The 50,052-nt window shown below is 65.9% G+C and carries 46 protein-coding genes, 1 tRNA gene and 2 pseudogenes (1 of these 49 cut by a window edge); 21 read left to right on the top strand and 28 right to left on the bottom strand.

The window, feature by feature from the left end; all coding sequences use genetic code 11:
• The 5 genes and pseudogenes from ACN675_RS03505 to ACN675_RS03485 form a co-directional block, all read right to left on the bottom strand.
• Positions 1-314 (bottom strand): annotated as a pseudogene (locus ACN675_RS03505) (hypothetical protein); the annotation flags it as partial.
• Between the two features lie 170 nt (positions 315-484).
• A complete protein-coding gene (locus ACN675_RS03500) occupies positions 485-1,114 on the bottom strand; it encodes a DUF2461 domain-containing protein (RefSeq protein ID WP_420749529.1) in 630 nt (209 codons plus the stop codon).
• A gap of 28 nt (positions 1,115-1,142) precedes the next feature.
• Entirely contained in the window at positions 1,143-2,120 is a 978-nt protein-coding gene (locus ACN675_RS03495) for a ribose-phosphate diphosphokinase (protein ID WP_197253035.1), read from the bottom strand.
• A complete protein-coding gene (glmU, locus tag ACN675_RS03490; RefSeq protein WP_420749528.1) occupies positions 2,117-3,595 on the bottom strand; it encodes a bifunctional UDP-N-acetylglucosamine diphosphorylase/glucosamine-1-phosphate N-acetyltransferase GlmU in 1,479 nt (492 codons plus the stop codon). The genes ACN675_RS03495 and glmU overlap by 4 nt, the downstream gene beginning before the upstream one ends.
• Before the next feature lie 71 nt (positions 3,596-3,666).
• Positions 3,667-3,738 (bottom strand) — tRNA-Gln (locus ACN675_RS03485).
• Between the two features lie 217 nt (positions 3,739-3,955).
• Here ACN675_RS03485 and ACN675_RS03480 point away from each other — a divergent pair.
• The 8 genes from ACN675_RS03480 to ACN675_RS03445 all read left to right on the top strand — a co-directional run bounded on the left by ACN675_RS03480 (position 3,956) and on the right by ACN675_RS03445 (position 13,601).
• Positions 3,956-4,549, top strand: a complete 594-nt coding sequence (locus ACN675_RS03480) for a TetR/AcrR family transcriptional regulator (protein WP_197253033.1) — start codon at positions 3,956-3,958, stop codon at positions 4,547-4,549.
• Positions 4,550-4,720: 171 nt separating this feature from the next.
• Positions 4,721-5,356, top strand: coding sequence for a ScbR family autoregulator-binding transcription factor (locus ACN675_RS03475; RefSeq protein WP_420749527.1), 636 nt, complete (start codon positions 4,721-4,723; stop codon positions 5,354-5,356).
• 112 nt (positions 5,357-5,468) lie between these two features.
• Positions 5,469-6,791, top strand: a complete 1,323-nt coding sequence (locus tag ACN675_RS03470; RefSeq protein ID WP_420749526.1) for a lipase family protein — start codon at positions 5,469-5,471, stop codon at positions 6,789-6,791.
• Entirely contained in the window at positions 6,788-8,038 is a 1,251-nt protein-coding gene (locus tag ACN675_RS03465) for a Tat pathway signal protein (RefSeq protein ID WP_420749525.1), read from the top strand. Before ACN675_RS03470 ends, ACN675_RS03465 begins: the two co-directional genes overlap by 4 nt.
• 49 nt (positions 8,039-8,087) lie before the next feature.
• Positions 8,088-8,417, top strand: coding sequence for a helix-turn-helix domain-containing protein (locus tag ACN675_RS03460; protein WP_420749524.1), 330 nt, complete (start codon positions 8,088-8,090; stop codon positions 8,415-8,417).
• 18 nt (positions 8,418-8,435) lie between these two features.
• A complete protein-coding gene (locus ACN675_RS03455) occupies positions 8,436-8,999 on the top strand; it encodes a PIN domain-containing protein (RefSeq protein ID WP_420749523.1) in 564 nt (187 codons plus the stop codon).
• 64 nt (positions 9,000-9,063) lie between these two features.
• Positions 9,064-12,714, top strand: coding sequence for a transcription-repair coupling factor (mfd, locus tag ACN675_RS03450; protein WP_420749522.1), 3,651 nt, complete (start codon positions 9,064-9,066; stop codon positions 12,712-12,714).
• Positions 12,711-13,601: a MazG family protein gene (locus ACN675_RS03445; protein WP_420749521.1), complete on the top strand. Its 891-nt coding sequence runs from the start codon at positions 12,711-12,713 to the stop codon at positions 13,599-13,601. Before mfd ends, ACN675_RS03445 begins: the two co-directional genes overlap by 4 nt.
• Positions 13,602-13,622: 21 nt before the next feature.
• Here ACN675_RS03445 and ACN675_RS03440 read toward each other — a convergent pair whose 3' ends face one another.
• From ACN675_RS03440 to ACN675_RS03430, 3 genes are all read right to left on the bottom strand, one after another.
• Positions 13,623-14,522 carry a glycosyltransferase family 2 protein gene (locus tag ACN675_RS03440; RefSeq protein ID WP_420749520.1) on the bottom strand — a complete coding sequence of 300 codons (900 nt, stop codon included), beginning with the start codon at positions 14,520-14,522 and terminating at the stop codon, positions 13,623-13,625.
• 3 nt (positions 14,523-14,525) lie between these two features.
• Complete coding sequence (locus ACN675_RS03435; protein ID WP_420749519.1) at positions 14,526-15,512, bottom strand: hypothetical protein; 987 nt, start codon at positions 15,510-15,512, stop codon at positions 14,526-14,528.
• 81 nt (positions 15,513-15,593) lie between these two features.
• Positions 15,594-16,259, bottom strand: coding sequence for a methyltransferase type 11 (locus ACN675_RS03430; RefSeq protein WP_420749518.1), 666 nt, complete (start codon positions 16,257-16,259; stop codon positions 15,594-15,596).
• Here ACN675_RS03430 and ACN675_RS03425 point away from each other — a divergent pair.
• Positions 16,214-17,641, top strand: coding sequence for a glycosyltransferase family 4 protein (locus ACN675_RS03425; RefSeq protein ID WP_420749517.1), 1,428 nt, complete (start codon positions 16,214-16,216; stop codon positions 17,639-17,641). The two genes, ACN675_RS03430 and ACN675_RS03425, sit on opposite strands and share 46 nt — an antisense overlap.
• The gene (gmd, locus tag ACN675_RS03420; protein WP_420749516.1) at positions 17,641-18,678 is read left to right on the top strand and encodes a GDP-mannose 4,6-dehydratase; all 1,038 of its coding nucleotides are present in this window, start codon (positions 17,641-17,643) and stop codon (positions 18,676-18,678) included. Before ACN675_RS03425 ends, gmd begins: the two co-directional genes overlap by 1 nt.
• Before the next feature lie 11 nt (positions 18,679-18,689).
• Here the strand turns inward: gmd and ACN675_RS03415 are convergent, their stop codons facing one another.
• Positions 18,690-19,649 carry a GDP-L-fucose synthase family protein gene (locus ACN675_RS03415; protein WP_420749530.1) on the bottom strand — a complete coding sequence of 320 codons (960 nt, stop codon included), beginning with the start codon at positions 19,647-19,649 and terminating at the stop codon, positions 18,690-18,692.
• Between the two features lie 222 nt (positions 19,650-19,871).
• Here ACN675_RS03415 and ACN675_RS03410 point away from each other — a divergent pair, with 222 nt between their 5' ends.
• Together ACN675_RS03410 and ACN675_RS03405 are read left to right on the top strand one after the other, a co-directional pair.
• The gene (locus ACN675_RS03410; RefSeq protein ID WP_420749515.1) at positions 19,872-21,611 is read left to right on the top strand and encodes a WecB/TagA/CpsF family glycosyltransferase; all 1,740 of its coding nucleotides are present in this window, start codon (positions 19,872-19,874) and stop codon (positions 21,609-21,611) included.
• Entirely contained in the window at positions 21,592-22,455 is an 864-nt protein-coding gene (locus ACN675_RS03405) for a glycosyltransferase (RefSeq protein WP_420749514.1), read from the top strand. Before ACN675_RS03410 ends, ACN675_RS03405 begins: the two co-directional genes overlap by 20 nt.
• Positions 22,456-22,462: 7 nt before the next feature.
• On the opposite strand, the gene ACN675_RS03400 is transcribed toward ACN675_RS03405, so the two are convergent.
• The 9 genes from ACN675_RS03400 to ACN675_RS03360 form a co-directional block, all read right to left on the bottom strand.
• The gene (locus ACN675_RS03400) at positions 22,463-24,190 is read right to left on the bottom strand and encodes a DUF4082 domain-containing protein (RefSeq protein ID WP_420749513.1); all 1,728 of its coding nucleotides are present in this window, start codon (positions 24,188-24,190) and stop codon (positions 22,463-22,465) included.
• 64 nt (positions 24,191-24,254) lie between these two features.
• Positions 24,255-25,652, bottom strand: coding sequence for an O-antigen ligase family protein (locus ACN675_RS03395; RefSeq protein ID WP_420749512.1), 1,398 nt, complete (start codon positions 25,650-25,652; stop codon positions 24,255-24,257).
• Positions 25,649-26,404: a hypothetical protein gene (locus tag ACN675_RS03390; RefSeq protein ID WP_420749511.1), complete on the bottom strand. Its 756-nt coding sequence runs from the start codon at positions 26,402-26,404 to the stop codon at positions 25,649-25,651. The genes ACN675_RS03395 and ACN675_RS03390 overlap by 4 nt, the downstream gene beginning before the upstream one ends.
• 142 nt (positions 26,405-26,546) lie before the next feature.
• The gene (locus tag ACN675_RS03385) at positions 26,547-27,776 is read right to left on the bottom strand and encodes a hypothetical protein (RefSeq protein WP_420749510.1); all 1,230 of its coding nucleotides are present in this window, start codon (positions 27,774-27,776) and stop codon (positions 26,547-26,549) included.
• Positions 27,773-29,074 (bottom strand): hypothetical protein, encoded by a 1,302-nt coding sequence (locus ACN675_RS03380; protein WP_420749509.1) that lies wholly within the window; start codon positions 29,072-29,074, stop codon positions 27,773-27,775. The genes ACN675_RS03385 and ACN675_RS03380 overlap by 4 nt, the downstream gene beginning before the upstream one ends.
• Positions 29,071-30,027 (bottom strand): SGNH/GDSL hydrolase family protein, encoded by a 957-nt coding sequence (locus ACN675_RS03375; protein ID WP_420749508.1) that lies wholly within the window; start codon positions 30,025-30,027, stop codon positions 29,071-29,073. The genes ACN675_RS03380 and ACN675_RS03375 overlap by 4 nt, the downstream gene beginning before the upstream one ends.
• On the bottom strand, positions 30,024-30,683 hold the full coding sequence (locus tag ACN675_RS03370) for an SGNH/GDSL hydrolase family protein (RefSeq protein WP_420749507.1): 660 nt from the start codon (positions 30,681-30,683) through the stop codon (positions 30,024-30,026). The genes ACN675_RS03375 and ACN675_RS03370 overlap by 4 nt, the downstream gene beginning before the upstream one ends.
• A complete protein-coding gene (locus tag ACN675_RS03365; RefSeq protein WP_420749506.1) occupies positions 30,680-31,828 on the bottom strand; it encodes a glycosyltransferase in 1,149 nt (382 codons plus the stop codon). Before ACN675_RS03365 ends, ACN675_RS03370 begins: the two co-directional genes overlap by 4 nt.
• Positions 31,829-31,831: 3 nt before the next feature.
• Positions 31,832-32,380: a WcaF family extracellular polysaccharide biosynthesis acetyltransferase gene (locus tag ACN675_RS03360; RefSeq protein WP_420749505.1), complete on the bottom strand. Its 549-nt coding sequence runs from the start codon at positions 32,378-32,380 to the stop codon at positions 31,832-31,834.
• Between the two features lie 73 nt (positions 32,381-32,453).
• Here ACN675_RS03360 and ACN675_RS03355 point away from each other — a divergent pair, with 73 nt between their 5' ends.
• The 3 genes and pseudogenes from ACN675_RS03355 to ACN675_RS03345 form a co-directional block, all read left to right on the top strand.
• Complete coding sequence (locus ACN675_RS03355; protein ID WP_420749504.1) at positions 32,454-33,722, top strand: hypothetical protein; 1,269 nt, start codon at positions 32,454-32,456, stop codon at positions 33,720-33,722.
• The gene (locus ACN675_RS03350; RefSeq protein ID WP_420749503.1) at positions 33,653-34,627 is read left to right on the top strand and encodes a glycosyltransferase family 2 protein; all 975 of its coding nucleotides are present in this window, start codon (positions 33,653-33,655) and stop codon (positions 34,625-34,627) included. Before ACN675_RS03355 ends, ACN675_RS03350 begins: the two co-directional genes overlap by 70 nt.
• Positions 34,624-35,514, top strand: a pseudogene (locus ACN675_RS03345) (oligosaccharide flippase family protein); the annotation flags it as partial. The gene ACN675_RS03350 and the pseudogene ACN675_RS03345, both read left to right, overlap by 4 nt.
• A 400-nt stretch (positions 35,515-35,914) precedes the next feature.
• Here ACN675_RS03345 and ACN675_RS03340 read toward each other — a convergent pair.
• Complete coding sequence (locus tag ACN675_RS03340; protein WP_420749502.1) at positions 35,915-36,529, bottom strand: serine acetyltransferase; 615 nt, start codon at positions 36,527-36,529, stop codon at positions 35,915-35,917.
• Positions 36,530-36,539: 10 nt separating this feature from the next.
• Positions 36,540-37,037, bottom strand: coding sequence for a YdcF family protein (locus tag ACN675_RS03335; RefSeq protein WP_420749501.1), 498 nt, complete (start codon positions 37,035-37,037; stop codon positions 36,540-36,542).
• Between the two features lie 231 nt (positions 37,038-37,268).
• Here ACN675_RS03335 and ACN675_RS03330 point away from each other — a divergent pair, with 231 nt between their 5' ends.
• Positions 37,269-38,426, top strand: a complete 1,158-nt coding sequence (locus ACN675_RS03330) for a glycosyltransferase (RefSeq protein WP_420749500.1) — start codon at positions 37,269-37,271, stop codon at positions 38,424-38,426.
• On the opposite strand, the gene ACN675_RS03325 is transcribed toward ACN675_RS03330, so the two are convergent.
• From ACN675_RS03325 to ACN675_RS03310, 4 genes are read right to left on the bottom strand one after another with little or no spacing between them, the layout of a single operon-like run.
• A complete protein-coding gene (locus ACN675_RS03325; RefSeq protein WP_420749499.1) occupies positions 38,423-39,904 on the bottom strand; it encodes a lipopolysaccharide biosynthesis protein in 1,482 nt (493 codons plus the stop codon). The two genes, ACN675_RS03330 and ACN675_RS03325, sit on opposite strands and share 4 nt — an antisense overlap.
• 45 nt (positions 39,905-39,949) lie before the next feature.
• Positions 39,950-40,912: a TIGR03621 family F420-dependent LLM class oxidoreductase gene (locus ACN675_RS03320; protein WP_420749498.1), complete on the bottom strand. Its 963-nt coding sequence runs from the start codon at positions 40,910-40,912 to the stop codon at positions 39,950-39,952.
• Positions 40,913-40,925: 13 nt separating this feature from the next.
• On the bottom strand, positions 40,926-41,831 hold the full coding sequence (locus tag ACN675_RS03315; protein ID WP_420749497.1) for a hypothetical protein: 906 nt from the start codon (positions 41,829-41,831) through the stop codon (positions 40,926-40,928).
• Entirely contained in the window at positions 41,828-42,940 is a 1,113-nt protein-coding gene (locus ACN675_RS03310; protein ID WP_420749496.1) for a methyltransferase domain-containing protein, read from the bottom strand. Before ACN675_RS03310 ends, ACN675_RS03315 begins: the two co-directional genes overlap by 4 nt.
• Before the next feature lie 14 nt (positions 42,941-42,954).
• Here ACN675_RS03310 and rfbC point away from each other — a divergent pair, with 14 nt between their 5' ends.
• The gene (gene rfbC, locus ACN675_RS03305; protein WP_420749495.1) at positions 42,955-43,509 is read left to right on the top strand and encodes a dTDP-4-dehydrorhamnose 3,5-epimerase; all 555 of its coding nucleotides are present in this window, start codon (positions 42,955-42,957) and stop codon (positions 43,507-43,509) included.
• On the opposite strand, the gene ACN675_RS03300 is transcribed toward rfbC, so the two are convergent.
• From ACN675_RS03300 to ACN675_RS03285, 4 genes are read right to left on the bottom strand one after another with little or no spacing between them, the layout of a single operon-like run.
• Complete coding sequence (locus tag ACN675_RS03300; RefSeq protein WP_420749494.1) at positions 43,493-44,521, bottom strand: NAD-dependent epimerase/dehydratase family protein; 1,029 nt, start codon at positions 44,519-44,521, stop codon at positions 43,493-43,495. The two genes, rfbC and ACN675_RS03300, sit on opposite strands and share 17 nt — an antisense overlap.
• A 3-nt stretch (positions 44,522-44,524) precedes the next feature.
• Positions 44,525-45,178 carry a PIG-L deacetylase family protein gene (locus ACN675_RS03295; RefSeq protein ID WP_420749493.1) on the bottom strand — a complete coding sequence of 218 codons (654 nt, stop codon included), beginning with the start codon at positions 45,176-45,178 and terminating at the stop codon, positions 44,525-44,527.
• Positions 45,175-45,969 carry a glucose-1-phosphate cytidylyltransferase gene (locus tag ACN675_RS03290; protein ID WP_420749492.1) on the bottom strand — a complete coding sequence of 265 codons (795 nt, stop codon included), beginning with the start codon at positions 45,967-45,969 and terminating at the stop codon, positions 45,175-45,177. The genes ACN675_RS03295 and ACN675_RS03290 overlap by 4 nt, the downstream gene beginning before the upstream one ends.
• Positions 45,966-47,222 (bottom strand): methyltransferase domain-containing protein, encoded by a 1,257-nt coding sequence (locus ACN675_RS03285; RefSeq protein WP_420749491.1) that lies wholly within the window; start codon positions 47,220-47,222, stop codon positions 45,966-45,968. The genes ACN675_RS03290 and ACN675_RS03285 overlap by 4 nt, the downstream gene beginning before the upstream one ends.
• Positions 47,223-47,471: 249 nt before the next feature.
• On the opposite strand from ACN675_RS03285, the gene ACN675_RS03280 reads away from it, so the two are divergent.
• The 4 genes from ACN675_RS03280 to ACN675_RS03265 form a co-directional block, all read left to right on the top strand.
• The gene (locus ACN675_RS03280; protein WP_420749490.1) at positions 47,472-47,951 is read left to right on the top strand and encodes a GyrI-like domain-containing protein; all 480 of its coding nucleotides are present in this window, start codon (positions 47,472-47,474) and stop codon (positions 47,949-47,951) included.
• Positions 47,952-47,962: 11 nt separating this feature from the next.
• Positions 47,963-48,373, top strand: a complete 411-nt coding sequence (locus ACN675_RS03275) for a hypothetical protein (RefSeq protein WP_420749489.1) — start codon at positions 47,963-47,965, stop codon at positions 48,371-48,373.
• 171 nt (positions 48,374-48,544) lie between these two features.
• On the top strand, positions 48,545-49,219 hold the full coding sequence (locus ACN675_RS03270; protein ID WP_420749488.1) for a hypothetical protein: 675 nt from the start codon (positions 48,545-48,547) through the stop codon (positions 49,217-49,219).
• A protein-coding gene (locus tag ACN675_RS03265; RefSeq protein WP_420749487.1) for an Rv1355c family protein crosses the window boundary here: on the top strand, positions 49,216-50,052 show its 5' portion. Its footprint extends 1,293 nt past the window's final position; only the first 837 of its 2,130 coding nucleotides appear in the window; it begins with the start codon at positions 49,216-49,218; its stop codon lies off the right edge, out of view. The genes ACN675_RS03270 and ACN675_RS03265 overlap by 4 nt, the downstream gene beginning before the upstream one ends.

Raw genomic sequence — 50,052 nt, 5'->3', positions numbered from 1 at the left:
TCGGGCTGCTCGGCGAGCCGAATGTCGTTGAGGGCGCGGCGGGCATCGCGCGCGGCGAGGCGGTGCTCGTACTCCTCCTCGTCGTCGGACTGGAGGGTTCCGCCGATCGGGCGCAGGCCGTACATGCCGACGAACTTGCGCGCTTCCTCGATGATGTCCTCGTGCTTGCGGCAGGTCGCGCAGCGCGGCTCGTTGCGGTACTCCTCGACGGCCTCGAGATCGCCGCACCATACGCAGGCACCCGGTGTCCACCGTCGTGCTGTCCGGATTGTCGCGGATTCGGTGGGGGCCTCGAGAGTCTGCGCGTCGATCACGAGGAGCCACCTTAAGTGAAAATCGGGCGGCCACGGCGCGTGGGACGGACGTGACCTGCGGGGACGGACGGGAAAGTGACGAAGATCATGTTAGCGGGACGATCGCGGTAGGCAAAGTGTTGCGGCACAGCACTTTCCGTACCGGACGGTCTGCTGGTTTCCGTCGGCCGTCAGGTTGCGGTCGCCGCAGTGAGCCATTCCACGAGCGGGCGGAAACGGCGCCAGGCGTCACGGACCTCGTCGAGCGTGCGGGCGCTGTCGAGCCACGGGGGCGACTGTTCGGTGCGTCCCGCGGTGAGTGCCTTGTGACGCATCAGGTCGAGCCGCGGGTGGTCGGGGTCGACCCCGCGCGGACGCGTCTTCAGTTGTGCGCCACCGATTTCGAAACCGTCGCGGCGCAGTTTCCGGACCAGTTTCTCGAGTTGGGTGCCGCGCCGCTCGTCGTCGACGGCCGCACGGTACGCCTCGATCTGCGCACCGGATCCGGCGTAGAAGCCGCCCGCGACGACGAGTCCCGCCGCGTCGACCTGCACGTAGTAACCGACGCCCGGAGCGGTCTGCACGAAGCCGCCCTGGTGCGTCTTGTACGGCGCCTTGTCCTTGCTGAACCGGACATCGCGATAGGGCCGAAAGGCCTTGCCGGTACCGAATTCCGGCTCGAGTTCGGCGAGCAGCGCAAGCATCGGGCCGCGCACGCAGTCGTCGTAGACGGCCTTGTGCGCGGCCCAGAATGCCTTGCTGTTGTCGGCTTCGAGATCCTCGTAGAAGTCGAGTGCGGCGACGGGGAATCCAGTGAACACCCCGATAGTGTGCCCTGTGGAACGGGTTTCAGGCCACGCCGTTGAACAGCGACGTCACCGAGCCGTTCTCGAACACCTCGCGGATCGTCTGCGCCAGGAGCGGAGCGATCGACAGCACGGTGAGGGTCTCGAACTGCTTCTCCGGCGGGATCGGCAGCGTGTTGGTGACGATGACCTCCTTGGCGCCGCACGCGGCGAGGCGCTCGGCGGCCGGGTCGGACAGCACACCGTGCGTCGCGGCGATGATGACGTCACCGGCGCCGGCCTCCTTGAGGACCCGCACCGCGCCGGCGATGGTGCCGCCGGTGTCGATCATGTCGTCGATCAGGATGCAGGTGCGGCCCTCGACCTCACCGACCACGCGATTGGACTTGACCTGGTTCGGAACCAGCGGATCGCGGGTCTTGTGGATGAACGCCAGCGGGGCACCACCGAGGGTGTCGGCCCACTTCTCGGCCACGCGGACGCGACCCGAGTCGGGGGAGACCACGGCGATGTTGTCGACGCCGTAGTGGCCGCGGATGTACTCGGCCAGCTGACCCTGCGCGTGCATGTGGTCGACCGGGCCGTCGAAGAAGCCCTGGATCTGGTCGGTGTGCAGGTCGACGGTGATGATGCGGTCGGCACCGGCGGTCTTGAGCAGGTCGGCGATCAGGCGAGCCGAGATGGGCTCGCGGCCGCGGTGCTTCTTGTCCTGACGGGCGTAGGGGTAGAACGGCAGGATCGCGGTGATGCGCTTGGCCGAACCACGCTTGAGCGCGTCGATCATGATGAGCTGCTCCATCACCCACTGGTTCAGCGGGAACGGATGGCTCTGCAGCACGAAGGCGTCGGAGCCACGCACCGACTCCTCGAACCGCACGAAGGTCTCGCCGTTCGCGAAGTCACGCGCGGTCTGCGGCGTGACCTGGATGCCCAGTTCCTTCGAGACCTGCTCCGCCAGCTCGGGGTGTGCCCGGCCGGCGAAGAGCATCAGGTTCTTCTGATTGTCGATCCAATTGGTCACTGGTCCAGGCCGTCCTTTTGCGGTTCGTTCTCTTGCTGCTGCTGCGACGCCAACGATGCTGCCTCAGCGGCGGGGGTCCCGGCGCGATTTCGCTGGACCCATCCTTCAATATTGCGCTGTGGCGCACCCGACACTGCCAGCGCCCCCGGTGGAACGTTCCGCCGGAGCACCGTCCCGGCGCCCGTGTACGCGCCGTCGCCCACCGTCAGGGGGGCCACGAACATGGTGTCGGAACCGGTCCGCACGTGCGATCCGACGACGGTCCGGTACTTCTTGACACCGTCGTAGTTCACGAACACGCTCGACGCGCCGATGTTGGAATGCTCACCGATCGTCGCGTCCCCGACATAGGTCAGGTGCGGCACCTTCGAATGCGCTCCGATCTGCGCGTTCTTCGTTTCGACGAACGTGCCGATCTTGCCTTCGGCGCCGAGTTCGCTGCCCGGTCGCAGGTACGCGAAGGGGCCGACGGACGCGCCCGCACCGATCACCGAATCCGATCCGTGGGTCCGCACCACCGACGCTCCGGCGCCGACCTGCACATCGGTCAGGGTGGTGTCGGGTCCGATCACCGCGTCCTCACCGATCGACGTGCGCCCGTGCAATTGCACACCCGGGTGCAGCGTCACGTCCGGTGCGAGGGTGACGTCGACGTCGACCCACGTGTTCGCCGGGTCGATCACCGTCACACCCTCGCGCATCCAGTACTCGAGGGTGCGGCGGTTCAGTTCGGCCGCGAGCGCCGCGAGCTGCACGCGGTCGTTTGCTCCGGCGACGCTCACCGCGTCGTCGGTGTAGTGGGCGCGCACGGTCAGTCCCTCGCCGCGGGCGATCGACACGACATCGGTGAGGTACAGCTCGCCCTGCGCGTTGTCGGCGCTGAGCTTGCCGAGCGCCGAGCGCAGCGCGGCGACGTCGAACGCGTACACACCGGCATTCACCTCGGTGATCGCCAGCTGGGTCGGGGTCGCTTCCTTGTGCTCGATGATCGCGGTGACGTCCCCGTCGGTCGTGCGCAGGATCCGGCCGTATCCGGTCGGGTCGGCCGCGGTCGTGGTGAGCACGGTGACGGCCGCCGCTTCGGGTTCGGCGTGCGTCTCCAGCAGAGCGCGCAGCGTGTCGGTGTCGAGCAGCGGGACGTCCGCGGCCGTGACGACGACGATGCCGGCGAAGTCGTCGGGAAGGGTGGTCAGCGCGCACTCGACGGCGTGGCCCGTTCCGAGCTGCTCGTCCTGCACGGCGACGCGGACGTCGCCGTCGAGGCGGGCTCCGAGATCGGTGACCGCGGCGGAGATGCGTTCACGGTCGTGACCGACGACCACGACCAGATGATCCGGGCCGAGTGCCTCCGCCGCGCGCACGGAATGCTCGAGCATGGTGCGGCCGCCGAGCGAATGCAGCACCTTGGGGGTCTTGGACCGCATCCTCGTACCCGCTCCGGCGGCCAGGACGACTATTGCGGTCTGCACTTGCATGAAGCTCCCTCGACGTTCGACATGCGTCATGGACGAGCGTGTGAGGGCCCGGCCGGCCCCCGTTCGCCTTGCTCCGCCGCCAGGACTCGAACCTGAACTATCTGAACCAAAATCAGAGGTGCTGCCGATTACACCACGGCGGATCGCCGCACGTCCGCGAAGTGAACCCCGGGGCGTGCGGTGTGATCCTCGCATGCCGATACGGTCGGCGTCGAACGCGGGGCGGAGACGAGGCGGTCCGCGCGGCCCGCAGATTAGGCTCGGCTCCGGGGCCAGCGTGCAAGCAGGTGTGGCGCCGGAAAGGAAACCGTCGTGTCGCGAACACCGCAGAGTCAATCCGAGCGGACCCCGCGTATCCGCATGACCGGAACGCAACGCCGCGAGCAGTTGATCGAGATCGGCCGGGCCCTGTTCGCCGAGCGCGGCTACGAGGGCACGTCCATCGAGGAGATCGCGCAGCGCGCCGCCGTGTCCAAGCCCGTCGTCTACGAGCACTTCGGCGGCAAGGAAGGGCTCTACGCCGTGGTCGTGGACCGCGAGATGACGATTCTCATGTCGATGGTCACCGAGAGCCTGACGCGGAACCGGTCCCGCGTCCGTGTCGAACGGGCCGCGCTCGCGCTGCTCACCTACATCGAGGAACGCACCGACGGTTTCCGCATCCTGGTGCGCGACTCCCCGGTCGCCGCCGAGGAAGGCACCTACTCGAGCCTGCTCAACGAGGCGATGCGACAGGTCGGCACCCTGCTCGCCGGCGACTTCGCCCGCCGCGGCCTGGACCCGGACCTCGCGCCGCTCTATGCGCAGGCCCTCGTCGGCATGGTCGCGACCACCGCGACCTGGTGGCTCGACGAACGCAGCCCGTCGAAGGAGGTCGTCGCGGCGCATCTGGTGAACCTGTGCTGGAACGGTCTGACCCGGCTCGAAGCCGATCCGACGCTCGGCGCCGATTGATACAGTCGAAGGTCTGCGAATACCGAGGTAGACGCCACCGCGGTGGTACCGTTGCCCGGCCGATTCGTAGAAGCGACGGGATTGAGGTGACAGTGGTTTCCCGCACGTCGATTGCCTGTGCCGAGCGTGTCCGGGCCGAGCGCCCCGTTCCCGTTCGCTGGGGGCGCTGAGATGGCACGTCAGGTTCGCGCCGAGGCCACCCGGGAGTCGGTGCTGCGCGGCGCCGCCGAGGTCTTCGTGCGCCTGGGATACGCGAACGCCAGCCTCAACGAGATCATCGACGAATCGGGCGTCACCAAGGGTGCGCTGTACTTCCACTTCGGCTCCAAGGAGGAGCTCGCCCGCGGCGTAATCGACGCCGGTTTCGCCCGCTCGGCGGAGGCCGGTCTCGCCAAGATCGACGAACGCACCCCGGCGCTGGAAACGATGATCGAGCTGTCGGTCCTGTCCGTCGATCTGTCGGTCTCCGACCCGGTGGTCCGCGCGATGTTCCGGCTCGTTCTCGAGATCGGCGACTACCGCGGCTCGGGCGACAACCTGTTCGAGATGTGGCTGGGCACGTTGCAGCAGCTGGCGCACCGGGCGCAGGAGGAAGGCGACCTGTCCCCGGATTTCGATCCCGATGCGGCCGGTTTGATGGTGCTGCAGATGGTCGTGGGGGCCCGCACCGTCGCCGCCGGGCTCGGTCGCCGCGATCGGTCGATCGAACACATCGAGCTGATGTGGACGAACCTGCTGCCGGCGCTGGTTCCGCCGACGAAGGTCGAGTACTTCCGGCAGTTCGCCGCGCGGCGCCTGCGCGTCTGACGACACCCCGGCGAATTATCTGTGTCCGTCGGTAACGGACTGTTACTGTGCCGTGAACTGCGCGCTGCGTCGGGGGCGGCGCCGCTCGATCAACAGTGACAGGAACGTATCGATGCGAGCCTTTCGACATCTCGTGGCGATCGGCGCTGCTTCCACCGCGCTGGCACTCGCCCTGACCACGGCGACCGCCGCAGCCGAGCCCGTCCACGTCGACGACGTCTTCAACCCGTTCGTGGTGAGCACCTTCCGTGACGGGCAGATCGCACATCCGTCGCAGTGGACGCCGCGCCCGGCCTCCACCGACCCGTGGTTCGACCCGCCCGCCCTCGGCGACGGGGACGTCCCCGGCACCCTGCTGCGGCACCGCCCGGTGACGGTGCAGGTGTACGGAGTGCAGCCTGGCCACGTCACGGCCCATCAGCTGATGTACGTCACCACCGATTTCGACGGCTCCCACACCGTCGCCACCGGCATCCTCATGCTCCCCGAGGACGGCACGCCGCCGCAGGACCGCAGGCTCATCGGCTACTCCGAGGCCAACGACAGCCTCGGCCCCAACTGCATGCCGAGCACCCAGTGGACCGGCGGCAACCAGACCGACCCGTCGCTGTTCTCCGCGCTCGGACCCGTCGCGCAGATGTTCGGCCGCGGCTGGGCAGTGATGATGAGCGACACCGCCAACGACGGCGACACCGCCCCCAACGGCTTCTCCATCGGCCGGTTCAGCGGACCCGCGACCCTCGACGGACTGCGCGCGGCCATCGCGCTGCCGGACGCCGGGTTCGCGCCGGACGTCCCGGTCGGGATCTTCGGAATCGCCGGGGGTGGTGTGGCCGCCGGGTTCGCCGCGGAGATGGCCGGCACCTACGCGCCGGAACTCAATCTCGTCGGCACCGTGCTGCAGGCGATGGTCGTCGACAGCGCGACCTTCGAACGCACCGCGGACGGCGGTATCGGCTCGGGATTCGTCTTCGCCAACTCGCTCGGCTTCGCGGCGAAGTACCCGGAGATCGACCTCGACGCCGAACTCACCCCGCTCGGCCGGGCCGCCGCCGACCTGTTCCACAGCACCTGCCAGGGGCTGTATCTGATGTTCCCGTTCGTGCCGTTGTCCGCGCTGTACGAGAACGGGCGGCCGGCCGACAACCCGGCGTTCGCGCGGGCCTACGCCGAGAACGCGCTCGGCACCCGGCCGCACGAGGTCCCGACCGCGCCGGTGCTCATCACCTCGTGCCGCGACGACTTCCTCGTCCCCTACGAGGACGCGGAGAACCTCGGCAACTTCTGGCGCGCGCACGGCGCCGACGTCGAATTCGATCCGTCGGTGTGCGGGATCGGAGACGTGCTGACCGACCCGGTCCGGGTGGGCGTCGAGTTGCTCGGCATGCAGAATGTCGACTGGTTCGATCGGCGCTTCGAGGAGGCCGGCCGATGAGACGTCTGCTCGCCACCGCCCTGACCGCCGTGACCCTCGTGGCCGGGGCCGCCGGAACAGCCACCGCCGCACCCGATTTCGACGCTGTCCTCGATCTCGACACCGTCCTCGACGTTTCCCGCAACAACCTCGACTCCGAACACGGCGGGGGAGTCGCGACCGACCTGTCGGCCGACCCCGAGGTGCTGCGGCCGCTGCTCGACCGGGCCCGCGCCACCGGGGTCGACCCGGCACGCTATGCGGCGCTGCTGCACCAGTACTGGCTCGCCGTGGCGGCCCGCAACGCCGGGATCGACCTGAACCGGTGGGATCCGCAGCTCGGGCTGGCGGCCAACGAACAGAACCTGAAGAACACCTTCGCCTACTACCAGAAGCTGCAGCGCGAGCACCCCGACTTCCTGTGGACCGGACAGGGCGGCCTGGCCGGACCGTCCTTCGGTGCCGGGGTCATGGACGTCGACCTGGTCAGGGCGGTCATCGGGGTTCGGGAGTTGCGCGACGCCCTCGCTCAGGTCACCCGCACGCTCGACGACGTGGCCGCACCCGCGTCCGCGGAGCTGCCCGAGGATCTGCGGGCGGTGCTCGCCGTCGGCCACACCATCACCCCCGAGGACATCGCGGACTTCCAGGTCCGGGTCATCGCGATGAGCAAGCACATCTTCACCGACCTGCTGCCGCAGCACGAGGCATACCTGGCCGGTGGTCTCGACGCGATCGACGAGTTCCACCGGGCGGGCATCATCGACGACCGCGCCGTCCGGGCCTGGCGCGATCTCGCGACCGGGGACCCGGAGCTGGTGGTGCGCGGCAACGCCGAACTGCTGCACCGTGAGCAGTACCAGTCGATCGCCGACCAGTGGGATGCCACCCGCGAGGCGCGTGGTCCCGTCGGCCGGGCGCTGACCTATCTGTCGACGTTCGGCGCCGACCCCGCGATCCCCGGCGTGGTACCGCCCCGGGAGGCGTTCCCGCTGACGCTGACCGCGGGCGATCCCGCCGGCGGCCCGCAGTGGCGCCTGCAGACACCGCTGCCCGCGTTCAACTGGTCGGACCGCGACGCACGCTGGGAGTACATCACCACCCACATGCTGCCGAAGTACCGGGCGCTGGCCCAGGATCGACCGGCCGAACTCGCGGTCGCCCTGAGCAAGCCGATGGATCAGCAGTTCCTCGAACAGCGGGCCCTGAATCGGCTGGTGCCCATCCTGCGGTCGGCGGCCCGCACGACGCAGGTGCAGTACTACTGAGCACGCCCGCTCGTTGCAATCGGCGGCGCGGCCTGACAGCATCGCCGCCGTGACCTTCGGACCGTTCGACGCCGAGCATGCCCCCGCCGCGCTCGCCCGCGTCCTCGACGAACTCGGTGAGGACGCAGCGGTCACGATCACCGCCGTGCCGCCGCTGCTGACCGTCACCCAGGCGGCGGACGTGCTGGGTGCCTCCCGCGCCGAGGTGGCGCGCCTCGTCGACAGCGGCGCGTTGCCCGCCGAGTTCCACGGCCTGCACCGGCGGGTGGATCGCGCCGACGTCGTCGCACTGGCGCAGCGTCGCGCGACGATCCGCACCCAGGTCCTCGACAACCTCGCCGACCTGGCCCGCCGCGACGGCCTGTACGACGAATTCTGAGCGGAAAGCAGAGGGAAGATGCCCGTAGGGGTGGTGCTCGGTGCGTCGGTGCTCGCCGACGCGCGGATGCGGGACGTCGTGCTCGCATTCGCGGAAGAGGGTCTGTACCAACCGTATTGGAGCGACGGAGTCATCGCCGAAGTGGATCGCCGGCTGCCGGCGGAACTGCCGCGACCGGCCCGCGACTACCTGTTCGCCGAACTGGACCGGGCGTTCCCGGATGCCCGCGTCACGTGGCCGACGACGGTGCTGCGGGAGGTGCCCTACGTCGTCGACCCGCGCGACACCCACCTGACGGCGGTCGCGCTGATCGCCCACGCCGACGCCGTCGTCACCACCGACCCGGCTATCGCCGCCGCGCTCGAACGGTCCGGAATCGAACCCTGGACCCCCGACGCGTTCGTCACGTTCGTCGTCGACGCCGACCCCGGCCGCGCGCGGGCCACGCTGCTGCGGATGGTGCGCAGACGCTGGCTCCCCGGCACCGGCGAGACCGACGACGCGCTGCTGTCGCGGCTGGTGACCTGGGCGCGTCGTGCGCTGGGGGACAGCAGCGCCGACCTGCTCGCGTCCGCGGACTGAGGCACCCTGTCCGCGACGCATAGAATCGAAAAGTTCTCGTCGTACACCCAGGAGCGACTGTCACGTGTCTGCTGTGCCCGCCACCCCTCTGTCCGGACTGGCGCGGATCGCGCTGGCCGACGACCAATTGCAGCGGGTCGCCGCGCTCGCCGGCACCGCCGAGCAGGCCCTGGTCGCACCGCCCGCGGCCCGTCCCTTCGTCGCCGCCGTGCTCGCGGAGAAAGCGCCGCTGCTGGTGGTCACCGCCACCGGCCGCGAAGCCGACGATCTGACCGCCGAACTCACCGAAATCCTCGGTGACAGCGTCGCGCAGTTCCCGTCGTGGGAGACGCTGCCGCACGAGCGGCTGTCGCCGAGCGCGGACACCGTCGGCCGGCGGCTGCAGGTGCTGCGCCGCCTCGCCCGGCCCGACGACCGCGACTACGGCCCCGAACTGCGCGTCATCGTCGCGACCGTGCGGTCGCTGGTGCAGCCGATGGCGCCGGGTCTCGGCGAGATCGATCCGATCACCCTGCGGGTCGGTTCCGAACACGACTTCGACGACCTCGTCGAACGCCTCGTCGAACTGGCCTACACGCGCGTCGACATGGTCGGCAAGCGCGGCGAGTTCGCGGTGCGCGGCGGCATCCTGGACGTGTTCCCGCCGACCGCCGACCACCCGGTACGCGTCGAGTTCTGGGGCGACGAGGTCACCGAGCTGCGGCCGTTCTCCGTCGCCGATCAGCGCTCGATCCCCGACGTCGAGGTCGCCACGCTCATCGCGCCGCCCTGCCGCGAACTGCTGCTCACCGAGGCGGTCAAGGAACGCGCGGCGCAGCTCGCGAAGGACAACCCGGCCGACGCGGCGCTCGTCGAGATGCTCGACAAGATGGCCGGTGGTGTTCCGGTCGAGGGCATGGAGGCGCTGCTGCCCGTGCTGCAGTCCGGTGAGCTGCAGCTGCTCACCGAGGTGCTGCCCGCCGGCGCCCACGTCCTGCTGTGCGACCCGGAGAAGGTCCGCACCCGCGCCACCGACCTCGTGCGCACCGGGCAGGAGTTCCTCGAGGCATCGTGGACGGCCGCGTCGATCGGCGGTGCCGCGCCGCTGGACACCGCGAACCTGACCGGCGCCGACGGCCGGAAGATGGACCTCGCGGCCTCGGCGTACCGGACGCTGCGGCAGGTCAGGGAGGCCGCCGAAGCGCAGGGCGTGCCGTGGTGGACGCTGAGCCCGCTCGCCTCCGGTGCCGACACCGAGGTGGTTCTCGAGGTGCAGCCCGCGCCGGAGGTGCGCGGTTCCGAGGAACTGCTGTCGATGCTGTTCGTGAACCTGCGGGCGCACGTCACCACCGGTGGTCGCGCGGTGATCGTGGTCGCCGGTACCGGTACCGGCCTGCGCGTGCTCGAACGGCTGAAGGACAACGAGGTTCCCGCCGCGAAGCTCGAGCCGGGCGCGGAACCGGTCCGCGGCCAGGTCGGCGTGATCCGGGGCGCGCTGCACGAGGGTCTGGTGCTGCCCGGCAACGGCGACAATCAGGTGCCGGGGCTCGTCGTCGTCACCGAGGCGGACCTGACCGGCAACCGGGTCACCACCGCCGAAGGCCGCAAGACACCCGTCAAACGGCGCAACCAGGTCGATCCGCTGGCGTTGACCGCCGGCGACTACGTGGTGCACGACCAGCACGGCATCGGCCGGTTCGTCGAGATGGTCGAACGGACCGTCGGCGGTGCGCGCCGCGAGTACCTCGTCATCGAGTACGCGGCGAGCAAGCGTGGCCAGCCCGGCGACCGGTTGTTCGTGCCGATGGAATCACTCGATCAGCTCTCCCGGTACGTGGGGGGTGAACTGCCCGCGATCAGCAAGCTCGGCGGCTCCGACTGGGCGAACACGAAACGCAAGGCGCGCAAGGCAGTTCGTGAGATCGCAGGCGAGCTGGTGCGCCTCTATGCGGCGCGGCAGGCGTCACCCGGTCACGCCTTCGGCCCGGACACCCCGTGGCAGAAGGAGATGGAGGACGCGTTCCCCTTCACCGAGACCCAGGATCAGCTCACCGTCATCTCCGAGGTGAAGGCCGACATGGAGAAGCCGGTACCGATGGACCGCGTCGTCATCGGCGACGTCGGCTACGGCAAGACCGAGATCGCGGTGCGTGCCGCGTTCAAGGCGGTGCAGGATGGGAAGCAGGTCGCGGTGCTGGTGCCCACCACCCTGCTCGCGCAGCAGCACCTGCAGACCTTCACCGAGCGGATGGCCGCGTTCCCCGTCACCGTCAAGGGCCTGAGTCGATTCACCGATCCGGCCGAGTCCCGCGAGATCGTCGCCGGCATGGCCGACGGCGAAGTCGACATCGTGGTCGGCACCCACCGGCTGCTGCAGACCGGAATCCGTTGGAAGGACCTCGGTCTGGTGATCGTCGACGAGGAGCAGCGGTTCGGTGTCGAACACAAGGAACACATCAAGGCGCTCCGGACACACGTCGACGTGCTGACCATGTCGGCGACCCCGATCCCGCGCACCCTGGAGATGAGCATGGCCGGCATCCGCGAGATGTCGACGATCCTCACCCCGCCCGAGGAACGGCACCCGATCCTCACCTACGTGGGTGCGTACTCGGACAAGCAGGTCGCCGCGGCGATCCGTCGCGAGCTGCTGCGCGACGGCCAGGTGTTCTACGTCCACAACCGGGTCAGCTCGATCGACAAGGCCGCCAAGAAGATTCGCGACCTCGTCCCCGAGGCCCGGGTGGTCGTGGCGCACGGCCAGATGAACGAGGACACCCTCGAGAAGACCGTGCAGGGCTTCTGGGAACGCGAATTCGACGTGCTGGTGTGCACCACGATCGTCGAGACCGGCCTGGACATCTCCAACGCCAACACGCTCATCGTCGAACGCGCCGACTCGCTCGGCCTGTCGCAGCTGCACCAGCTGCGCGGTCGCGTCGGCCGGTCCCGCGAACGCGGCTACGCGTACTTCCTGTACCCGCCGGAGAAGCCGCTCACCGAAACCGCGTACGACCGGCTCGCGACCATCTCGCAGAACTCCGACCTCGGCGCCGGCATGGCCGTCGCCATGAAGGACCTCGAAATCCGCGGCGCCGGAAACGTTCTCGGAGCCGAACAGTCCGGTCACGTCGCCGGTGTCGGATTCGACCTGTACGTGCGGCTGGTCGGCGAGGCCGTCGAGGCGTACCGCGCCGCGGCCGACGGCACCCCCATCACCACCGAGGAGGCCCCCAAGGAGGTGCGGGTCGACCTGCCCGTCGACGCGCACATCCCCGCCGACTACGTCACCTCCGACCGGCTGCGCCTCGAGGCCTACCGCAAGCTCGCCGCCGCACAGGACGACGCGTCGATCGCCGCGGTCGTCGAGGAACTCGTCGACCGGTACGGCCCGCTGCCCGAAGAGGTCGGCCGGCTCGTGTCCGTCGCGAAGCTGCGGTTGCTGTGCCGCGAATACGGGCTCGAGGAGGTCGCGGTCGTCGGCACCCAGCTCAAGATCTCCCCGATGGAACTGCCCGACTCGAAGCAGATGCGGCTCAAGCGGATCTTCCCGGCCGCCCAGTACCGCGCGACCAGCGGCATCGTGCAACTGCCGCTGCCGCGCACCGGCGGGGTCGGCTCCGACCGCGTCCGCGACGTCGAACTGCTCCAGTACATCGCGGACTTCCTGCTCGCCATGGACGGCAAGGCACAGGGGTCGGTGGACGTTCGGGTCGCGGCGGGGGCGAACGCGTGAGCGTCGTCCTCCTCGACCCGCGCCGGCCCGGGGTCGTGCCCGCGGCGGCAGTGCGGCTGCTGCACGGGCCGGTCGAGTACGGCGACGAGGTACCCGACGAGGTGCGCGCTGCGCTCGGTCTCGACCACGAACCGGGAGCCGACGTGCTCGTCGCCCTCGACGCCGGCAGCGACGCCGTCGCCGCACGGACCGCCCGCGGGGAGGACGTGATCGCGGCGGACCCGGTGCCCGGGGACCGGTTGCTCGAGGCCGTCGACGTCATGGACCGGCTGTGGGGGTTCGGCGGCTGGGAGGTCACCCAGACCCACGATTCGCTGCGGCGCTACCTGCTCGAGGAAACCTACGAGCTTCTCGACGCCATCGACGAGGACGACCGGGCCGGGCTGCGCGAGGAACTCGGCGACCTGCTGCTGCAGGTGCTGTTCCACTCGCGGATCGCCCAGGAATCGCCGACCGACCCGTTCGACGTCGACGACGTCGCCGGCACCCTCGTCGCCAAACTCGAGTCCCGCAGCCCGCATCTGACCAACGGTCACACCGGCCCGCTCGACCCGGCCGAGCAGGAGGCGGCGTGGCAGGCGGCGAAGGCCGCGGAGAAGGCGCGGGAGTCGTGTCTCGACGGCATCGCGATGGCGCAGCCGGCGTTGGCGTTGGCGGAGAAGGTGGTGACGAGGAGCGCCGAGGCGGGATTGCCGGACGATCTGGTTCCCGCTTCGCTCGGGACGGTCGGGATCGGCGGAGAGTCCAGCGCCGAGCACCGGCTTCGGAAGGCTGTGATGGAGTTCGCCGGCTGTATCCGCGAAGCCGAGAACACGGCAGAGGCGAATCGTGGCGAACGCAAGCCGCTGTCGCCCGACGACTGGCGCAGGTACTGGCCACGAGGCTGAGATTCGCGGTGGCCGGTCGTCTCACCGATGTCGACGATCGGTCGATTCGCAGAGCGTCCGTCCCAGTTTGCGGCCGACCCGGACGAGCAGATCCTGCTGTCGTCGTGCATACAGTCGTGCCACCGCCAGCCTGGCCGTACGACGCTGCTCGGGGGCGAGATCGTGGTCGGCCAGGGCACGCAACATCTCCCTGCACTCGAGCGTGGTGGCACAGTGCGCCTGCCAGGACGGCACCCCCAGCTTGCGTGCCAGGGCAATGGGTGTCGCGTGTGTCAGGTTCCTTTGCCCGAGCACTTCCGGGACGTGTCCCCACGGTCCCGCCAGCGCAAGTTTCGCGGCGAACACCTCGTCCTCGCGCAGCATGTTCCTGCGGTCTATCCGGAGCACGGGTTCCCGACGAAAAAGGCTGTACAGGGGATCGACGACGGGAAGGTTCTCGTTCAGCATGCCCAGCAATGCGGCGAAACGTGTGACGGGATCGCTCGAACCGAGGGCAGCGTCGCTGTACCGGTTACTTCGGATCATTCCTGCGGGAGTGAGGTAATCCATCCGGTGGGTCACCAGCACGAGTCGGTCGTCCGCGGCGAACGCAGCCAGGCTCCGTGAAATGCAGTGCGGTGCGAGCCAGTCGTCGTCTCCTACCCACCGAAAGAACGTCCCAGTGGCCAGCCGCAGCACACTGAGGTAGTTGTCGAGCACGCCGACGTCGACGGGGTGTCGGTGGTAGACGACCCGGCAGTGACTCTCGGCGAGCTCGCGACACACTTCTTCGGTGTTGTCCGTGGAGGCGTTGTCGGAGATCACCAGTTCGAGGTTCTCGTGATCCTGCGCGAAAACGGACTGCACCACGTCCCCGATGCGATCGCCCCCGTTGCGCACCGGCAATCCTACGGAGACCAGCGCGTCGGACACCGAGCTCACCGGTCACACCCGTTCGAGCCAGATCTCCCGCCAGAACGGCACGAACTCGCGCGGGCAGCTGACGTTGTGCGAACCGTTGCACGTGATTCCTTCGAGGATGATGCAGGGATTCTTCATCGTCAGCAACTCACCGGTTCTCTCGTCGATGCATCTGGTCACACGTGCCTGCACCCGGGCGGTGCGGCCGCAGTGGCGTGCCATTTCCTCCTCGAAGCCCATGCCTCGGTTCATTCGATCTTCGTTGAGGGTCTCCATGATCTCGCTCTTGGATTTGATCCGGACCGTTTCGCCGGGTTGCAGGTTCAGGTGCGCTGTCGGTGTCCTGCCCACTGCCCTGCCCTGGACGAAGCCCCAGGGCAATCCGTTGCGAAACCACAGCTTGCGCGGTAGTAGTCGCCGACTGATGTCCTGTATTCGATTGAACAGACCCACGAGGAAGGCCTCGGCCGACTCGACCGCGCCGACGTTTCCGGTCTTCACATCCGTCACGTACTGGCCGAGATCGCGGAACGGGAGGCATGTCGGTGCGGCGCGGAGCAACTCGGTGGCCTGGCACGAATAACGTGGCTTACCGTCCGCACCCGATTCCTTCCGCGTATTGGCATCCAGCAGTGGAATGCCGACGCACGAGGAGCCGGAGGGCGGCGGCAGACCCGGCTCTACGCGTTTGAGCCATGCATCCTTCCAGTACAGGGAACACGAAGTCTGGCAACCTCCGTGAGCAGATCCGTCGCACCTCGAGTCCGTCAGGTGGACGGCATTCTCCATACGATGGATGCCGGTGCCGGAGATCGTGTCGCAGAGCTTGTGCGCAACCTTGTGCACGGTCAGCCGACGGCCACAGAACTGGAGCATTTCGGGCATGAACGGAAGGTTCTCGAACTCTCCGTTCTCATCCAGGGTTGCAAGAATCTCTTCCGCGCTTCGCACCTCGACGAGGTCACCGACGCGCAGACTCGAAACGGGAGTCCTGGTCACGGACTTCGTCATGGAGATGCCTCCTTCCCGGCAGTCGCACGCGTTGTGGAGTTGTTGTCGACCTCGGGTGTCCGGCTTCTTGCCGGCATGTCGTCACGAGTCCGTCGCAATGATCGATTTCGTGAGCCCGCATATGCGTTCGTGCAAGATCGTTGCGTTCGGGAAGTAGTCCCGCATTTCGGTGATGCCGATCAGTTCGGTCCACAGAACCTCGTGGCGCGCCTCTTCCGTGCTCTGCGGACGCGTGTGTACCAGCGGCCAGTGTTCGGCGATGGTGACTCGGGCAGCGGCAGGCATGAACTGCATTCCGGGAAAGAGCCAGTGCGGTTCGACCGGAAAATACCGGTATGGCGTCTGGACCCAATAGCGCGGTGCGAGCCCGCGGACCTGACGAGCCAAGTCCGCTCTCCGCGCATGTCCGCCTACGTGCTCGATGAGGGAATTCGAGAACACGACGTCGAAGTGGGTGTCGGTCTTCGCTTCTGCGAGAACGCGTGCAGCGTCACATGCATCGCCGAGGATCGGCGTGATCCACCCATCTTCGGACTCGCCGGGCTCGAAGAGATTCAGTACGGTTACCCGGCCCGGTCTGACGGGGGCACGGCGCCAGGTCTCCACTGTTCCACCGAGGTCGAGAACGTGCGCCTTCTCGATCCCCGGGAATGCTTCGGTGAACATCTGCCAACGCCGCATCCTCGCCTTGGCGCCCAGAGATGTCGGAGAATCCACGACCATGCGTCGTATTCGGGTGCCGTTCACGCGATCCCTCCGGCGATGTGGCTCTCGAGGTTCGTGAAGGACCACACTATCACCGTCGGGTGAGTAGGAGACCGATCTCGAGACCGTTCGAGGGAGACGTACGCTCCGCGGGTATTACTCTCGAATTCATGACCCGACAAAGGGTTCGTATCGCAATCGTGGGCATCAACTATGCCCCCGAGTCGATCGGGATCGCGCCTTACACGACGCTTCTGGCTTCCGGATTGGCTGCCCGCGGACACGAGGTCCGGGTGTTGACCGGGTTTCCGCACTATCCCGAGTGGACCCGTCACGAGGGGTGCTTTCGACTTCACTCCGAAGAAATCGCGAATCGCGTTCGCGTCGGCCGTTTCGGTCACTACCTCCCGCGGCGAGCAACGGCGTTCGGGCGTGCACTGATGGAAATTACCTTCGGGTTGCAGGTTCTGCTGGCTCGATGGAACGACCCCGAGGTCGTTCTCTTCGTGAGCCCGCCGTTGCTCGCGGCTGGAATGTCGGCGATGCGAGCACGATTGTCGCGGTCGCGACCGGCGGTTGGTGTCATTGTCCACGACATCTACAGTCGAGCGATCGAGGAGACCTCGGCGATCGGAGGCAGATCCGTGCCGGCGGTCCGCGCTCTGGAGGCGGCGGTCCTTCGGCTGGCGGACGAGGTCGTGGTGATCCACGAGGGGTTCACGGAAATTCTCGAGCGTCTCGGCACCGATCACGGCCGGATCCGCACGATCCGGAACTGGAACCACGTGGCGCCACCGGATCCTGCTGCGAGCGCGGTGTTCCGCGCCTCCTCGGGATGGAGCTCCGGCGAGGTGGTGGTACTCCACTCGGGGAACATGGGGGCGAAGCAGGGCCTGGAGAACGTCTTGGCGGCCGCCCGGCTGGCGAGTCTCGAACGACTTCGTGTTCGGTTCGTTCTGCTCGGCGACGGAAATCAACGGGCCCGGCTGGAGGCCGAGGGCGCAGGTATCGACACCCTGCAGTTTCTGGATCCGGTCGGGGACGACATCTTCCCGGCGGTCCTCGGAGCTGCCGATGTGCTCCTGGTGAACGAACGGCCGGGTGTCGCGCAGATGGCGGTTCCCAGCAAGCTGACCTCCTATCTCAATTCCGGGAAGCCGGTCCTCGCTGCGACGGACAGCGACAGCTTCACTGCAGCGGAGGTTGCAGCGTCGGGTGCAGGTGTACGGGTTCCCCCCGACCGACCTGACCTACTGCTCCGCGAGGCGGTGCGTCTCGGTACCGATAGTGCGCTCGCAATTCGGTTCGCGGACGCGGGCCGACGCTACTGTGCCACGGTGCTGTCCGAGCATGAGGCGTTGGATCGCTACGAGGAGTGGATCCTCGATCTCGTGCATGCCGCCCGCGGGTTGGGGACACACTGATGGCAAAGCGGGCATTCGTGACCGGTATCACCGGGCAGGACGGGTCTTACCTCGCCGAATTCCTGTTGGACAAGGGCTACGAGGTGCACGGGGTCATTCGTCGTGCGTCGACATTCAACACCCACCGCATCGACCACCTGTATGTGGACCCCCACGTGCCCGGCGCGAGGCTCTTCCTGCACTACGGAGACCTGATGGACGGGGCGCGGCTTGCAACGCTGCTTTCGGCGATCCGTCCCGACGAGGTGTATCACCTGGCCGCGCAGTCTCATGTTCGGGTCAGCTTCGACGAACCGGAATACACCGCCGAGACAACCGCATTCGGAACTCTCAGATTGCTGGAGGCCATTCGTCGAATCGGGCTGGACTGCCGCTTCTATCAGGCTTCGAGTTCCGAGATGTTCGGTGCGTCGCCGCTCCCACAGAGCGAAACCACCCCGTTCCATCCACGTTCGCCCTACGGCTCGGCGAAAGTCTTCGCCTTCTGGTCTGCGTGCAACTACCGAGAGGCGTACGGACAGTTCGTCGTCAACGGAATCCTCTTCAACCACGAATCGCCCAGGCGAGGAGAAACCTTCGTCACGAGGAAGATCACGCGCGCGGTCGCGCGTATCCGGGCCGGTCTCGACCGCTACCTGTACCTGGGCAACATCGACGTGGTCCGTGATTGGGGATACGCGCCAGAGTACATCGAGGGAATGTGGCGCATGTTGCAGGCCGACGCTCCTGACGACTATGTTCTCGCGACAGGAACAGGATATTCGGTACGTGAGTTTCTCGCTCTCGCATTCGATCACGTCGGGCTCGATTGGGAGAGGTACGTGCGATTCGATGACCGCTATGTCCGTCCTGCCGAGATCGATGCGTTGGTCGGCGACGCGACGAAGGCCAGAACATCCCTCGGCTGGGAGCCGCAGATACGGACCCCGGAACTAGTGAATCTGATGGTCGATGCGGACATCTCGGCACTCGAATCGGGGGAGCGACACTGGATCGACAGGCCCGCGCTTCCGGGTTGGAGCACCGCACCGAGTTGACTGCGGGCCGGTTAGTGACGATACGTGTCCCGGTGTGCGAGAAACCAGTCGTACGTCGTTCTGATCCCTTCCGCAAGCGGTGTCTTCGCGGACCAGCCGAGGTCGGCGAGGCGCTGGATGTCGAGCAGTTTGCGTGGGGTCCCGTCTGGCCCTGATTCGTCCCATCGGATTTCCCCGCGATAACCGACGGTGTCGGCGATGATGCGTGCGATTTCCGAGATCGTGACGTCGGAACCCGAGCCCACATTGATCGGGCGCTCTCCGTCGTAGTGATCCAGCAGGAAGTGGAACGCGTCCGCGGCGTCGTCGACATACATGAGATCGCGCCGAGGCATTCCTGTTCCCCAACAGGTCACGAACGGTACCTCGGCGAGCATCGCTTCGTGGAAGCGACGGATCATCGCGGGTACGACGTGACCGTCGTGCAGAGAGAAGTTGTCGCCCGGGCCGTAGAGGTTGGTCGGCATGGCACTGATATAGGGCAGACCGTGTTGCTTCCGTATTGCGGTGACCTGCGCAATCCCGGCGAGCTTGGCGACCGCATATCCCTCGTTCGTCTCCTCCAGCGGCCCGGTGAACAGCGCCTCCTCAGGGATCGGCTGCGCTGCGAACTTCGGATAGATACAACTCGAGCCGAGAAAGAGAAATCGCTCCACCCCGTTCGAGACGGCACTGTCCAGCAGATTGAGTTGTATCCGCAGATTGTCTGAGAGGAAGTCCACGGGGCGGCGGGCGTTCGCTGCTATTCCGCCCACCCGCGCTGCCGCGTCGATCACGACCTCCGGCCGGGCGTCACGGAAGAATGTCGCTGTCGCGTGAGCGTCGCGGAGATCCAGTTCCGAGGAACCGAGTCCGATCAGATTCTCGAATCCGTGCTGCAGGAAGTGGCGCCACAATGCTGAACCCACAAGTCCCCGATGCCCGGCAATGTAGATCCGGGTGCTCGGCGACATCGAAGGGAAACCCGTCACGATACGACCGTATTCGATGCGGGAGATGCCGGCGGCGATTCGTCGTGCACAGCACTTTCGTTCCCGAGCGCTGCCGGATCCGGTATGCGCTACGGCACTCCTTCGATACAATTCCGAGAACGGAGACGCCCCGAGAGGTACGGATTGGGCAGAAGCATGCCGCTCACAAAATCCGAGAACCTGCGCGATCCGCCTCGGCCGCATCCTGCGCCGTGGCCTCGAATGGTCGTGGACGCAGTCCCGATCGACCTGATCGATCGCGAGATGGCAATGTCACTGATCATCGATGCAATCACCGCCCCGGATCCCCTCGTAGTCGCCTCGGCGAATCTCGACCATCTCCATCATTTCGGGGGCGACGAGTCCTGGGCTGCGCGGCCACCCGCCGTATCCGTGGGAGCGTCGCCGGAAGGACTGCGTTGGCTCACGCTTCTCGACGGGGTGCCCCTCGTTCGGAAGGCCGAGGCGCTGAGTGGCCGGGATTGGCCGAAACTGTCGGGCAGCGACTTGATCGGCCCGATTCTGGAGTATGCGGCGAAGCAGGGTACGCGAGTGGGTTTCCTGGGTGGAACCGCAGAAACGCACGAGCGTCTTCGCGCGGCGCTGAACGCACGACTTCCCGCGTTGGAGATCGTCGGTACCTGGTCACCGACCAGAACCGAATTGCTGGATCCTTCGAGTTCGGCGGCGATCGCCGGTCAAATCCGTTCCAGCGGAGTGGAAATCCTGGTGATCGGTCTCGGAAAACCGCTGCAGGAGAATTGGATCGAGCAGTTCGGGACGGCAACAGGTGCACGGCTTCTCCTCGCTTTCGGTGCTGTCGTGGACTTCCTCGCCGGCCGAGTGCGAAGGGCGCCGAAGTGGATGGCGGACAGCGGCCTCGAGTGGGCATGGAGACTGATGTTGGAACCACGCCGGTTGAGTCATCGCTACCTTCTGGAGGATCCACCTGAGTTGCTGAGGCTGATGCGCAGGGCGCGGACCGTGCAGCGCGGGCCGACGACGCTGATCCACGACTCGAGCGCAGTGCGTGGGACTTTCGTCGCACCCGGGCGTCGGGCCGTCGTCAGCGTTGTGGTGGTGACGCACAACAGCGCCGACGACATATCCCGGTTGATCGACGACCTGAGTCTTGCGGCTCACGACCAACCGATGCGGGTGATCGTCGTCGACAATCGCTCATCCGACGGCACGGCCGCGCTGGTGCGCCTGCATCCCGACGTCGTGTTGGTCGAATCCGGGGGAAACCTCGGTTATGCGGGTGGGATCAATGCGGCGCTCCCGTTCGTCGACCCATGCGACGCAGTGTTGATCCTCAATCCCGATTTGTCACTGGCGCCCGAGTCCGTGGCGCGTCTGACAACATCGCTCCGCTGCGACGACCGAACCGGTGCGGTCGTGCCCCTGATCATCGACAAGGACGGTGAGATCTATCCCTCGCTCCGCCGAGAACCGTCGATCCTGCGTGCGATCGGTGACGCATTGTTCGGCGGCAGGCTGCGCAGGAGGCCGAGATTCCTGTCCGAGATCGTCTACAGTCCAAAGGATTATATCGACGCACACGAAGTGGACTGGGCCACTGGAGCTGCGGTGCTGCTCCGGTCCTCGGTCGCGCGAGAAGTCGGCCCCTGGAATGAAGAGTTCTTCCTCTACTCAGAGGAAACGGACTATTTTCGCCGCATCCGAATGGGAGGACACCTGGTTCGGTTCGAGCCGGCCGCGGTCGTACAACACCGGCAGGGCGGATCCGGAACATCGCCCGCGCTCACGCGACTCATGACCGTGAACCGCATTCGCTATGTGGAACGTCATCACGACGGCACATACGGGATGCTGTTCAGATCGGTGGTCGCACTTTCCGAAGCGCTCCGTGCCTACGATCCGGACCATCGGCGGACGCTGTCCACCGTGCTGAGGCGCAGGAGATGGCGAGAACTACCCCATGCGACCACCGATGCCTGAACCGGTCTCCGGCCCTACCCGACGCGGTGCAGTCGTCGTTCCTGCGTACAACGAGGCCGCTGTGATCCGGCGGACGCTCGCACCGCTGGGTCCGCTCGCGGCGGAGGGATACTTCGAGCTTCTCGTGGTGTGTAACGGCTGTGTCGACGACACCGCCGCGGTTGCCCGGAGCATCCCGGGCGTGCGGGTGGTCGAGCTGCCTCAGGGATCGAAACCTGCAGCTCTGAACGTCGGTGACCAGGTCGCTTCACTTTGGCCCAGGCTCTATCTCGATGCCGATATCCGGATTTCGGCTGTAGCCGTACTGGCCGTCCTCGATCGCCTCGCCCGCGGTGACGTCCTTGCCGGGCGTCCGCCGTTCCGCTACGACTTCGAGGATGCCGAATCTCTGGTTTGCAGTTACTATCGTGCCCGACAACGGATTCCACAGAAGACCGTCCTGTGGGGTGCCGGGGTCTACGGGCTCACCGAAGCAGGGCACACGAAATTCGGGTCCTTCCCGGATCTCACCGGGGATGATCTGTTCGTCGATAACTGGTTCGGCCCGGACGAGAAGGTCATCGTCGATACCGAACCGGTGACGGTGACGACTCCGACCGACATCGCGAGTCTGCTCGCGATCCTGCGACGCAACCATCGGGGCGTATCCGAAGCCTGCACGGGCGACGGCAACGCGGGACGATCCGCCCCGGCCACGGCCCTCGCAGTGCTGCGGTCGATTCGCGGTCCGCAATCCGCTGCGGATGCGCTGGTGTACAGTGCCTTTGCGCTGGCGGCCCGATGGGGTGTGAGACAGAGTGCGGTGGGCTGGGAGCGCGACGAAAGCAGTCGGTCCCTTCATTGATCTGTTGTTACTCGAATTCGCAGCCGTCCGCTCCGTCGATGCGATAGAGGTGAACCGCATTTCCGTCGACGAAGGAATCGCGGAAGGTCTTGTCGACTATGGGGATTGTGCGGCCTTCGTCCAGGACCTCCACCTGGGTGGCGTTGCCGCACGAGAGTGTGACCGTGGAATCACCGCCTGAGTTCCGGGTGGAGCCGGCAAGGATGTACAGGCTGTCGTCATGGTATTTCGTTGCAATGTCGACAGGCCCGTCGGACCGGGCGAATCCGTCGACGAACGGCGCATTGAGCACCGGGGCGAGTTTCGTGATCTGCGCGTTGAGTGCCGCTACCTCTTCGCGGACGGCATCTCCGCATCGGTCTCGGAACACGTTGTACGACAAGCATGGACCTCCGAAGCTGTGGGAGAAGTAAATGATGCCTCGTGCACCGTTGATGATGCTGCTCCAGACCGCGGCCCTGATCTGCGGGCCGGTGATCCCGGCGTCCCCGTAGTCCGAGAAGGGCTGCCCTACTTCGACGAAGTTCCACACCGGCATGGCCGCGCGTGGCTGAATCAACGAGCGAACGTGTCGCGTCGTCACGCCGTAGTTCGCAGCCAGCTGGCATTCCGAAGGGGGTAGATCGGTCTGCCCGTTCGTTCTGAGCACACCACCCTCGTTCGCCTGGCAGATGCTCTCGTCGGTGAACCAGTAATTGTCCGCGGATACGACGTCCTGGAAATCGTTGACGAAACGTTGGGCCGCATCCCGAGTCTCCCAGAACGTGACGCCCTTGCCGTAATTCGTGAACGCAAGGACGCCCGGTGGCACCCTGTCGCTGAAAGTCGACATCACCGTGTAACCGCACTTGGCGTCCGCCGGTATGCAAATCGGCCCTTCTCCCGGCAAGCGCCCTGTCCACGGAGCCTCGCCGGCTCCCGCCCACATGTCCGCCTCGTCCGTGGTGAACTGACCGGCCATCAGGGGATCGGTTCTGCTGGGGAGAGCGAACATCCCGACGTCGCGTATTGCGCCGAGGTTGCTGTCCTCGGTCAATTCAACATAGGTGTTCAGGCCGAGCGCCCGATCGTCGGCGACCTCTTCGGGGGAGGTCACTTTGGCGAACCAGATTGCGAGCGGGAAGAACTCCGAGGTCGTCGGCAGTGAATTGTCGAACATGTCGTAGTAGCGTTCGCCGCCGTCGACCGGCCGCACCGACGGGCCCGACGGTTCGAAGACGACATCGACGAAATAGCCGGTGCCGTCGTCCGACCTGTCGGGGATCCCGCTGCCGTAGGTGAACAATCCTCGGTGCGCGGTCAACCATCCCGTCCCCACGGTGGCGCCCTCGTCGAATGCATCCGGATCGGCCGAATGGTGTCCCTGGGATGCGCGGTAGGAGATCACGTAGTTCTTGTCCGCCTGTATCGGAATCGGATTGTCGAAAGGAATCTCTCGCCAGCCGTTCTGCCCAGGCGGGATGGGGGTTGTTCCCAGGACGTCGCCATCCGCTGACCACAGGGTCGCCATGATCGGGGCGGTATTTTGGGAACCCTGAAAAATCCGTGCCGCCGTGATCATTCCGTTGCTCGACGTGGCGAACTCGGTCGCAATTTCGATCGATCGATCGTCCGGATCGGCGATCACCGGTGGGACGGATCCATCGGGCCACAGGCTTTCCGTCGCCGCGTCGGCGTTTCCGGGCTCCTCGGTCGGGACGCCCGTGCAGGCGGTGAAGATGGTTGCGACGAGCATCGGAACCGCGAACCACCGTGTGGTCGCTCGACTGTCGGACACTGTTCCGGCCTCGGGCACAGTTCTAGCCTTCCGGGAGCTCGGTGGTGTCTCGCTCGGGGGAGTGTCCGCCGTACCTGACGGCTTCCGGCACCGTGATGTTGTAGGTGGACCAGAGCAGGCCGAACACGATGAAGAACGTCAAAGTTGCCTGCTGGTAGTAGAACAGATCGAAGGTGGTGCTGGAGACGAGGATACCGACCAACACCGATCCCATCATGTACGCCTGATCGCGTTCCCGAGGCGAGTCGGCGCGGCGCAGACCCGCCGCGATGGCGAAGATCGCCCCACCGGTCAGCAGGATCATTGCAGCGAGACCGACGGCGCCGCCCTGAACAGCCATCCGTAGCCATTCGTTGTCAAGGAGCGGGTACGCGCTCGGAGGCGCACCCCCGAGACCGAGACCGAAGACGGGATGCTCGCGGAAGGTCTGCGACACTGCGGCATAGTCGGCGGTACGCGTCAGGATGCTGTCGTCCTGTACCGATCCCGTGATCGTTCTCCACAGAGCATCGAACGTCTCCGGGAAGTATGCGACGTATCCGACTATCGCAATCGTCCCGGCGACGGCAGCAATGAAGAGCTGGCGAACCCGGAACGCGAACATGTACACGAGCAGACACGCGAACAGAGTGAGTACCCCGGTGCGGGAGACGGCGGCCGGCATGGCAACCAATGCCACACAGCAGGTGGCAGCTGCAGCCCAGCGGGCGACTCGGCTCGCGGCGAACCGCGCAAAGTGAATGGTCATCGGAACGGTGACGGCAGCGAGAACGGAGAACTCGATCGCGTGCTCCGAGGTTCCGAGTACGCGGACGGTGCCCATCCTCTCGGAGAGTGCCAGGTACTCGGACTCGAGGTTCGCCACGAAGCCCGGTGGCATGAACAGAAAGCGCAGATCGAGCGATACCAAGCTCTGGAGCAACCCGACAGAGCACGCGAAAGCGAAACCGACGGTGAGACAGCCGAGGATGATGGTGCGCTGGCGAGCGGTCTCGACTCTCGCGAGCACGAACAGAGCCACCCCGACGTTCGCGATCAGGCTGATGACGGCTCGGGTCTTGTTCGCCTCGACGAGGGGATCTCCGGGGCGGAGCAGACCGACCCCGTAGACCAGGGTTAGCAGCAGGAAGAAGAGAAGTACGACGACCGCTCCGGGATTGACGGTGCGGTGAGCCGTCTTGCGCCGCAGCGTGAGGAAACCGAGGGCAGCGAGTCCGAAGAGTATCACCGCGATCACCCGTGCGGGTGAGCCGTTGCTCTTGAGCGGCCCCGGCGGAATTGCGTAGGCCGGCAGAGCGGGGATGAGCACGCACAGGAAGCAGAGCAGCCAGGGTGTGCGTTCCCGCTGCCCGGCTGGATCGGCCGCATCCGCGCGGACGTCGACCTGCCGACGGGGTGCAGCAAGCGACGTCGTCTTCATCGTGCATCGACCGCATCGTCGTCCGGGGCTTCATGCTCGCGCTGTGCGTCGACGTCGTACGGAGGCACACCATCACGCGGTGTGTCGGAGATCGGCGGTCGGGGTTGGATCCGCCGGCCCGATCTCAGCCGGGTGAGCAGAACGTCGGCAAGCACGGTGACCAGGATCGAAAGCCCGGTACCGGCAGCGAGAATCGCGATGGTCGACCGGGTGCGGGTAGGCATCGCGGCAACCGGAGTCCCAGGTGGTGTGACGACGAACGGCGTCACCATCTGGTCCTCGGGTACACGCGCCTGCTGCTGCAGGGTTCGCAGTGTCACTTCGGCTTGCGCCGCCACCAGTTCGAGAGTCTTCGTCACTTCGGCGGGATCCGATGAAGTCTGCTCGACGAAGACCATAGGCAGTTGGGGGTTCGGAGGTGGGGTTGGGAAGGCTTTCGCGGTGTAGTCGGGAGAGCCACCGGCAGCAACGACGCGGTCCACCACGGTCGGCTCTCGCAGTCCCAGCGCCGTCAAGTTTGCAACCAGGGAGGCACCGCCGACATCGAGTAGACCGTTCCGCCGGATCTCACCCCCGGCCGAGGGAGAATCCTGCCTGACACTCGGGGGAGCCAGACCGATGACCGTGTTCGCGTAGTAGACGGGCTGCACGGAACTGTAGACGCTGTAGCTGTACCACACGCTGATCGCCAGTAGCGGAAGCAGGACATACCACCGCCGGAAGCACGATCGCGCGACATCGAACAGGTCCACGTCAATGCTCCCTCGTCATCGGTTCAGCTACCACGTGATACGCGCGCAAACCTCGAACCGCACTCGACGACTCGGCCACCCTCAGGGCTCCGACCAGCATCAACCCTACCGAACAGAGCCCTGTGTGCATGTCGATTCCGTCCTAGTCTGCTCCGCTTCGGTCGACGAGCACCACGCCCACCGGACAAACGCCACAGTCACGGAGACTTTCGGTCGCTCGCGCCAAATCCCGTCGGCGGGTCTCGGCCGGTACGACAGTCAGCAGCACTCCGTCGGCGTACCCACCGACTATCGATGCCGTGCACGTCGCCAGGACCGGGCTCACCGCGACGACGACGGTTGTTCCGTCGGCACGCAGATCTTCGATCATCGATTCGGGATCGGCACCCGGGAAGCCGCTTTCGCCGGACGGAGAGGAATCGGACAATCCGAGTACAGAGGGTCTTCTCGACTGTTCTTGTAGCGGGGACAGATCTCGAATCTCGCTCTCGTCGTGGTCGAGAACGACCACACGGTCACCGGCCGAGATCATGACCCGCCCGAGGTTCGATGCGACTGCCGCCGTATCGACCTCGCCGTTCGGAGACGCCAGCACCCAGGCCGCAGACCGCTCATCCTGCCCGGCACGTCGCCGGGTGAAGGTGAAGGAGCGCAGACGCAGCCGTAGTCGGCGATACGCGTCGAGTTCGTCGTCCGTCGCCGCACCGGTGCCTTCGACGCGTGCGACCACGGGAGCACCGGACACTGCAGCGGCGCAGCGCGCGGTTCGAACGAGCGGGTCGGTTCGAGCCCGGATCCACGCCGCGACGGTACCGAGTAGTAGTCCGAAAAGCACTACTGCGGTAGCGAGGCCGGCTCGTTCGGTCCACGACTGGCTTGGCTCCGATGCGGTCGAGACGATTCTGGTGTCGACCATCTGATCGTCCTCACCTGTCGGTGTCTCCAGAACATCGACGTATCGGACGAACTCACGTGTGACCGTGTCGGCCAGGAGGCGAGCTCGTTCGGGGTCTTCGTCGGTGACCGCGACATCGATGAGAGAGGTCCTCGGTGGGACGATCGTCGCGCTGACCTCACCGGCCAGCTCCCGAGCGCTCATCGGGACAGCAAGCGCATCGACGACGAGATCGCTCACGACCTCGCTGGTCAGCAGAGCGACATAGGAATTGACTCTTCCGGAGACCACCTCGTCGTTCTGGTAGGCAGTGGCCGTCGTGGAACCTTCGATCGACACCATCAGCCTGGCGGTCGAGACGTATCGGCTCGGAGTCAGCAGCAGCCACAACAATCCGACGGCGATCACGGCGACCGTGACGACGGAGAACGTCCTCCTGTAGGGCCTCAGGTCGGCGAGGAATGCATTCAATCTCACTCTGCGGCCTCGATCCGCTTGTCGGCCTCGGAATCACGGATCGAATTCGGTCGAGCCCGTGCGTCGAACAGCACGACCGTATTCGTCGGCAGCAACTGTGAGACCTCCCGGAGCTGTTCCTCCGTGGTGGCATTGTCCCTGACAGCGAGCACCGCCACATCGGATTCGGCCGCGATCGCCGCGGCGGTCGTCACCGAAGGACAGGCCAGTACCACGAACGCGTACAGCTCGCGAAGGTCGTGGAGCGTACTGCGAAGCGCAGCCGAGCCCGCGGGACTCCCGAGATCGCCCGGTACGGTGCCCATACCCCGGAAGTCACCGGCCGGAGTCCGGACGACGGCGCTCGACGCTGCCGCATCCCCGCGCACAAGGTCGGAGATTCCCGGCATATCGCGCTCGGACAGCAGGCCGGTCGAGTCGGCATTTCGGAAGTCGAGGTCGACCAGGATCACTGAATCACCGTGTGCGGTGAAAGCCGATGCCAGGAAGACGGCCGAATCCGACGCCGTCGGGGCTGGGCCGGCGCCGACCACCGTGATCACCCCGTGTCCGGGCTGCGGTAGGGCGGCGAGCAGACGATGCAGGACCGACCGAACCTCCGGTGTGAGTTCGCCGGAGGGACCACTACGGATCGAGCCGATCAATGGCAGCCCGGAGATTCGTGCGACATCGAGCGGGTCTCGGATCGAACGGTCGAAAAGTGAGCGCAGTACCGCTGCGGTGGCGCCGAGAACCAATCCGGCCAGTGTGGCCGCGAGCAGGGTGACCGGGACGGTCGCGCCCAGAACGACGACGCGGGCGGCGGGCGCCGGCGTGTCCACCACCACCAATTCGGCTCGGGGAACCAGCGATCCGGGAACCGACTCCAGGGTGCGCACGGTTGCCGCCAGCTCCGAAAGGAGAACGGTGGCGATCCGATCGGCCTCCCCGGGGGACGGGGCTCCGAATTCGAATTCGATGAGCGCGGTACCGGGCGGATTGTTCGCTGCGACCCGCCTCGACAGCACAGCCGAGGAGATCTCGAGTCCGAGGTCCGCGATCACCCGCGCGGCCAGGTCGTCACTACGTGCCAGTGCAGCGTAGTTGCGGGCACGTGCCTGAGCGTAGGAGTCGCCTCCGTCGAGAACGCGGCTGACATCACCCGGCGTTCGAACGAAAACTGTTGCTTCGTAACGATACAGAGGGGGATGGATCAGCAGAACCAGGGTGGTCGCGGCCAGGGCGAGTAGGACACCCCACACCAGCCAGCGCCACCGGCTGCGCAGTACCCGGCCGTACTCGGCGATCGGTCCTGTCATGATCGGACCTGCCGTTCGAGAGGTTCGAGCGATTCGGTCAGTGCCGCGCCGATCGCCTGCGATCCCAGGGCGTTCGGGTGCTTGCGGTCCTCGGCCAGCAATTCCGAGGTGTCCGAACCGATCATCGATGCGATGGGATCGACGAACAGCACGCCCTGGGTGCTCGGTTCGGCGGCGAGCCGGGCGACGAATGCGTCGTCGAATCCGAGGTTGTCCGCTGGATCGGTGAGAAGGCGTGGCCTGACGAAGACCACCGCGGCCTCCGGCCATGTCCGCCGGGCGTCCTCGATGGTTGCCACCATTTCCCGGTAAACATCCTCCGAAGGTGGAAAGAGATCGTTTCGGCCACCGTCGAGAACGACGACGTCGGGATCGTGGACGGTGGCCAGCCGGGGGATACGTTCGGTGAAGGAGGTCGATCGGCCGGAGTACTCGTCGACGACGAATCTGTTGGCCGGACCACCGCTGATGTACCCGGTTCCGGGTACCGCAGAGAGGATGCACAACCAGTCCATCTCGACCGCGGTGGTGCACGCGTAGGACATCTCGGCGAGCCCGTTCCCTGCGGTGTACGAATCGCCGATGAAGAGAACGGAGGGACGGTCGTACTCTGCGACCTGTTGCCGTGAGATGTCCATGGGCGCGGACGCGGCTGTGGCGTCGGTGGTGAGTGTCGGTCCCGCGACGATCACGACGCCGACAGCGACAGCAGCGGCCGAGACGAGCGCGGCCAGGTCCCATCGAGTGAGCCGAACTGCGCTCCGGTCGCTTCCGGTCCGGTCACCACGGGCTACGGAACCCCGTGTTGCAACGACCGCGCCATCGCCTCGGCCTCCGGAAACCGGCCGTTGCACGCGTCGGGCATCGGCCCGACGCCGGACCAGGACGACGCCGAGCACGATCACCACGGTGAGCACCGCCAGTGCCACCACCGTTCGCCGGTTCCGGGTCATCGGGTGACCTCCGTGCGTACCCACGCGGCGATGTTGTCGGCGAGCTCGGATTGCCCGGCGTCGGTGGGGCCGCTGAGATCGGGCCACATCCGATCCTCGGTCAGCAATGGGGGATCGAGCGCATCGAAGTAGGGGACGCCGGCCTGCTCGGCGGTGGCGCGCAGGGCGTCGGACACCCGGATCACCGATTCCGGAGCCGGCGACTCGTACCACGAAGGGCCGACGACGAGCGTCCGCTTGCCCGTAAGAATGCTCTTGTTGATCGCGTCGATCGCCCCCACGGAGATCGCATCCGTCTCCGGTAGACCGGTGTCCGCGAGCCCGCCGACGATCAAGACGACGTCCGGGTCGTCGCGCAGCGCTCGGTCGACCTGATAGGTGAAGGCGTGCCCGCCCTGTCCGTCGGCGACGTAGCCGGAGTCGGGCAGGGCGAAGTTGGCCACCGACCATCCCGTTCGTTCGGCCATGAGTGTCGGCCACACCACCCGGTTGCGAAGCCCGGCCGACCAGTCGTCCCCGACAACCGCGACCCTGAGCGGGGAACGGTCCGCGTCGGGGCGGGTCGCGAGTCCTGACGCGGCGACCAGCACGCCGATCAGAGCGACTGCGACGACGACTGCCGTCAGTGTCCGTGGAAAGGTGACACGACGCTTCATCGCGTACCCACCAGATCGTCGTACGTGTCGAGCAGTCGGTCGGCGACTGCGGGCATGCCCTGGTGAACCTGCACGGTACGACGTCCGTTCTCGCCCATCGCGTGCGCGAGGGAGTCGTTTTCGAGCAGGGATGCAACTGCTTCGACCAGGGCCGGAACCGCGGGGTCCGTGACGACACCGCTACCGGTTCGCTCGATCAGAGGTGCCAGGCCACAGTCGCGTGTCACGACGACGGGAATGCCGACGGACATCGCTTCCAGCACCGACATCGGGTACGGCTCGCGAATCGCGGGTAGCACGTACACGCTGGCGTCGGCCATTCTGCGGGGAACATCGGCAGGGTCGAGAGGTCCTTCCCATGTGATGCGGGGATCCGGCGCGGCCGCGAGTGCGGTGCGCAATGCCCGGCCGTCACCTCCGTCGGGCCCGACGAGGGTGAACCGCGCGTCGACGCCCGAGGACAGCAGCGCTCGCGCTGTCTCCACGAACGCGGTCGGGCGCTTGCGTGCATGGATGCGCGCAACGAAGAGGACCTCGGGAGGTTTCGTGTTCGATCGGCGAGGGTTGCTCGATGGGCGCGGCGGATAGACGGGGACACCGTTTCCGAGTTCCACGAAACGGGGCCCGGGAACGGAACCGAGTCGGGTCACGGCATCCAACTGGTCCTTCTCCAGCGGCGTCAGGTGGAACACCGCTCCGGCAGCCAGCAGTACCTTCCGCGTCCACACGGCGTCGAGCGGGCCGGCGAGTGGATGGCCGGACGGGATGATCATGCCGTGGGTCTGTACCGCATAGGGGATTTCGTGACGTCGTGCGCACACTGCGACGGGAAGAACCACGAGGTCACGGCCGAGATGGATGTGAACGACATCGAAGCGGGTGCGGTTGCGGTGGAACCAACGTTGCAGACCGGGCGCGCCGACACCTGCGAACCCGGTTCCGGGTACAAGCGTTCGAGCAGTGAAGAGGCGTACCGGAACGCCGTTCAACCGATTCGGTGGCACCTGGTAGCCGCGGGTGCCGGCGGCGACTGTCACTTCGTGGCCCCGGTCTATCAATTCCGCACTCTGGTTGAGCGCGACGCGCGCCGGCCCCCCGTATGCACCGTCGGGATCGAGAAGCGTGACAACCTGCAGAATGCGCACGGATCACCCCGGGGTGACGATCGCATGAGGAGCACGCACGAGTGAATCGGGAGGAACGTCCGACGTCACGAGTGCCCTTGCACCCACGACCGAATTCGCGCCGACGGTCACTCCCCGAAGGACGGTGGAACCGGCGCACAGCCAGACCCCGTCCTCGATGACGATCGGACCGTTGTCGAATTCGAAGGTCGGTGAATGCCTGTCGTGGCTTCCGGTACACAGATATGCGTACTGCGAAACGCAGACATCCGAGCCGATGACGATCTCGTCGATGTTGTAGAGATCGGCGTCTGTTCCGATCCACGAATCGTCGCCGATCGTAAGCTTCCAGGGCCATTGGACATTCACGCGATGCTTGATGAGCACGCCGGTGCCGATCTCGGCTCCGAACAAGCGCAGAAGGGGGCACCGCAGGCGGGCCGGACACCACACCCGGGTGAAGATCAGCGCCGATACCACGACCCAGAGGGCCTGGACCGCGAAGCCGCGGCCCTTGTCGTAGGAGTGACCTCGGCGGGATCGCAACGATCGCTTCGATTGTGCAGCGGACACACACACCTCCGCAGGGCACGGCACTACACTTCGAGAGGGTACGCCGTGTTCGGCTCCGAGCGAGGGGCATTACGTGACAGATCTCGCGAGAGCATCCGTCCGCACCGTTGCGGAACGACGGACCGCCCACATACGGGTGCTGGCCCGGGTACTGCTGTTGGCCGCCGGTGCCACGTCGGGCATTCAGCTGGCGAACTTCACCGTCACCGGATTGTCGCTGGTCTGCCTCCTGCTCGCGCCCGGATTCCTGCTGATGAAGCATCGGGGAGTCGACCTGCTCCCGATCGTTCTGGCGTTGGTGGGATCGTTGTCGTTCCTCGCCTCGTGTGCCGTCAACGACGTAAGCCTGCTGTGGCCGAATGCAACTGCGTTTCCGGCAATTCTGCTCTACCTTGCCGGACTGACGGTCCTCACAGCGCGTTCGATCGACGCGATCGCCACGGTACTCGCCGGAATCGCCGTCGGCACAATGTTTTTCTTTCTCACCCAGGGAATCGAACTGACCCGGACCGGGAGCATCCCGGACCTCTGGAAATACGGTATCGCTCACGCGGTGACGATTCTGGTGCTCTTCGGGATGACGACAGCCCGCGTTCATCCCCTGCTGCAGGGGGCGACACTCATGATGCTGGGGCTGGCGAGCCTAGGGCTGAATTTCCGGTCCCACGCCCTGGTGTGCCTGCTCGCAGGCGTCACGGTCTGTACTCGGCAGATCCTCGGCTCCCGGATCGGGCGCATCTGGCAGTTCCTGGGAATCGGTGCGTTCGGACTCGTCTTCGCCCAGGTGATGCCGATCGCCGCGCGAGCGGGGCTTTTCGGGGCCGCGTTGCAGCAGAAGACACAGGAACAGGACGCCACGAACCTGCCGTTGCTGCTGGCCGGACGCACCGAACTGCCCCTGAACATCACGGCGATTCTCGAGCGTCCGTTCCTGGGATGGGGCAGTGCGTTCGACCTGACTCCGGACTTGTATACGCAGGCCGAGCACCTGGCGATCAGGATGGGCTTCGACCCCGGGTTTCCGTTCGATCTCTACTGGCGCCTACCGCCGAGCGACTACTCGGCAACACATTCGATACTGCTGGGTTCGTGGGTGGAGGGCGGTGTCCTTGCGGTTCTTCTGCCGCTGTGGCTGCTGGTCGCCTGCCTCGGCGTGGTGTGGAACAGCTCACGCTTCGCGCGGTGGGCGCCGCTCGTGGTGACAGTGGCGTTCCAAGGAATCTGGGACCTGCTCTATGCGCCCTGGACGTACAACATGATCGCGGAGTTCGCGTGCATCGCGCTCTTCTACTGCGCCGTACACTTCCGCCGGCCCGTATCCGGCGCACCGGATTCGTCGTGAAACCGACTGTGAGCGTCGTGATTCCCACCCTGTCCAGGCCTTCTCTGGATCGGGCGGTGAGATCCGTGCTCGAGCAGACGTATCCGGTCGAGGAGATCATCGTCGTGGCCGACACCGACGTGCCGGTGGCATTGCCTTCCGACGACCGCATCACGCTGCTCCGCAGTGGAGGTCGAGCAGGTCCGGCGCGATGCCGGCAGGTGGGTATCGACGCTGCCCACGGCACAGTCATCGCGCTGCTCGACGACGACGACGAGTGGTGCCAGGTCAAGCTCGAGCGTCAGCTCGCAGCCGTCGCGACCGATGTGGAGGACGGGACACCTTGGATCGCATCGTCACGGATGGTCGTGGTCGGACCGGGAGACCGGCGGCGCATCTGGCCGCGCCGCCTGGTGTCATCGGACCAATCCGTCGCGGAGTATCTGTACCGGTTCAACGGTTTCACGGTCGGTGGCGCAACCCTGCAGACCTCGACGCTGTGCTTTCCCAAAGAGCTTGTGCACGTCGTGCCGTGGGACGCGGATCCGGATGCACCGCACGAAGAGGCGAGCTGGCTGCTGCGGATCCGGCGTGCTGTTCCCGAGGTGCGTCTGGTTCACCATCCCGAAGTGCTGAGCACCTACAACGTGGGAGACCCATCCTTCTCCCGAACTTCGACGGACCGCACCGACGAATATCTGGCCTGGGGACTGCGGTATCTGGGCGGGGAATCACCGCGTGTGCGCGGTGACTATCTCAGTACGAGTCCGGTGAGTGCAGCGGTGTCGGCGCGGTCGCTTTCCGGAGTGGGACGCTCGACGTGGTCGGCGATCCGATACGGGAGGCCGGGGCCGTTCGCAGTCTCGTATGCCATCCTCGGTGCCGCACGCACGCTCGTACGCGCTGTCCTCGCGCCGGTTCGATGATGGCGACGGGCGGCAACCGTCTCACGCACGACGAACGGCGTGCACTGGTCCGCGGAACGCTCTACCGCATCGTGGGCACCCCGGTGGTAGCCATTCTGGGGCTGGCCAACACGGCTGTGATCGCGCACGAAACCGGGTCGGCGGTCTTCGGATTGGTATCACTCGTCGCCACGATCACGTTGCTGGTGCCGTTCGCCGACCTGGGTATCGGCGCGACGGTGCTGAGTGCCGGTTCGAGGCTTCAGGACAACGGCGACGATCCAGGTGCGGCCGATGTGATCCGGCGCGCCTACCGCGTCCTGTTCGCTGTCGCCGGCACCACGGTGGTTGTCGCCTTGATCGTGATGGCACTCGACGGCTGGACGGTGTTGGTGGGCATCTCCACCGGCCCGGCGGACCGCTGGGCGATCACGGTCGCAGCCTGCCTGTTCGCCTTCACGATTCCTGCCGGTCTCGGGTTACGGATCCTGATCGGCATCGGCCGGATTCCTTCGGCGACAGTGATCCAGATGAGCTGCCCAGCCGCTGCTCTGGTCATCACCCTGGCGCTGTACGCAATCGGAGCGGACGAAATCTGGTATGCGGTCTCGGCGTTGGGTGGCCTACTCGCCGGACAGACCCTGGGGACCGTACTGGCGCTACGCGCGAGCGGCCTGGGATGGTCGGCCTTTGCTCAGGTTTCTGCATCGAACACCGGAACCCGGCTGCTTGCGGGGAGTGGATGGTTGTTCGTCGTCGGAGTAGGTACGGCGGTCGGATTACAAACCGGCCGGGTGCTTCTGGCGCATCTGTCCACTCCGGCGGACTTGTCGGAGTATGCGGTGATGGCGCAGATCTACGGTGTGGTCTGGTCGGTGATCTCGACGGCCGGACTGGCCTACTGGCCGGTTTTCGTGAAACGGCAGGACGCAGCCGAGGAGACGATTCGGATGTGGTGGCGGCTCACCGCCATTTTCGCTGTGGGTGCCGCGGGCGCAACCTTCGGAATGGCATTGCTCGGTCCCTGGGCGGCGGGGGTCCTCTCGGGTGGACAGATCGACGTGTCGGTTGCGCTCGCACTGGCGTTCGGCCTGTTACTGGTTGCTCAGGCCGTACATTTTCCGGCGAGTGTACTGCTGGTGATCCCTGGGGAAGCCAGGTGGCAGGCGTTGTGGACGGTCGTGTTGGCGGCGATCGGCGTGGGTCTGGGATGCATGGTCGCGGGACCGTTCGGCGCTGTGGGCGTCGTGTGTGCCGCGGCCCTGGGCGTCTACCTCGCGCAGGTGGTTCCGGATCTCGTGTGGGTTCCTAGGCTTGTTTGTCGTCGGATGTCCGTCGGTGCCGAGCGAGCGGGGTCGCAGGTGGCGCCACGACGGTCGTACCGAGTGGTACGTCGTGAATCACGGTCGCGTTCGCACCCACAGCTGCCCCGTCGTGCAGGGTGACGGGCCCGATCACGATCGCTCCCGCTCCGACCCGTACATCGTCGCCGAGAGTCGGTCGTCCCCGCGCGTTGTGACCGATGGTGACCTGCTGGTTGATCCAGCAGTGACGTCCGATCGATTCGGCGGTCACGATCGTGCCGACACCGTGCTGGATGAACAGGCCCGGCCCGATCCGGTTCGCTTCGAGGGTGAGAGTCGGTGCCGGGCGGTACACCGCGCGCATCAACATCTGCAGCAACAGTGGGGTGGAGCGAAGACGGAAGTGGACGAGCGTTCGGAACTCGGTGAGCGCGCCGGACAGATAGGCGAACCGTGAATAGTCGTCGAGTCTCAGCAGATCGCCGTCGTCGATACAGCGCATCCACCAGGCGACGTCCTCGGCGATGGTGTCGGCTGCGTCGGAGTGGGCGCCGACCCACCACAGCGGGTATGCCCAGATTCGCGCACACCGTATGAGCAACGCCCGGTTCCGTTGCATCGTCCGACCTTCAACATCCCGGCTCGAGCTCGGCCTTGAGGAATCCCGCTGTCTGATGCACGTACTCGGAGGCCCATCGCCAGGGCGGGAGATCGGCAGGGCTGGCGATCATGATCAGTTCACCGTCGAAGCAACGCTCGAGGATGAAGCGGGCACGGGATATGTGCGGCACGAACGTCACCACGATCACCCGATCCCAGCCGTACTGCTCGGCCAGTCGGCCCAGTTCTCGTGCTTCGCCTCGTGTCGTCGGTGGATCGGGAAGGAAACAGTTCAGTTCGAAGCGGGGAAAATCCTTTCCGCAGTTCTCGGCCGCCCAGTCTTCGCCGGGCCCGTCGGGGTGGGACAGAACGACTCTCGGAGCCCACCCCTCCATTCCGAGTTCGACACCGAGAAGATGACGGCGCCAGTCGTCTCCACCGAGGACGAAGATCGCGTCGGCGGGACGCAGCGAATCGATTTGTGGCCGTACATAGACCGGCAACCCGGCAACCAGTGAGGCAATCACCAGGAAACAGATCGATGCCGCCGCGAGTCGGAGGCGAGAGCGGTTGTTTCGAAGTCGCACCCACGTGTTCTCCGTTCCGAGCCGAGGGCAGTGACTCCCGGCCAGTCTAGCGCCGGCGCGACGACGAAGCTTTCGGTTGGCTGCGAAAGAGATACGGCGAGGAAGGCTCTCACGATCGGCAACCGTCGAGTCGGGATCGACCTATCATGTGAGGGTATGGAGCCAAGCCACATGGCGTCTCCTCGGCCGGACGTGTTCTTCGGGTTCTCGTACGAGATGTTCGATGACGCGGTCGGGCGTGAATTCTGCCGGCCCCCCGACCAGACGCTGCTCGCCCTTGCTCACGACGCGCGCGTCGGCAGGTTGATGGTGGCCGATCCTTGGCGTTCGTACGTGGTGTCGACCGCGCGGCGCCGACCGGTTCGGCTCGTCGAGGACATCACGGTGGCAGGCCGTGACGCGATTCGTGTTCGGCCTCACAGGCTGCGGACCGCGGACGCGACCGATATCGGTACCGTCGAGCGCTCCTATCGACGCTACGGTGAGGTCCTCGGTCGCGCTCTGGCTCGCAGTCGCGGTGGGCGGGAGCCCGTCCCGGATTCGGCGGCCCTGGTCACCTATCACCCGTTCGCGGCGGCATTCTGCGACTCTGCGTGGATCAGCCGGATCGTGTACTTCGGACAGGACGACTGGGCGACCGGGGAGGGCGTCGCCAGATGGTGGGACGTCTACCGGGAGGCCTACCGGCGCATCGATCGTCGTTGTGCTGCGATTTTCGCGGTGTCCGAGGAACTGGCGGACCGCCTGTCGCCGCGAACGGAGGTCGTACCCAACGGTGTGATAGCCGATGTCTGGCGCCCGAGGCGCCCTGCAGCCGATCGGATCGCGGCACTGGCCCGGCCTCGCGTGGTCTACACAGGCACGATCGACGATCGCCTCGATCGTGCCTTGGTGGAATCAACGGCGAACACGGTGGGTTCCGTCGTCATGATCGGCTACCCCGGGGACCCACAGACCATCGAGTGGTTGCGCTCTCTCGATCGTGTGCACGTGTTCGACCCCGTGGGCCAGGACGAACTGGCCGCGATGGTTCAATCCTGCGACGTCGGAATTATTCCGCACCGCGACGACCCCTGTATCCGGGCGATGTCGCCGCTCAAGCTCTACGAGTATCTGTCCGCGGGGCTGCCCGTACTGTCGGTCGACCTTCCACCCGTCCACGGCGTCGACGACGAACGGGTGTGCGTATGTCGGCGCGAAGATTGGATGAGTGCTCTGACGCAGGTCCTGGCGATGGACCGGGCGACGGAGCAACACCGCCAGGCGTTCATCGACGCGGTTTCGTGGGAACAGCGGATGCGACCGGTGGTGGACGCCGCGATCGGCTAATTGTGAGTCGACTCTCGCGGGACCGGTGTGGGACGGTCCTCGACGCCCAGCACCCGTCCGATCATGTGCCGAAGCTCGGCGTACTGCGCCGGATGGGCAAGGCGCAGAACAACTCCACCTGTAGCTGCGGCCGCAAGCGAACCGAACCCGAGCACCACGAGTTCGTGGTCCGGTACAGCGACGGCGATCAACAGGTACGTCGCGCCGACCCACGTGGCTGTGTGGGCGCCTGGACCCAGTAGTCCGATCTGGTCCCGCAGACTCACAGCGAGAAGCCGCCGCCGGATCAGCCACTCGACCGGGACGAGGAGCGCGGTGGCGAGACTGTACCCTGCGGCGACCCCGAACGGGCCGAACGGCAGTCCCGCCACGATCCCCGCAGTGGACACCGCGGTGGTGAGCCAGGCGTAACGAAGGTTGAGGGAGGCGTGCCCGAGTCCGAGCATCAGGGGTGCGGTCGACGGCTGATAGATCGCCTGCATCGCTCCGGCGAGAGCGAGAACCTGGATGATGGGCACCGCCGGATTCCACTCGGGACCGAAGAGCACGAACACCAGTTGGGGCGCCGCCACGGCCGCGAAGGCCATGACGGGCAACGCCAGTGTGGCATCGGTACGGGTCGCTCGTGCCAATTCCCTCCGGAGCGCGGCGAGATCGTCTGCGAGCCGGGAGAAAACGGGAAACAGCACTGCGCCGACGGTGGTGGAGGCGAGTTGGACCGGCAGCAAGAGCAGCCGATACGCCAAGCCGTAGAAGGCAAGTGCCTGAGGTCCGTGGAAACGCCCGACGAGTAGATTGTCGATGTTCCGCGCCACCGAGTTGACAAGAATTCCCGCCGCGAAGGCTCGCAAGGAGAATGCGGCGATCTCTCTGAGGCGACGAAAGTGAAGGTTCGGCCACCGCCCGGCTCCAACCAGGAGAAATGCCACGAACAACACGATATCGGTGACGAGGATCTGCACCACGAGCGCCCAATAGCTTCCCCCAGCGAACGCAACGAACAACCCGGCCGCTCCGCCGGCCATCGCTGCTGTGATGTCGGCGATCCCTATCCTGCGAAACTCCATGTCGCGTTGGAGCATCGCCCGCGGGGTGATGGAGGCCGCGCGGATGATCAGGCACGGCGCCAGCGCCGCGAGAACTACGGCGAGCTCCGGTGTTCGCATGAAGGAAGCCCACAAGGGAGCAACGGCGATGGTGAGGAGGGTGAAGGCTGCTCCGACCCCCAGGTTGACCGTGACCACAGCGCCCGGCATGTCGGGTTCCACGTGCTCACGCTGGATCAGTGCGCTGGAGAAACCCTGATCCAAAAGCAATCCGATCACTCCGATGTACACGAGCGCCTGCGCGACGATGCCGAAGGCCTCGGGACCGATCAGCCTGGCGAGCAGAATCGCGAACACCATCCGCGAGACTTCCCGCCCCACCATCGAAATGCCGCTCCAGCGGATTCCCCAGGACAGACCACCGTCGGCCATGGTCAACTCCCGAGCGACCGGGACCACGACCGCTGGCTCGACAGGTCAGATCGAGGCGGCGAGTTCGTTCGACCGATCGAGTTGTTCGATGATCCGGGCAGCGGCACCGTCGCTCCTTCCCAGATTCCAGTAGGTGATTCCGAATCGATCGCGCCACTCGCGTAACTGGTCCGCACATCGGATCGCGGTACCGGTCAATACGGCCGGCGAGCCCGCCAACATCTCGGCATGGGCTGCGACGCGGGCTGCCCAGGACGAACGCTGTGCCGACGGGAAATCGGTGACATCGACGTGGTAGCAACTGAACTGGAACGCAGGAGGGGGACGTCCCGCTGCTGCGGCGGAAGTTCGGACCCGGCCGACCTTCTCTGCGATCCGGACCGCGGTCAGATCTGCGACCGCAGCATCGTCGATCGCATTGTCGTCCATTCGCGCATGCAGCCCGACGATGTCGGCGGTCCGGCCCGCCAGATCGAGCATCCGAGGCCCTCCCGCGCCGACAAGTATGGGAGGGTTCGGCCGCTGGACGCATCGTGGAAGCGCCTCCATGCCGTTGATGCGATAGTGATCGCCGACGAAATCCACGGTGTCCGTGGTGAAGTACCGACGAATCACTTCCAATGCCTCGGACAGCCGCGCGACCCTGGTTCCGCCGTTGTGGAACGGGATCCCCAGGGTCGTACAGTCGCCTTCCTCCCAGCCGGCTCCGATGCCGAGCGTGACGCGCCCGCCGGAGAGAACATCCATCGTCGCGATGTTCTTCGCGAGGAGTGCAGGGTGATGAAGGTCGTTCGGCAACGCGAGCGACAGGACACGTAGCCGCGACGTCGATGCAGCCGCATACGCCATCGCTACGAGAGGGGACAGTTGCCATCCCCGGGTGACGTGCTCGGAGACCGAAACGGAATCGAACCCCATGGATTCGAGCCGGCGAACCTCGGACACCCAGGTATCGCCGTCGCCCCGCAGGCGCGGCATCGGCGCGATCATTCTGAGCGAGTCGGACATATTCCTCCTGCACTCAGGTGAGGGTCTCGCGCGCCCGGGCGAACCGATCTTCGTACGCCCTCGCGATGTCGTTGTCGACACGTTCGAAATCCCTGATCCGGAGGAAATCTCGCAAGGATGTCCCCGTGCACGCCGAATCGATGTTCGGAGCCTCGCGCCGGCGAACGACGTCGTCGAGATGGACGGTGCGGAAATCGATACTGAACCGGGTCCGGCCGGATGTGTTCAGCACGGTCGAATGCAGTTGATTCGCCGAGAACAGCATGACCCCGCCGGCTTCCGGAACCACACGGACCTGGGGGTCGAGTTCGATCGGTTCCTCCGGCTTGGGCTGGTCTCGCGTATCCGTCCTGATGTGTTGTGCAGCCGTGTGTCGCGACACCCGGTTCCACTCGTAGTAGTCGTATCGTGCGGATCCGTTGCGCACGGGTCTGCTCCAATACTGCGGGTGGAATGCCATGACGTTCTCCGGGACGACCGGGTAGATGGGGATCCACCAGTTGAGCTGGCTGAACGGAGCCGAGTACCAGGTATCGCGATGAGGGTGGAAGGCGTAGGAGATCCCCGAATCGAGATAACCGTTCGAGGTCGAGGTGCGCAGCCGGGGAACATCGAAGTACGTCTTGTCGCTGTCGCAGTGGAATTCGGTGAGCAGATCCCGGATGAGCCGCTTCGACTCCGAATGGTGGATGAATCGAGGTTTCAACTCGGCGAGCAATCGAGCGAAGTTCTCGACCGTCATCCGGTGTTGCGCGGTCTGTGGATCGAGTTCGCCGAAGGCTTGTTCGATCAGTGTGCGAGCGTGTGTAATCAGCGCCAGGGACGCCCGGCTTGCCGGATAGACCAGAACTTCGCCGCGGTACAGGCGCTCCCGCCGTTCGTCGTCGGTGATTGCGGGGTTGGAGTGGACTGTGGTCATGACGCATCCAGCCTTTCGCACCGGGACGGCAACCACGCTCCCGCGGTGTCGACCCTCCATTTTCCTGCCAGGGTGGGATACCGACGCTCGACCTCGGGCAGGAGATCCACGAGGGTCAGCACCACCCGATCCGGTTCGGCGGCGACCAGTTCCTCCGGCGAGATGATCGGGACGTCGGTACCCGGCATCCGGCGGCCCTGCTTTCCCGGTGACGCGTCGGCCACCGCGGTCACGAGTCTCCGGTCGATTCCCGCGAGATGAAACAATGCCACCGCGCGGGAGGCCGCACCGTACGCATATACCCGGTTACCGAAGCCGGTTTCGTTCTCGAGCCACGCGCGCAGCGAGCGAGCATGGTCGTCGGCCGCGTGCTGCAAGCCGCGAACGGCACACGGATCTGTCGCCCCGACTTCGTCGACGATGACCTGCTGCACCGAGTCGCCGGGCGTCCCGCGTCCGTGCGCGGCCGCGAGCAGGACCGTGCCGCCGTACAGGTCGAAGGTCCACGCGTCCACGGCTCGCATGCCGGCATCATCGAGCAGCCGGACCAGTGCGGATGCCGAGTAGTAGGCGAAGTGGCCGTGACGCAGTGCATTCCATTGCGCGAGCCTGACAATCGTGGCCAGTGAGTGGAACTGCAGCAGCAGCAGTCCGTCCGGTGCGGTCGCCGCGGCTCGTTCGGCGAAGGCCGCACGTTGATTCGGATCGTGCATGATGCCGAAGCTGTCGATCACGATGTCGGCGGGGTCGTCATGCACGGTGAAGCCGTGTTCGGCGAGGAGCGGCAACCACGTCCCTCCGTGTGGACTTCCGTATTCGCGGACCGTCCTGCCCCGGAGCCGACCGGATTCGTGGACCCGCCGAACCGCTTCTGCTGCCTGGTCCTTCAGTGCTTGCGGTTCGATCCCACAGGGTTCGGCGGTGGTGGTGTCGTCGTCGGCGAGTTGTGCGAGGCCGCACACGGTACACATGTCCATCGCGAGGAAGTGGGAGGCCTCGTCGTCGCGGACGGAGTCGGTGATCCGGGGGAAGTCGTCCGCCGCGGGGACCCGCCCGAGATCCAGTACTCGCTGCAGATCCGGCATTCCGCATCCCCGGCATGCGTTCATGGGACGATCTCCTCATGCGCATCGAGAAGACGGATCTGTCCGATGTCCTGGTTCTTGTACCGCAGCCGGCCCGGGACGACCGCGGATTCTTCACCCGCACGTTCGACGCGGCGATCTTCGACGAATACCTCGGCAGACCGGGCACGGCTGCATCGTTCGTCCAGGATTCCCAATCTCGTTCCGGCCGTGGTGTTGTCCGGGGTATGCACGGACGCGCGGGTCGCGGGGAAGCGAAGCTGGTGCGGTGTGCCCACGGCGCGATTCACGATGTGCTGGTCGATATCCGGCCCAATTCGCCGACTTTCGGGACGAAGCAGACATTTGTGCTCGACGACGACGAGTTCCGCCACCTCTACGTTCCCCCGGGATTCCTGCACGGTTTCCAGGCGCTGACGCCGACGGCGGACGTCTGCTACCGGATCGACCGGCCGCACGATCCCGCGGAAGACCTCGCCGTCGCCTACGACGATGCCGATCTGGCGATCGAATGGCCGCTGTCCGTGACGGTCGTGTCCCCGCGCGATGCGAACGCCGGGAGCTGGCAGGAATTGCTCACGCTGCTGGGGTGACACGGCGCATCGAGTCATCGAGAGCTCCCGTTCTCCTGAGCATTTCGAGTCGAGCCAGCCGGGTGAAACGTTCGTCGAAGTCCACCGCGGTGAGTCCGGCCAGCGTGTATTGCTCGTACAGTTCCGCGGCTCCGTCGGCGACACTCCATTTCGCCTCGAAACCGAGATCGGCGCGGGCAGCACCGAAGTCCACCCGGTACGAACGCGGATCGGACCCGTACTTGCCGGTGATCATCAGTGTCGAATCGGGAACGGTATCGACCACGGCCTGTGCGATCTCCGCGACGGTCTGATTGTTCATCTCGGAACCGACGTTGAACGCGCGGCAATGGACCGTCTCGGCGGACACCTCCAGGCACCGAGCGAAGGCCTGCGCTATATCCCGGGTGTGGACGAGCGGCCGCCAGGGCGTGCCGTCGGAGAGGACCTTGACCTTGCCGGTGAGCACCGCGTGCCCTACCAGGTTGTTGAGCACGATGTCCGCGCGCAGTCGCGGAGAGAATCCGAAGGCGGTCGCGTTTCGCAGGAACACCGGGGAGAATCCGGAATCCGCCATCGCCGCGACATCGTCCTCGACGCGCACCTTGCTCTCGGCGTAGGGCGTGAGGGGGCGCAGGGGCGCATTCTCGTCGACCGGATCCGGCCCGGCCGCGCCGTACACCGAACACGTCGACGCGTAGAGGAAGCGGCGTACACCTGCGGTTTTCGCGCACCGTGCGAGCCGGACAGAGGCCTCGTGGTTGATCTCGTAGGTGATCTGCGGCTCGAGGTACCCGAGCGGATCGTTCGACAGCGCCGCGAGGTGGATCACCGCCTCGAAACCCGTCAGGTGAGAGGCCGTGACGTCACGGAGATCGAGTCGCAGTGTCGGAGGGTCGTCCGGTTCGGTGCCGAGGACGCAATCGGCGAAGAGACCGGAGTCCAGACCGGTGACATCGTGACCGTGCGCCCGGAGCGCCGGCACCATGACCGTTCCCAGATAGCCCTGATGGCCGGTGACGAGAACACGCATGGTTCATGCCTTTCCGAAATCGACGGTGGCCTTTTCCACGACGAATGCCTCGGCATGCGGTCGCCGGCACTGCACGCCGCGGAGCCGCGACAATCCGAGGAACGCGTCTTCGTCGAACCAATCGTGGTCGGTCTGGGAGGGGTAGTGCTTGAGCAGGATCCGCGCCTTCTCCTCGGCGATCTTGCGCGTCAGCGGATGGTAGATCGTCGTTCGGGGAGTGTCGGATTCCCATTTGAGGATTTCGTATCCGAGGATCAGGTGATCGCGGAACGTCGTCGGTACCAGTTCTGCGAGCAGCCGGTGGTCCTGGTGCGCGTCGCCGCGTTGCGGTGCGAAGACCACGTCCGGTTCGCACGTGCGACGGAACGCTTCGAGAGCGGTCTTGACGGCCTCCCAGTATCCCGGGGCGCGACCGTCCGGGACGTCGAGGATGGTGAACTCGATCTCGGCGCCGGGGCACAACGCCGCGAGCGCGTGCCGCTCCTCGATCTCGCGCCGGGAATCCTCTCCGGCAATGACGAAGACATGGACGCGCGTGGGAGCGGTCGCCCGTGCCGTCAGGGTCAGCAGTGTGCCGCCGATCCCGATCGCGATGTCGTCACAGTGTGCCCCGATCGCGGCGACTTCGCGTACGCCCGAGGCCAGTAGCTCGATCACGACTGCACCACCGAGGATTCCGATTCCCACACCGTCCACGGATGGATGCCGCGCGCATAGTTGTCGTCGAGTTCGGCACGTTCCTTGAACGTGTCCGCCGGTTTCCAGAATCCGTCGTGGCGGTATCCGAACAGTCGCCCTTGGCCGGCGAGGGTTCCGCAGACGTCGGTCACCAGGTCGCCGCCGGGCGGTAGGAGGTCGAAGATCTCCTGGCTCAGCACGAAGTACCCACCGTTTTCGAAGATCGGCAGGTTGCCGACGGGAATGATCTCCTTGATCTCTCCGTTCCCGGCCACGTTGACGCAGTGGAACGACGACTGCGGAGGGACGACGAGCATCGAGGCCGCAGCCCCGGATTCGTGGTAGCGCTCGATCATGCGGTCGAGCGGGGCGTCGGTCAGAACGTCGGCGTAGTTGGCGAGGAAGTACCGGTCGCCGCCGAGATGATCGCGGACGCGGCGCAGCCGCTCGCCGATCGGGGATTCGAGTCCGGTGTCGACGAAGGTGATCGACCAATCGCTGATGTCGGTGTGGAGCATCTCGATCCGGTTGTCGTGCATGACGAAGTCGTTCGACTGTTCCTCGTGGTAGTCGAGGAAGAACTCCTTGATCTTGGTCGCGCCGTAACCGAGACAGAGGATGAATTCGGTATGACCGTAGTGGGCGTAGTACTTCATGATGTGCCACAGCAAGGGCCGGGGCCCCACCATCTGCATAGGCTTGGGGATCTCGTCGTGGCGATCGTTGCGCATGCGCATGCCGTATCCGCCACAGAAGAGTACGACCTTCATAACCTGACGCTCCTTACGAAGTCGCTGGGACCGATAGCGGTGTGCAGGGTCGGTAGCGGGAAGACGAGACGGCCACCCCACTCGTCGATGGTTCGGAGTTGTTCCGTCAGTTCCGGCTCGAGGTTCCACGGCAGGGCGACGACGACATCGGGCCGGTCCTTCTCGAGGTCTTCCGGTGGGTGGATCGGGAGCCGGACGCCGGGGGTGTAGCGGCCGTGCTTGTACGGGTTGCGGTCGACGGTGTACCGAATCAGGTCGGGGCGGATGCCGCAGTAGTTGAGGAGGGTGTTGCCTTTACCCGGGGCGCCGTAGCCGACGACCGTCAGATCGCGGTCGCGACAGTCCAGCAAGAACCGAAGGAGTTCCCTCCGGATCGCCTGTGCGCGGGGCTCGAGATCCGTGTACCCCTGTGTCGCATGCAACCCGGCTTCCCGTTCCTGTTCGAGAACGGCTTCGACCCGGGGTCCGGGTGGCCCTGCGGACTCCTCGGGTCGTGCCCACAGCCGTATGGAACCCCCGTGGGTGTCCAGTTGTTCGACGTCGACGATGTCCAGGCCGGCGGTTGCAAGCGCCCGCATCGCCGACAGGACCGTGTAGTACTGGAAGTGCTCGTGATAGATGGTGTCGAATTGGGCCGAGCGGACCAGGTTCAGCGCGTGGTGCACCTCGATGCTGAGCCATCCGTCGTCGGCGAGGAGGATGCGGAGTGCCCGCGTGAACTCGAGCAGGTCGGGGACGTGTGCATAGACGTTGTTCGCGACGACCAGATCGGCCGGGCCGTACTCCCGGCGGATGTCCTCGGCGGTGCCTTCGTCGAGGAACGCGGTGAGCGTGGGCACCCCGATCCCGCGGGCGGCGGCCCCGACGTTGACCGACGGTTCGATGCCGAGGCACGGGATGCCGGCGGAGACGGCGTGGCGGAGCAGGTACCCGTCGTTGCTGGCGACTTCGACGATCGACGAGTGCGGGCCCAGTTCGAGGTCGCGGACGGCCCTCTCGACGAAACGGCGTGCGTGCTCCACCCAGGAGTCGGAGTACGACGCGAAATAGGCATAGTCCGTGAACGTGTCCTCGGGTGTGATGAGCGCGGGAATCTGCAGGAGGAGGCACTCTTCGCAGAGGCGGAGGTGGAGAGGGTAGGTGGTTTCGGGGAGATCGAGTTCCTCCTCGAGGAGGAATCGCTCGCAGGGCGGGGTGGCGCCGAGGTCCAGCACGCTCAGCAGGTGTTCGGAATCGCAGAGACGGCATCTCATCGCTTAACCCCTCGGGCGCTGAGGATCCACACCGACACACGAATGGCGACGCAGAGTCCGACAAGCCCAGCTAACCATACTTGAAGGCGGTAGAAAAGACGAAAAGAGACTTCGAGATTGTTTTTGGAGGTTGTGGAGAAAACCCCCGGAAAGCGGCCCTAGACTCGGTGTAACTCACATCGTTCGCATTCGTCGGGGGACCACGCGGGATGTGGGCTGTTCGGAACCAGAGGGTTGGGAGGTTGCCCGATGTCGTTCCAGATCGTCCAGCGAAAACGAACCCTGGTGGCGGGGTTGCCGGTGCGCAGCCCCCGTCGGCCGCTGGGGAAGCTGCGTGATCGCGACCTCGAACGAGCGTGGTCGGCCGTCCTCAAGCAGGAGCTCGGCGGACCGCTGGCGTCCGCGTACACCGATCCTGCAGAGGAAGTCGGCTCGTATTACACGCAAACTGTGGGATATCAATGTGATTCGCTCGACCGGGTGACACCGGGGCACATCGTGTCCTGGGTGCCCGCGGGCATGTATGCGAAGTTCTCGTCGACCGGTACGTTCCCGGCTGTGGTCGCCGATCTGTGGGAGCAGATCCACGACGCGGAGAGTTCGGGTGCGATCGTCCGTTCCTTCGCGGGCGATTTCGAGTTCTATCCGCACGCGTACGCGATCGATCTATATGTGTCGATAAGTCTTCCGGACCGCGTCGGCGCATCGAAAGATGTTGGTGTGCAGTGAGTTTCGAGGTAGTGAAACTTCATTCGTTCGGAGTGGGAGGACTGGTTCTGCCGGGATTGGCACCCGGTGCAGCGGCCCAGCGCTCGGAGCTGATGTTGTTCACCGAGGATCGGATCCGGGCACGCGGCATCGACGAGGTCGTCGTGGCGTACGTGTGCAATCCCGAGGTGGGCTGGTCCGCGGTGGTCGGGTACCGCTGCAATGGAGTGGACGACCTCCCGGTCGGGGACTCGATGGTGACGGTACCGACCGCATATTTTGCTCATTTCACGAACGATGCCGACGACGACGATCCTGCCGAGGACGTCTGGGATCAGGTCGAACTCGCGGAGAAGGAAGGACGAATCGAACGCGCCTACGGCGGTGAGGTGGCGACCATCCGATCGAACGGTGAAACGGACCTGTTCATCCGATTGGTCTGATCAATCTGATCAGAAAGAGAGGGAATGGGCCGTAAACGTCTCATCCCTCCAATCCGTACGCGATGATTGTTACGAGTCGGTCGTCGCAGCGGACGTGTGCACACCGGCCGGGGGAGTGACACGTTCGGAGGGTGAACAATGAACCGAGCCGTGCGGCTTGCGTCGGAACCGGTGGCGGAAACGACGCAGTCGCAGGTCTCTGTTCACAGGGACCATGCGTCCGGATATCACTTCGTTGCCGCCCCGCCGCGCGCTGTACCGGATCTGTGGCGCGAGTACATCTCGGGTGCGTTGCGCGCCTACCGGCGCTTCGGGGTGGAATCCGCCCTGGACTACGAGCGGGTGCGCAGCGGCGAGACGACGGCCTTGTTCCATGCGGCACTCGATTCGCGGGGTGTCGTGGTGGGCGGATTGCGTGCTCAGGGGCCGTACACCCGGGCCGAGGAGTCCCATGCGCTTCGCGAGTGGAAGACGCCGGAGGACGTCGATCGGATCCGGAGGATGATCGAGGCCCGGATCCCGGCCGGAGTGGTCGAGGCGAAGGCGGCCTGGGTCGCCGAGGAACTGCCGCATCGGCGCGAACTGACACTCGCGCTGGCGCAGATGGGTGCGATGTTCATGGACCTGCTCGACGTCCGGTTCATGATGGCCACGGCGGCGGACAACGTGCTCGAACTGTGGAAGACCTGCGGGGGCGTGGTGGACCACCGTGTCCGTGCGACTCCCTACCCGGATGCGCGGTACCGGACACGTCTGATGTGGTGGGACCGGCATCGCAACCGTGCACAGGCCCCCGTCGTTGTCGCTGAGATGCGGGTGCCGCCGAGCGGCGGGGACTCGAGGTGACTGCGCTCGGGCGTTCGGCGTGGGAAGCGTCCGTGCTCGTGGAAGGCCGCGCAACGGACATGCAAACTCTGGATGCTCTGCGCGCGGATCCCGCCATTGCGGTCGTCGATCACCTGGAAGATCAGCTGAAGGAACTTCGGGCTGTGCTGCCCTCCCCGGACCCCGAACTGTTCGACGAGACTCCGCGGTGGGTGCACTATCCGTGGCGGGGGTCCGTGGTGCGGATACTGGGTCCCCGATCGTTCCGGCGACTGCGATTAGATCGGAACCGGAACAAGCTCACTCTGCAGGAGCAGGACCGGTTGCGTGAGCAAACGGTGGGTGTGGTCGGGCTCAGTGCCGGTTCCGCGGTCGCGCAGGCGCTGGTGCTCGACGGTCTGTGCGGGACGCTGCGGCTCGCCGATTTCGATGCGATCGAACTGTCGAACCTCAACCGCGTGCCCGGTTCGCTGGTGGACCTCGGTGTCAACAAGGCCGTCGTCGTGGCCCGGCGCCTCGCGGAGCTGGACCCCTATCTCGATCTCTGCGTGTGGCCGGACGGAGTCCGGGCGGATACAGCGGCGGCGTTCGTCGACGGGCTCGACGTGCTCGTCGACGAGTGCGATTCGTTCGACACCAAGATCGGACTGCGGATCGAGGCCGCGAAGCGTGGAGTGCCCGTCGTCATGGCGACGAGCGACCGGGGGCTGATCGACGTCGAGCGTTTCGATCAGGATGCCGCTACGCCCTTCCACGGACTGTTCGGGGACGTCCGTCCGGAACGGCTGGCAACCCTGTCCGGCCGCGAGAAGATCCTGTTCGCTCTCCGGCTGCTCGGTGCCGATCGGCTCTCC

Source organism: Rhodococcus sp. O3 (assembly GCF_048897285.1).
In the GTDB taxonomy this organism is placed as follows: Bacteria; Actinomycetota; Actinomycetes; order Mycobacteriales; family Mycobacteriaceae; genus Rhodococcus.
The sequence above is the reverse complement of the archived record's forward strand: the minus strand, read 5'-3'. Positions and strand labels throughout refer to the sequence as shown.

What these genes read in the sequence shown, in the direction of transcription:
- ACN675_RS03470 (WP_420749526.1), top strand. Translation starts at nt 5,469, where the DNA reads ATGCGAGCCTTTCGACATCTCGTGGCGATCGGCGCTGCTTCCACCGCG.
- ACN675_RS03315 (WP_420749497.1), bottom strand. Translation starts at nt 41,831, where the DNA reads ATGACCACAGTCCACTCCAACCCCGCAATCACCGACGACGAACGGCGG.
- glmU (WP_420749528.1), bottom strand. Translation starts at nt 3,595, where the DNA reads ATGCAAGTGCAGACCGCAATAGTCGTCCTGGCCGCCGGAGCGGGTACG.
- ACN675_RS03325 (WP_420749499.1), bottom strand. Translation starts at nt 39,904, where the DNA reads ATGGCCGACGGTGGTCTGTCCTGGGGAATCCGCTGGAGCGGCATTTCG.
- ACN675_RS03400 (WP_420749513.1), bottom strand. Translation starts at nt 24,190, where the DNA reads ATGCTCGTCGCAACCATCTTCACCGCCTGCACGGGCGTCCCGACCGAG.
- ACN675_RS03480 (WP_197253033.1), top strand. Translation starts at nt 3,956, where the DNA reads ATGACCGGAACGCAACGCCGCGAGCAGTTGATCGAGATCGGCCGGGCC.
- ACN675_RS03425 (WP_420749517.1), top strand. Translation starts at nt 16,214, where the DNA reads ATGTCGGAGAATCCACGACCATGCGTCGTATTCGGGTGCCGTTCACGC.
- ACN675_RS03300 (WP_420749494.1), bottom strand. Translation starts at nt 44,521, where the DNA reads ATGCGTGTTCTCGTCACCGGCCATCAGGGCTATCTGGGAACGGTCATG.
- ACN675_RS03340 (WP_420749502.1), bottom strand. Translation starts at nt 36,529, where the DNA reads ATGCAACGGAACCGGGCGTTGCTCATACGGTGTGCGCGAATCTGGGCA.
- ACN675_RS03380 (WP_420749509.1), bottom strand. Translation starts at nt 29,074, where the DNA reads ATGACAGGACCGATCGCCGAGTACGGCCGGGTACTGCGCAGCCGGTGG.
- ACN675_RS03370 (WP_420749507.1), bottom strand. Translation starts at nt 30,683, where the DNA reads ATGAAGCGTCGTGTCACCTTTCCACGGACACTGACGGCAGTCGTCGTC.
- ACN675_RS03285 (WP_420749491.1), bottom strand. Translation starts at nt 47,222, where the DNA reads ATGAGATGCCGTCTCTGCGATTCCGAACACCTGCTGAGCGTGCTGGAC.
- ACN675_RS03310 (WP_420749496.1), bottom strand. Translation starts at nt 42,940, where the DNA reads ATGAACGCATGCCGGGGATGCGGAATGCCGGATCTGCAGCGAGTACTG.
- ACN675_RS03435 (WP_420749519.1), bottom strand. Translation starts at nt 15,512, where the DNA reads ATGACGAAGTCCGTGACCAGGACTCCCGTTTCGAGTCTGCGCGTCGGT.
- ACN675_RS03395 (WP_420749512.1), bottom strand. Translation starts at nt 25,652, where the DNA reads ATGAAGACGACGTCGCTTGCTGCACCCCGTCGGCAGGTCGACGTCCGC.
- ACN675_RS03320 (WP_420749498.1), bottom strand. Translation starts at nt 40,912, where the DNA reads ATGTCCGACTCGCTCAGAATGATCGCGCCGATGCCGCGCCTGCGGGGC.
- ACN675_RS03455 (WP_420749523.1), top strand. Translation starts at nt 8,436, where the DNA reads ATGCCCGTAGGGGTGGTGCTCGGTGCGTCGGTGCTCGCCGACGCGCGG.
- rfbC (WP_420749495.1), top strand. Translation starts at nt 42,955, where the DNA reads ATGCGCATCGAGAAGACGGATCTGTCCGATGTCCTGGTTCTTGTACCG.
- ACN675_RS03465 (WP_420749525.1), top strand. Translation starts at nt 6,788, where the DNA reads ATGAGACGTCTGCTCGCCACCGCCCTGACCGCCGTGACCCTCGTGGCC.
- ACN675_RS03405 (WP_420749514.1), top strand. Translation starts at nt 21,592, where the DNA reads ATGCGACCACCGATGCCTGAACCGGTCTCCGGCCCTACCCGACGCGGT.
- ACN675_RS03330 (WP_420749500.1), top strand. Translation starts at nt 37,269, where the DNA reads ATGGCGTCTCCTCGGCCGGACGTGTTCTTCGGGTTCTCGTACGAGATG.
- ACN675_RS03290 (WP_420749492.1), bottom strand. Translation starts at nt 45,969, where the DNA reads ATGAAGGTCGTACTCTTCTGTGGCGGATACGGCATGCGCATGCGCAAC.
- ACN675_RS03375 (WP_420749508.1), bottom strand. Translation starts at nt 30,027, where the DNA reads ATGACCCGGAACCGGCGAACGGTGGTGGCACTGGCGGTGCTCACCGTG.
- ACN675_RS03475 (WP_420749527.1), top strand. Translation starts at nt 4,721, where the DNA reads ATGGCACGTCAGGTTCGCGCCGAGGCCACCCGGGAGTCGGTGCTGCGC.
- ACN675_RS03280 (WP_420749490.1), top strand. Translation starts at nt 47,472, where the DNA reads ATGTCGTTCCAGATCGTCCAGCGAAAACGAACCCTGGTGGCGGGGTTG.
- gmd (WP_420749516.1), top strand. Translation starts at nt 17,641, where the DNA reads ATGGCAAAGCGGGCATTCGTGACCGGTATCACCGGGCAGGACGGGTCT.
- ACN675_RS03410 (WP_420749515.1), top strand. Translation starts at nt 19,872, where the DNA reads ATGGTCGTGGACGCAGTCCCGATCGACCTGATCGATCGCGAGATGGCA.